48 protein-coding genes (1 of these 48 running past the window's edge) are annotated in these 57,671 nt (G+C 69.8%); 28 read left to right on the top strand and 20 right to left on the bottom strand.

Annotation, left to right across the window (positions count from 1 at the left end):
• On the bottom strand, positions 1–1,702 hold the 5' portion of the coding sequence (locus DMH03_RS39420; protein WP_125797102.1) for an FAD-binding and (Fe-S)-binding domain-containing protein. The gene continues 1,064 nt to the left of window position 1, outside the view; 1,702 of the gene's 2,766 nt are visible here — the first part of the coding sequence; its start codon is at positions 1,700–1,702; its stop codon lies off the left edge, out of view.
• Positions 1,703–1,796: 94 nt separating this feature from the next.
• Between DMH03_RS39420 and DMH03_RS39415 the strand changes: the two genes are divergently transcribed.
• From DMH03_RS39415 to DMH03_RS39385, 7 genes are all read left to right on the top strand, one after another.
• Positions 1,797–2,975, top strand: a complete 1,179-nt coding sequence (locus tag DMH03_RS39415) for a GAF domain-containing protein (RefSeq protein ID WP_125797101.1) — start codon at positions 1,797–1,799, stop codon at positions 2,973–2,975.
• Complete coding sequence (locus DMH03_RS39410; RefSeq protein ID WP_125797100.1) at positions 2,945–3,586, top strand: response regulator transcription factor; 642 nt, start codon at positions 2,945–2,947, stop codon at positions 3,584–3,586. The genes DMH03_RS39415 and DMH03_RS39410 overlap by 31 nt, the downstream gene beginning before the upstream one ends.
• A gap of 182 nt (positions 3,587–3,768) precedes the next feature.
• On the top strand, positions 3,769–4,578 hold the full coding sequence (locus DMH03_RS39405) for an ABC transporter ATP-binding protein (RefSeq protein WP_125797099.1): 810 nt from the start codon (positions 3,769–3,771) through the stop codon (positions 4,576–4,578).
• Complete coding sequence (locus DMH03_RS39400) at positions 4,575–5,351, top strand: ABC transporter ATP-binding protein (RefSeq protein WP_199749202.1); 777 nt, start codon at positions 4,575–4,577, stop codon at positions 5,349–5,351. Before DMH03_RS39405 ends, DMH03_RS39400 begins: the two co-directional genes overlap by 4 nt.
• Positions 5,348–6,226: a branched-chain amino acid ABC transporter permease gene (locus DMH03_RS39395; RefSeq protein ID WP_125797097.1), complete on the top strand. Its 879-nt coding sequence runs from the start codon at positions 5,348–5,350 to the stop codon at positions 6,224–6,226. Before DMH03_RS39400 ends, DMH03_RS39395 begins: the two co-directional genes overlap by 4 nt.
• On the top strand, positions 6,219–7,379 hold the full coding sequence (locus DMH03_RS39390; protein WP_125797096.1) for a branched-chain amino acid ABC transporter permease: 1,161 nt from the start codon (positions 6,219–6,221) through the stop codon (positions 7,377–7,379). Before DMH03_RS39395 ends, DMH03_RS39390 begins: the two co-directional genes overlap by 8 nt.
• Positions 7,376–8,626, top strand: coding sequence for an ABC transporter substrate-binding protein (locus DMH03_RS39385; protein WP_125797095.1), 1,251 nt, complete (start codon positions 7,376–7,378; stop codon positions 8,624–8,626). The genes DMH03_RS39390 and DMH03_RS39385 overlap by 4 nt, the downstream gene beginning before the upstream one ends.
• On the opposite strand, the gene DMH03_RS39380 is transcribed toward DMH03_RS39385, so the two are convergent.
• On the bottom strand, positions 8,568–9,626 hold the full coding sequence (locus DMH03_RS39380; RefSeq protein WP_125797094.1) for a Glu/Leu/Phe/Val dehydrogenase dimerization domain-containing protein: 1,059 nt from the start codon (positions 9,624–9,626) through the stop codon (positions 8,568–8,570). The genes DMH03_RS39385 and DMH03_RS39380 overlap by 59 nt on opposite strands.
• 111 nt (positions 9,627–9,737) lie before the next feature.
• Between DMH03_RS39380 and DMH03_RS39375 the strand changes: the two genes are divergently transcribed.
• From DMH03_RS39375 to DMH03_RS39365, 3 genes are all read left to right on the top strand, one after another.
• Positions 9,738–10,217: an Lrp/AsnC family transcriptional regulator gene (locus DMH03_RS39375; protein ID WP_125797093.1), complete on the top strand. Its 480-nt coding sequence runs from the start codon at positions 9,738–9,740 to the stop codon at positions 10,215–10,217.
• 131 nt (positions 10,218–10,348) lie between these two features.
• Positions 10,349–10,618, top strand: coding sequence for a hypothetical protein (locus DMH03_RS39370; protein WP_125785740.1), 270 nt, complete (start codon positions 10,349–10,351; stop codon positions 10,616–10,618).
• Between the two features lie 41 nt (positions 10,619–10,659).
• Entirely contained in the window at positions 10,660–11,226 is a 567-nt protein-coding gene (locus DMH03_RS39365) for a GNAT family N-acetyltransferase (RefSeq protein WP_125797092.1), read from the top strand.
• Positions 11,227–11,341: 115 nt separating this feature from the next.
• On the opposite strand, the gene DMH03_RS39360 is transcribed toward DMH03_RS39365, so the two are convergent.
• On the bottom strand, positions 11,342–11,971 hold the full coding sequence (locus DMH03_RS39360; protein WP_125797091.1) for a YigZ family protein: 630 nt from the start codon (positions 11,969–11,971) through the stop codon (positions 11,342–11,344).
• A gap of 551 nt (positions 11,972–12,522) precedes the next feature.
• On the opposite strand from DMH03_RS39360, the gene gltB reads away from it, so the two are divergent.
• The 4 genes from gltB to DMH03_RS39340 all read left to right on the top strand — a co-directional run bounded on the left by gltB (position 12,523) and on the right by DMH03_RS39340 (position 21,368).
• Positions 12,523–17,061, top strand: coding sequence for a glutamate synthase large subunit (gene gltB / locus DMH03_RS39355; RefSeq protein ID WP_125797090.1), 4,539 nt, complete (start codon positions 12,523–12,525; stop codon positions 17,059–17,061).
• On the top strand, positions 17,054–18,505 hold the full coding sequence (locus DMH03_RS39350; RefSeq protein ID WP_125797089.1) for a glutamate synthase subunit beta: 1,452 nt from the start codon (positions 17,054–17,056) through the stop codon (positions 18,503–18,505). The genes gltB and DMH03_RS39350 overlap by 8 nt, the downstream gene beginning before the upstream one ends.
• Positions 18,506–18,951: 446 nt before the next feature.
• Positions 18,952–20,364: a Dyp-type peroxidase gene (locus tag DMH03_RS39345; protein ID WP_125797088.1), complete on the top strand. Its 1,413-nt coding sequence runs from the start codon at positions 18,952–18,954 to the stop codon at positions 20,362–20,364.
• Between the two features lie 218 nt (positions 20,365–20,582).
• Positions 20,583–21,368 carry a DeoR/GlpR family DNA-binding transcription regulator gene (locus DMH03_RS39340; RefSeq protein WP_125797087.1) on the top strand — a complete coding sequence of 262 codons (786 nt, stop codon included), beginning with the start codon at positions 20,583–20,585 and terminating at the stop codon, positions 21,366–21,368.
• On the opposite strand, the gene DMH03_RS39335 is transcribed toward DMH03_RS39340, so the two are convergent.
• From DMH03_RS39335 to DMH03_RS39315, 5 genes are all read right to left on the bottom strand, one after another.
• Positions 21,358–22,251, bottom strand: a complete 894-nt coding sequence (locus tag DMH03_RS39335; RefSeq protein ID WP_125785777.1) for an ROK family protein — start codon at positions 22,249–22,251, stop codon at positions 21,358–21,360. The two genes, DMH03_RS39340 and DMH03_RS39335, sit on opposite strands and share 11 nt — an antisense overlap.
• Before the next feature lie 71 nt (positions 22,252–22,322).
• Complete coding sequence (locus DMH03_RS39330; RefSeq protein ID WP_125797086.1) at positions 22,323–22,952, bottom strand: response regulator transcription factor; 630 nt, start codon at positions 22,950–22,952, stop codon at positions 22,323–22,325.
• Entirely contained in the window at positions 22,949–24,232 is a 1,284-nt protein-coding gene (locus DMH03_RS39325; RefSeq protein ID WP_125797085.1) for a sensor histidine kinase, read from the bottom strand. Before DMH03_RS39325 ends, DMH03_RS39330 begins: the two co-directional genes overlap by 4 nt.
• 3 nt (positions 24,233–24,235) lie before the next feature.
• Positions 24,236–24,976 (bottom strand): ABC transporter permease, encoded by a 741-nt coding sequence (locus DMH03_RS39320; RefSeq protein WP_125797084.1) that lies wholly within the window; start codon positions 24,974–24,976, stop codon positions 24,236–24,238.
• Positions 24,977–24,986: 10 nt separating this feature from the next.
• Positions 24,987–25,895 (bottom strand): ABC transporter ATP-binding protein, encoded by a 909-nt coding sequence (locus DMH03_RS39315; protein ID WP_125797083.1) that lies wholly within the window; start codon positions 25,893–25,895, stop codon positions 24,987–24,989.
• Between the two features lie 311 nt (positions 25,896–26,206).
• On the opposite strand from DMH03_RS39315, the gene DMH03_RS39310 reads away from it, so the two are divergent.
• Positions 26,207–26,413, top strand: coding sequence for a CbtB-domain containing protein (locus tag DMH03_RS39310; RefSeq protein WP_005162643.1), 207 nt, complete (start codon positions 26,207–26,209; stop codon positions 26,411–26,413).
• A gap of 15 nt (positions 26,414–26,428) precedes the next feature.
• Positions 26,429–27,187, top strand: coding sequence for a CbtA family protein (locus DMH03_RS39305; RefSeq protein WP_125797082.1), 759 nt, complete (start codon positions 26,429–26,431; stop codon positions 27,185–27,187).
• A gap of 425 nt (positions 27,188–27,612) precedes the next feature.
• Here the strand turns inward: DMH03_RS39305 and DMH03_RS39300 are convergent, their stop codons facing one another.
• Together DMH03_RS39300 and DMH03_RS39295 are read right to left on the bottom strand one after the other, a co-directional pair.
• On the bottom strand, positions 27,613–29,073 hold the full coding sequence (locus DMH03_RS39300) for a cobyric acid synthase (protein ID WP_125797081.1): 1,461 nt from the start codon (positions 29,071–29,073) through the stop codon (positions 27,613–27,615).
• Positions 29,070–30,002, bottom strand: coding sequence for a cobalamin biosynthesis protein (locus DMH03_RS39295; RefSeq protein ID WP_125797080.1), 933 nt, complete (start codon positions 30,000–30,002; stop codon positions 29,070–29,072). Before DMH03_RS39295 ends, DMH03_RS39300 begins: the two co-directional genes overlap by 4 nt.
• A gap of 36 nt (positions 30,003–30,038) precedes the next feature.
• On the opposite strand from DMH03_RS39295, the gene DMH03_RS39290 reads away from it, so the two are divergent.
• Genes DMH03_RS39290 through DMH03_RS39280 form a run of 3 tightly spaced genes read left to right on the top strand, consistent with a single transcriptional unit; the run spans position 30,039 to position 32,409 of the window.
• Positions 30,039–30,644 carry a bifunctional adenosylcobinamide kinase/adenosylcobinamide-phosphate guanylyltransferase gene (locus DMH03_RS39290; protein WP_125797079.1) on the top strand — a complete coding sequence of 202 codons (606 nt, stop codon included), beginning with the start codon at positions 30,039–30,041 and terminating at the stop codon, positions 30,642–30,644.
• Positions 30,645–30,652: 8 nt separating this feature from the next.
• Positions 30,653–31,666 (top strand): nicotinate-nucleotide--dimethylbenzimidazole phosphoribosyltransferase, encoded by a 1,014-nt coding sequence (gene cobT / locus DMH03_RS39285; protein WP_125797078.1) that lies wholly within the window; start codon positions 30,653–30,655, stop codon positions 31,664–31,666.
• Positions 31,663–32,409, top strand: a complete 747-nt coding sequence (locus DMH03_RS39280) for an adenosylcobinamide-GDP ribazoletransferase (RefSeq protein WP_125797077.1) — start codon at positions 31,663–31,665, stop codon at positions 32,407–32,409. The genes cobT and DMH03_RS39280 overlap by 4 nt, the downstream gene beginning before the upstream one ends.
• Here the strand turns inward: DMH03_RS39280 and DMH03_RS39275 are convergent.
• The 5 genes from DMH03_RS39275 to DMH03_RS39255 all read right to left on the bottom strand — a co-directional run bounded on the left by DMH03_RS39275 (position 32,322) and on the right by DMH03_RS39255 (position 38,107).
• Positions 32,322–33,008: a hypothetical protein gene (locus tag DMH03_RS39275; RefSeq protein ID WP_233611855.1), complete on the bottom strand. Its 687-nt coding sequence runs from the start codon at positions 33,006–33,008 to the stop codon at positions 32,322–32,324. The genes DMH03_RS39280 and DMH03_RS39275 overlap by 88 nt on opposite strands.
• Positions 33,009–33,200: 192 nt before the next feature.
• Entirely contained in the window at positions 33,201–34,208 is a 1,008-nt protein-coding gene (gene cobC, locus DMH03_RS39270; protein WP_125797076.1) for an Rv2231c family pyridoxal phosphate-dependent protein CobC, read from the bottom strand.
• A complete protein-coding gene (locus DMH03_RS39265) occupies positions 34,201–35,535 on the bottom strand; it encodes a cobyrinate a,c-diamide synthase (RefSeq protein ID WP_125797075.1) in 1,335 nt (444 codons plus the stop codon). The genes cobC and DMH03_RS39265 overlap by 8 nt, the downstream gene beginning before the upstream one ends.
• Positions 35,529–36,143: a cob(I)yrinic acid a,c-diamide adenosyltransferase gene (cobO, locus tag DMH03_RS39260; RefSeq protein WP_125797074.1), complete on the bottom strand. Its 615-nt coding sequence runs from the start codon at positions 36,141–36,143 to the stop codon at positions 35,529–35,531. The genes DMH03_RS39265 and cobO overlap by 7 nt, the downstream gene beginning before the upstream one ends.
• Positions 36,143–38,107 (bottom strand): putative cobaltochelatase, encoded by a 1,965-nt coding sequence (locus DMH03_RS39255; protein ID WP_125797073.1) that lies wholly within the window; start codon positions 38,105–38,107, stop codon positions 36,143–36,145. The genes cobO and DMH03_RS39255 overlap by 1 nt, the downstream gene beginning before the upstream one ends.
• Positions 38,108–38,168: 61 nt before the next feature.
• On the opposite strand from DMH03_RS39255, the gene cbiE reads away from it, so the two are divergent.
• Genes cbiE through DMH03_RS39230 form a run of 5 tightly spaced genes read left to right on the top strand, consistent with a single transcriptional unit; the run spans position 38,169 to position 44,936 of the window.
• Entirely contained in the window at positions 38,169–39,308 is a 1,140-nt protein-coding gene (cbiE, locus tag DMH03_RS39250) for a precorrin-6y C5,15-methyltransferase (decarboxylating) subunit CbiE (RefSeq protein WP_125797072.1), read from the top strand.
• Positions 39,305–40,066 (top strand): precorrin-4 C(11)-methyltransferase, encoded by a 762-nt coding sequence (cobM, locus tag DMH03_RS39245; protein ID WP_125797071.1) that lies wholly within the window; start codon positions 39,305–39,307, stop codon positions 40,064–40,066. Before cbiE ends, cobM begins: the two co-directional genes overlap by 4 nt.
• On the top strand, positions 40,063–41,058 hold the full coding sequence (locus DMH03_RS39240; protein ID WP_125797070.1) for a Gfo/Idh/MocA family protein: 996 nt from the start codon (positions 40,063–40,065) through the stop codon (positions 41,056–41,058). Before cobM ends, DMH03_RS39240 begins: the two co-directional genes overlap by 4 nt.
• A complete protein-coding gene (locus DMH03_RS39235) occupies positions 41,055–41,798 on the top strand; it encodes a cobalt-precorrin-6A reductase (RefSeq protein ID WP_199749201.1) in 744 nt (247 codons plus the stop codon). Before DMH03_RS39240 ends, DMH03_RS39235 begins: the two co-directional genes overlap by 4 nt.
• 33 nt (positions 41,799–41,831) lie before the next feature.
• Entirely contained in the window at positions 41,832–44,936 is a 3,105-nt protein-coding gene (locus DMH03_RS39230; RefSeq protein ID WP_125797068.1) for an arabinosyltransferase domain-containing protein, read from the top strand.
• A 257-nt stretch (positions 44,937–45,193) separates the two neighbouring features.
• On the opposite strand, the gene helR is transcribed toward DMH03_RS39230, so the two are convergent.
• A complete protein-coding gene (gene helR / locus DMH03_RS39225) occupies positions 45,194–47,362 on the bottom strand; it encodes an RNA polymerase recycling motor ATPase HelR (RefSeq protein WP_199749200.1) in 2,169 nt (722 codons plus the stop codon).
• Positions 47,363–47,571: 209 nt separating this feature from the next.
• On the bottom strand, positions 47,572–51,234 hold the full coding sequence (locus DMH03_RS39220; RefSeq protein ID WP_125797067.1) for a PD40 domain-containing protein: 3,663 nt from the start codon (positions 51,232–51,234) through the stop codon (positions 47,572–47,574).
• A 92-nt stretch (positions 51,235–51,326) separates the two neighbouring features.
• Here DMH03_RS39220 and DMH03_RS39215 point away from each other — a divergent pair, with 92 nt between their 5' ends.
• Positions 51,327–51,956, top strand: a complete 630-nt coding sequence (locus DMH03_RS39215) for a response regulator transcription factor (protein WP_233611854.1) — start codon at positions 51,327–51,329, stop codon at positions 51,954–51,956.
• On the opposite strand, the gene DMH03_RS39210 is transcribed toward DMH03_RS39215, so the two are convergent.
• Genes DMH03_RS39210 through DMH03_RS39200 form a run of 3 tightly spaced genes read right to left on the bottom strand, consistent with a single transcriptional unit; the run spans position 51,947 to position 55,148 of the window.
• Entirely contained in the window at positions 51,947–53,452 is a 1,506-nt protein-coding gene (locus tag DMH03_RS39210) for a precorrin-2 C(20)-methyltransferase (protein ID WP_125797066.1), read from the bottom strand. The genes DMH03_RS39215 and DMH03_RS39210 overlap by 10 nt on opposite strands.
• A complete protein-coding gene (locus DMH03_RS39205; RefSeq protein WP_125797065.1) occupies positions 53,449–54,072 on the bottom strand; it encodes a precorrin-8X methylmutase in 624 nt (207 codons plus the stop codon). Before DMH03_RS39205 ends, DMH03_RS39210 begins: the two co-directional genes overlap by 4 nt.
• On the bottom strand, positions 54,069–55,148 hold the full coding sequence (locus DMH03_RS39200) for a precorrin-3B synthase (RefSeq protein WP_125797064.1): 1,080 nt from the start codon (positions 55,146–55,148) through the stop codon (positions 54,069–54,071). Before DMH03_RS39200 ends, DMH03_RS39205 begins: the two co-directional genes overlap by 4 nt.
• Before the next feature lie 98 nt (positions 55,149–55,246).
• Between DMH03_RS39200 and DMH03_RS39195 the strand changes: the two genes are divergently transcribed.
• From DMH03_RS39195 to DMH03_RS39185, 3 genes are read left to right on the top strand one after another with little or no spacing between them, the layout of a single operon-like run.
• Positions 55,247–56,155: an ABC transporter ATP-binding protein gene (locus DMH03_RS39195; RefSeq protein WP_125797063.1), complete on the top strand. Its 909-nt coding sequence runs from the start codon at positions 55,247–55,249 to the stop codon at positions 56,153–56,155.
• Complete coding sequence (locus tag DMH03_RS39190; protein ID WP_125797062.1) at positions 56,152–57,003, top strand: ABC transporter permease; 852 nt, start codon at positions 56,152–56,154, stop codon at positions 57,001–57,003. Before DMH03_RS39195 ends, DMH03_RS39190 begins: the two co-directional genes overlap by 4 nt.
• Before the next feature lie 3 nt (positions 57,004–57,006).
• On the top strand, positions 57,007–57,252 hold the full coding sequence (locus DMH03_RS39185; RefSeq protein ID WP_005162705.1) for a helix-turn-helix transcriptional regulator: 246 nt from the start codon (positions 57,007–57,009) through the stop codon (positions 57,250–57,252).
• The last annotated feature ends 419 nt before the right edge of the window (positions 57,253–57,671 follow it).

Below are 57,671 nucleotides of genomic sequence, written 5' to 3'. Positions count from 1 at the left end.
CGCCGTTCACCATTTCGGCGAGCAGATGCGCGCGGCCCCGCGTCGAGTGCTTCTCCTCGCGTGTGGCGCGGTAACTCGGGCACATCACGCCCGCTCCGGTGGTGTTGCGGCATTTCCCGACGCCGACACAGCGCCGCATCGCCTGCCCGAAGCTCCCCCGGTCCTCCGGGTACGCGAGCGCGGTGACGTCTTCGAGCTCCAGCGGTGCGTGCCGCACGCGGAGATCCGCGTCGACCGGCCTGGGATTCACCAGGATGCCCGGGTTCATCCTGCCCGCCGGATCGAAGATTCCCTTGAACCGTGCGAAAAGCGCGAGCATCTCGGGGCTGTACATGCGGGAGAGCAGTTCCGAGCGGGCCTGGCCGTCGCCGTGTTCCCCGGACAGCGAACCGCCGTGCGCGGCGACCAGGTCGGCCGCCTCTTCCAGGAACGACCGGAACCCGGCGATCCCTTGCGGTGACAGCAGGTCGAAGTCCAGCCGCAGGTGCAGGCAGCCCTCGCCGTAGTGGCCATAGACCACGCTCTTGCGGCCGTGTTCGCGCATGAGTTGCTTGAACTCCCGCAAGTAGGCACCTAAACGCTCGGGCGGGACTGCCGCGTCCTCCCAGCCGGGCCAGGCTTCCTCACCCCCGGCCAGCCGGGTCGCGAGACCGGCACCTTCCTCCCGGATCCGCCACAGCCGCTTTTGCGCGGCCACGTCGTCCAGCAGCGTGGAACCGGTCAACGCGCCGCGCAGGCCGGCGATCAGCCCGCGCGCCTGGTCCGGGTCGGCCATCTCGACGAACAGCCAGGCGCCGCCCGGCGGAAGCCCGTCGGCGCGGCCCGGTTCCAGCAGCGCGACGAGGTCCGCGTCGACGCCCTCCACGGTCAGCGGCGACCACGGCAGGATCGCCGGGACGGCGTCGGCCGCGGCGATGTCGGACTCGAAACCGAGCACCGCGAGCACCTTGCGTTGAGGGACCTCGGCGAGGGAAACGGTCGCCTCCAGCACGGTGACGCAGGTGCCTTCGCTGCCGACGAGCGCCTTGGCGACGTCGAAACCGTTCTCCGGCAACAGGTGTTCCAGTCCGTAGCCGGACACCCGCCTGCTGAAGGTGGACAGTTCGGTGCGCAGCAACGCCAGGTCGTCCCGGACGAGTGCGCGTAACTCCGAGAAGACCCGGCCTTCCGTGCCGGGCTTGGCCGCCCGCGCGTCCACTTCGGACGGCGAGGTCGGGCCGACGGTCAACCGGGTGCCGTCGTAGAGCAGCACGTCCAGCTCGCGGACGACGTCGACCGTGCGGCCATAAGCGACCGAATGCGAGCCGCAGGCGTTGTTGCCGATCATCCCGCCGATCGTGCACCGCGAATGCGTCGACGGATCGGGCCCGAACCGGAGGCCGTGCGGCGCGGCGAGGCGCTGGAGGTCGTCGAGGACGGTTCCCGGGGCGACCCTCGCCGTGCGCGCGCCCGGATCGAGATCGAGGACGCCGCCGAGGTGGCGCGAGGTGTCGATCACGACGCCCGGCCCGCACGAGTTGCCCGCGACGCTGGTGCCGCCGCCGCGGGCGATCACCGGCAGCCCGGCCGCACGGCAGGCGGCGACGGCCGCGATCACCTCGTCGACACTCCTCGGCAGCACCACACCCTTCGGCACGTGCCGGTAGTTGGAGGCATCGGTCGTGTACAGCGCCAGTGTCGCGGCGTCCGCCAGGATCTCCACGGGTCCATTCAAGACAACCGCGGGCGAGAACGCATCGGTGAACCTCTCCGGACGGGTGTGTCGGAAACCACGTCCGATATGCGATCGTGAGCGCGTGACGGCGAGACGGCACGCCGCTGGAGACCTCGCCGCCGAGCACAGCGCGGTGCTCGGCGGGCTTCTTCGCGAGCGCGAAGAGCTGCTCGCCACCCTCGACCGGGTCGCGGCGCTCAACGGCACCGCGCGGCTGATCCGCGAGTCGATCGGCACCCATTCCGGCTTCGTCGCCGAGCTGACCGGACCCGAGCAGGCGGTGATCCGCTGGATGTCGGGCACCCGCACGGACGCGCTGCAGGACCTCGCCGTACCGATCGGCCAGGGCATCGGCGGGCGCGTGCTCGCGCTGGGCAAGCCGGTCCGGGTCAACGACTACGTCAACTCGCCGAGTATCACCCACCAGTTCGACGCGCAGGGGCGCGGCGAGGGCCTCGCCGCGATGATCGCCGTCCCGATCGTCAACGGGACCGAGACCGTCGCCATCGCGTACGCCGCCATGCGCGAGCGCCGCGACTTCGGCGACGACGCGGTCAAGTCGCTCGAGGACATCGCCGCCGAGGCGGGCCGGGCGCTGAAACTGGCGTCGGTCGCCGAGGCCGACCGCGAAACGGCGCTGTCCGCCGAGCGGCTCCGGATGCAGAGCGCACTGCACGATTCGGTCGGCGCGCTGCTGTTCTCCATCGGCGTCCAGGTCCGGAACCTGCACGAGGACATCAGCGACAACCCGGCGCTCGAATCGCGGCTGCGGCGGCTGGAAGGCGACGTCTCGGCCGCGTCGAGGGCGCTGCGCGAGTCGCTGCTGGCGTTGTCGGAGTCGAGCCCGGAACGCGCGCTGCCGGTGGAACTGGCCGAGCACTGCCGCTCGTTCCAGGCCCGCTGCGGCGTCCCGGCGCGGTTCGTCCAGCTCGCCCCGGTGCCGCGGCTCGACGCCGAACGCACCGGCCTGCTGGTGGCTGCCGTCCGGGAGGGCCTGCTCAACGTGGAGAAACACGCCGACGCGCTGTCCGCCGCGGTCAGCCTGCTGCCCAGCGACGACGGCGTGCAGGTGGTCGTCGCCGACGACGGGACCGGTCATCGGACCGAAGAGGCCGAGGAACCCGAACCCGGCACCGGGATGGGGCTGCGCGCGCTGGCCGAACGCGCCGCGCGGCTCGGCGGCCGGGTCCTGCTGGTCCGCGACGAGGACGACGGGTGCACACTGCGCGCATGGGTTCCGGAACCGTGCCGTCGCCGGTGACGGTGCTCGTCGTGGACGACCATCCGGTGGTCCGCGACGGGGTGAGCCTGCTGCTGCGCTACGACCCGGCGATGACCGTGGTCGGTTCGGCCGAGACCGGCCGGTCCGCGGTGCGGCGGGCGGGTGAGCTGAAGCCGGCGCTGATCCTGCTCGACCTGCGGTTGCCGGACATGCTCGCGCCCGAGGTCATCGCCGAACTCCGGCGCGTGCACCCGGCGGGGCGGATCGTGGTGTTCACCGCGCACGGCGACCATCAGGGTGTCCGGGCCGCGCTGGACTCCGGGGCGCACGGCTGCCTGCTCAAGGACGTCGCCGGGACCGATCTGGTGGCGGCGTTGCGGCAGGTGCTCAAGGGCGAACGCGTCGTCGACCCGCGCATCTTCCCCGACGACGGCCAGCGGTCGGACGCGCTGGCCCGCAGCGGCCTGACGCGGCGCGAGTACGAGGTCCTGAGGCTCGCCGCGCAGGGACAGACGAACCCGGAGATCGCGGAATCGACCGGCCTGGCGCGGAACACGGTGAAGACGTACCTGCAGTCCGCTTTGCACAAACTCGGCGCCCGGAACCGCGTCGAGGCCATCGGCAAGGCCTCCGAAGCCGGCCTCCTCTGACCCCGCATTTAGTCCTCTGAATGCGGTACTTCGACGTCGAACTACCGCATTCAGAGGACGAAACGCGCCGTGTCCGTTTTGTGTCCGGGCACCTCTCCAGGTGGGGGTAACGCAACGGAGGGTGCCCACGCAGGATGACCGCCACCGATCGTGACTCGTGTCACACGAACGGAGGAGGCGGCTTGCTCAGTGTCCGTGATCTTCAGGTGCGGTACGGCCGATCGGTGGCCGCACTGCACGGGGTCGACCTCGACGTTTCGCCCGATGGGGTGCTGGCGGTGCTCGGCAGCAACGGGGCCGGGAAGTCGACGCTGCTCCGCACCGTGTCGGGCACGCTGCGTATGCACCGGGGCTCGGTTTCCGCGGGAGAGGTGCGCTACGACGGCAAACCACTGTCCAAACTCGACCCTGCCCGCATCGTCGGTCTCGGCGTGGTCGGCGTCCCCGAAGGCCGCCAGGTGTTCGCGCGGATGACGGTCGAGGAGAACCTGCGCGCGGGCGGGATCGGCGCCCGTTCCCCGGAACAGCGCGCCGCCGCGAGGAAACGCGTCGACGAGCTCTTCCCGGTCCTGTCCGAGCGGGCCAAACAACGCGCGGGCCTGCTTTCCGGCGGTGAGCAGCAAATGCTCGCGATCGGCCGCGCACTGATGTCCGGCCCGCGGCTGCTGCTGCTCGACGAACCTTCGCTCGGTCTCGCGCCGAAGATCGTCGAGCAGATCGGCGACATCATCCGCGAGATCCACGACCAGGGCACCGCCGTGGTGCTGGTCGAGCAGAACGCCGTGATGGCGTTGCGCGTCGCCGATCACGCGATCGTCCTGGAAGTAGGCCGGGTCGCGCTGGCTGGGACGACGGCCGAGCTCGCGGCGAGCGAGGAGGTCCAACGGCTCTACCTCGGCGGTCACGCCGAATCGCAGGCCACCGCCGAGGCCGAGGCCGCCGACGCCCGCAAACAGCGCGCGGGCCGGAGCCTGACGAGGTGGGCCGGATGACGCCGCCCGAGTTGCACGTCGAGAACGTGACCCTGCGCTTCGGCGGGATCACCGCGCTGGACGACGTCTCGTTCACCGTCGGCTCCGGTTCGCTGCACGCGCTCATCGGCCCGAACGGCGCCGGGAAGTCCAGCTGTTTCAACGTGATCAGCGGGCTCTACCGGGCGAACAGCGGCACCGTCCGGCTCGGCGACACCGTCCTTTCCGGACTCGCGCCACACCGGCTCGCCGGTCTCGGGGTCGGCCGGTCGTTCCAGAACGCCGCCCTCTCCCCCGGCTCCACCGTGCTCGACAACGTCATGCTCGGACGGCACGCGCTGACCAAGGGCGGCTTCCTCGCCTGCGGGCTCCGGCTGCCGTGGACCGTTCGCGCCGAACGGCGGCATTCCGCGCGGGTGCGGGAGATCTGCGACTTCCTCGGCATCGGCGCGCTGGTGGACCTCCCGGTCGGCGCGCTGCCCTACGGCGCGGTGAAACGCGTCGACCTCGCCCGCGCGCTCGCCGTCGAACCGGTCCTGCTCCTGCTCGACGAACCGGCCGCGGGCATGAACGCGACCGAGACCGCCGAACTGGCCGGGACGATCCGCGACGTCCGTGACGAACTCGGCATCTCGATCCTGCTGGTGGAACACGACATGGGGCTGGTGATGGGCATCGCGGACCGGGTCACCGTCCTGGACTTCGGCAGGCGCATCGCCGACGGCACCCCGGCCGAGGTCCAGTCGGATCCGGACGTGATCAGGGCATATCTCGGCACGGAGGCCACGGCGTGAACACTTTCCTGCAACTCGTGGTGAACGGACTCGGCAAGGGCGCGGTGTTCGCGTTGCTGGCGCTGGGTTTCGTGATCATCTTCAAGGCCACCGAGGTGGTCAACTTCGCGCACGGCTCGCTCGTGCTCTTCGGCGGCTATCTGGTCGTCGTGACCCGCGAATCGCTCGGCTGGGCGGGTGCCTCACTGGTCGGCATCGTCTCCGCCGGACTGCTCGCCCTGCTGCTGGAACGGTTCCTGCTGTCCCGCTCGCGGCACGCGGACGCGAACAGCCTGGCGTTGCTGACCATCGGCGTCGACGTGATCGTCACGGAGGAGATCGTGCGGCGCCTCGGTGTCACGCTGCCGTTCCTCGGCGACGCCTGGGACGCGCAGCCGTTCCAGATCGGCGGGATCACCCTGTTCCGCACGCATCTGGTGGCGCTGGTGGTCGCCGCTGTGCTGATCACCGCGTTCACTTTGGCCTTCAAGTACTCGAACTGGGGTGTCGCGATGCGGGCCCAGGCCGAGAACCGCGAAGCCGCCGCGCTGATGGGGATCCGCAGTTCCCGGGTGACGGCGACGGCGTGGGTGGTCGCCGGGGTGCTCGCCGGGGTGGCCGTGCTCTTCATCGCCACACAGGACTTCTCCGGCGCGGGACTGTCCCGCGGCACGCACTCCATCGCGCTCGCGGCGTTCCCCGCGGCCATCCTCGGCGGGCTCGACTCGACGGCGGGCGCGGTGGTGGGCGGCCTGTTCGTCGGGCTGGTCGAGGCGCTTTCCGCGCAGTACGTGTCGTTCGACTTCTCCAAGAGCGCCGTCTTCCTGGTGATGCTCGTGGTGCTGGTGGTGCGGCCGTCCGGGTTGTTCGGGACAAGGGAGAGCACACGTGTCTGACACCGCTGTGAAAACCCCTGCCGCGGCTCCGCCGGCACCATCCGCGAAACGTGATCGGGGGCGGCTGCTCAAGGCGCTGGCCTGGGTCGCGCTGCTCGTCGTCCTGCTGGCGATCCCGCTGTACCTCGACGCCGCCTGGCTGAAGGCCGGGCAGTACATGATGATCGGCGGCGTCGGCGCGATCGGGCTCACCCTGCTGGTCGGGCAGGCCGGGCAGTTGTCGCTGGCGCACGCGTTCTTCCTGCTGGCGGGTGCGACCGGGTACACCGTCCTTTCCGGACCGGCCGGCGACGAGCGCGTGTTCGGCCTCGGTCTCGATCCCGGTCTGTCGCTGGTCGGCGCGGTGGTCATCACCGCTCTGCTGGGGCTGGCGTTCGCGCCGGTTTCCGGACGGCTGCGCGGGATCTACCTCGGCGTCGCGTCGCTGTCGCTCGTGTTCCTCGGGCTCTACTTCGGACAGTCGGCCGAAACGCTGACCGGCGGAACGTCGACCGGGCGCACCCCCGAGCCGTTCTCGCTGTTCGGTTTCCCGTTCACCAACGGCGGCCCGGAGATCGAACTGATGGGCGTGCCGATCCGGCAGGCGGAACGGCTCTGGTACCTGTTCCTGCTGCTGACCGTGCTCGCGTTCGTGGTCGCCAAGGCGGCGGTGCGCAGCCGGGTCGGCCGGTCGTGGCGGGCGGTGCGGGACAACGAAGCCGCCGCGTCCGTGATGGGCGTCAGCGTCACGCGCGCCAAGGCGGGCGCGTTCGCGGTCTCCTCGGCGTACGCGGGGCTCGCCGGCGCGATGACCGTGCTGTGGTTCGACATCCTCAAACCCGACGAAAGTGAATTCGGTACGTACGGCATCAACATCTCCATCGCCTTCCTGGCCATGGTGATCATCGGGGGACTCGGCTCGGTGCCGGGCGCGCTGGTCGGCGCGCTGATCGTCAACGGGCTGCCGCAGGTGCTTTCGCTGTATTCCGCCGATCTCGGCTGGTTCTCCGGAACCGGGGACGGCGCCTTGACCCCGATCCTGGTCAGCTCGTTCGTCTACGGCGCCGCGATCATCCTCGTGGTGCTCTTCGAACCGGGCGGGCTCGCCGCGATCTGGAACAAGCCAATCACCCCCGCCAAGAAACATCGTCTCCCGGAGGAGCAAGACAAATGAAGCGCACATATCCGGCCGTCGCGCTGGCGGCGGTCCTCGCCCTCTCGGCGTGCAGCACGAAAGCGGGCGACTCGGGGTCCTCGGGGGCGGACGGTTCGGGCGTCAAGACCGACAAAGGGGTGACGGCCTCGGAGATCACCCTCGGCGTGATGACCGACAAGACCGGGGTGTTCAAGAACCTCGGGCTCGGCATCACGCAGGGCAACGAGTTGTGGGCCAAGGACTTCAACACCGCGGGCGGGGCGTGCGGCCGTCAGGTCAAATTGGAGACCGTCGACCACGGCTACAAGGCGGACACGGCGAAGACGCTGTATCCGCAGATCGAGCCGAAGGTGCTCGGCTTCGTGCAGCTGCTCGGCTCGCCTGTGGTGGCCGCGTTGAAACAGAACATCGCGTCGGACAAGACCGTCGCCGCGCCCGCGTCGTGGTCTTCGGAACTGCTCGACAATCCGTACGTGATGATCGTCGGGACGACGTACGACCTGGAGATCATCGACGGCCTTTCCTACTTCCAGGAACAGGGCCTGGTGAAGGACGGCGACACGATCGGGCACGTCTACATCGACGGCGAGTACGGCAAGAACGGCCTGCGCGGCTCGCAGTTCTACGCCAAGAAGCACAATCTGACGGTCAAGGAAGTCAAGGTGACCTCGACCGACAACGACCTCACCAACATCATCACCGGGCTCAAGGGCTCCGGGGTGAAGTCCATCGTCCTCACCACCACCCCAGCGCAGACCGGTTCCGCGCTCGCGGCGAACAAGGCACTCGGGCTGAACGTCCCCGTGCTCGGCAACAACCCGGTGTTCGACCCCGTGCTGCTGAAGAGCCCGGCGGCGAACGCGCTGGACAAGCTGACGATCGTCGCCAGCAGCGTCCCGTTCTCCGCCGACATCCCCAAGGCCAAGGACGTCGCGACGAAGTACAAGGCGGCGTACAAGGAGACCCCGAACGGCGGGATCCCCTACGGCTACGCGGTCGGCGAGGTGTGGGGCACGGTGCTCAAGAAGGCCTGCGAGAACAAGGACCTCACCCGGGAGGGTATCGCCGCGGCGCTGAAGCAGACGACGTCGGCGAGCACCGGCGATCTGGTGGCGGCACTGGACTTCTCGAAGGCGGGCACCCCGGCGACGCGCCAGGTGTACGCGGCGACACCGGACGCGTCGGCCGAGGGCGGGGTCCGCTACGTCAAGCCGCTGTTCGAGGCTCCCGAGGCGAAGGAGTACGTGGCCCCGCACCAGAAGTGAGGCGGGCTTCGGCGAGTGCGTCCGCTTCGGCCAACGGCGTGGTGCCGTTGGCCGAAGCGGCGTCGAGGATCGTTCGCGTCGTCTCCTCCAGGGTTTCGACGCGGGCGAGCGCTTCGGCGTGGGTGAGGCTTTCGGCCTCGCGGCCGAGGGTGTAGACGACTCCCCCGGCGCTCGCGACGAAGTCCGGGATCCACAGGATTCCCTTGGCGGCGAGGTTCGCCGCCACTGTGTCGTCGGTGAGCTGGTTGTTCGCCGGGCCGACGACGAGCGGCGCGGCGACCTCGGTTCCGGGGCCGAAGACCCCGCCGACGGCGGCCGCGACGCGGACGTCGGCCTCGATGGCGAGCACCTGGTCCGGCCGGGCGACGCTCAGGCCCTGCTCCTCCGCGGCGGCGAGACGTCGTTCGTCCACATCGGACACGGTGACCTTGGCGCCCTGCTCGACCAGGTCGGCGGCGAGGTGGGCGCCGACCGAGCCGTAGCCGCTGATGACCACTTTTCGGTTGTTCATCGAGGCGTCACCGAAGGCGGCCCGGGCTCCTGCTCGCAGCACGGCGAGCACCCCGACGGCGGTCGGCCCGCTCGACGAACCGGTGCCGCCGTGCTCCTCGGGGAGGCAGAACACGTGCGGGGTCCGTTCACGCAGCACCAGCATGTCCTCCGGGCCGGTGCCGACGTCCGGGCCGGCGAGATACGCGCCGTCGAGTGACTCGATGAGGTCGGCGTGGTCGAGCAGGATCTCGCGCCGCCGCTCGGCGGTCGGCACGGTATCGAGGGCGACGACACTCTTGCCGCCGCCGAAGTCCAGGCCCGCGACAGCGCATTTGCGCGTCATCGCCGCGGACAGCCGCAGGACGTCGCCGATCGCGTCGTCGATGCGCGGATAGACCTTGAACCGGCAGCCGCCGACGGCCGGGCCGAGCGTGCGCGAGTGCACCGCCACCATCGTGGTCACCCCGGATCGGCGTCCCCGCCGGACGACCAGCTCTTGTACGGACATTTCGTTCCCTTCCACGCAATTAGTCGCCTACTTGCGCCGAAGTTAGGCTGATCCTCAGGGTTGCAGTGGTTATGCCGAACGTTATTCGGCAGAAGAGGCGAAGGAGCAGGCGTGGACGAACTTGATTCGGCGATCATCCGGGAACTCCAGGCGGATGCGCGGCAGTCGAACCGCGACATCGCCCGCAAGGTCGGCGTCGCGCCGTCGACCTGCCTGGAACGGACGCGGCTGCTGCGGGAGCGCGGCGTCATCCGCGGCTATCACGCGGACATCGACCTGCGCAGCCTCAACCGCGGCGTGCAGGCGATGGTCTCGGCGCAGGTGCGACCGCTGAGCCGGGAGGTGATCGACTCCTTCCAGCGTTCGGTCGCGGAATTGCCGGAGGTCCTTTCGGTCTTCGTCACCGCGGGCAGCGATGATTTCCTGATCCACGTCGCCGCGCAGGACGTCGATCAGCTCCACGCATTCCTGGTGGATCGCTTGGCGAAGCGCAAAGAGATCATCGGATTCCGCAGTTCGATCATTTTCCGGCATCTGCGCAAGACCGAGCTGGAACCGCTTCCGCGCCGAATACCGGGTGACAGCCCCTAGGTGTTCACCCTCGAATACGCGACACACCACCCTTAAGTACGCCCTAAATCCGAGACTTCGCATCGGAGAAGACGGAAACTGTCGGGGGTATGGGTTTCACTGTTCAGAGCGGAACAGAAAGGAGGCACGCCATGGACGTTCGGACGGAACTGAACCATCGTGAGCGGGCCACCCTGAGAGCCGTGGCCGAGGGCCACGCCGAAATCAGCTGCAGCTGCGAGCCGGACCTGTTCGTCGACGGCCTCGCTTGCTGCGACCAGCACACCGCGCACCGCCTTGCCCATCTCGGCCTGGTGGCGCCGGCCAGGGGCGGCCGGTGGGGTGAGCGCGTGCCCGCCCTGCTCACCGACGCCGGAGCGGTGGCGCTGGGCGGCCTCGCCAGGCCCGGGGTCGCCGCGTAAAACGGGTTGCCCGGGCACGCCCTCGGCGCCACGCTTTGCCGATGCGTGTCTTTCTGGAGACCGAGCGGCTCCTGCTGCGGCAGTTCACCGACGCCGACGTCGACGACCTGTTCGCGCTCTACGACGACCCCGAAGTCATGCGGTACCTCAATGGGGGCGAACCCGCCGACAGGGCGGAGATCGAAGAACACGATCTTCCCGCGTTTCTCGGTTACTACGAGCGTTTCCCCGGTTACGGATTCTGGGCGGCGATCGAGAAATCCAGCGGGTCTTTTCTGGGGTGGTTCCATTTCCGTCCGCTGCGCGGTCATCACACGGACGATCCGGAACTGGGCTATCGGCTGAACCGGTCTTCCTGGGGCAAGGGCTATGCGACCGAAGGTTCGCTCGCACTCCTGGAGAAGGGTTTCACGCAACTGGGGGCCCAGCGGGTCTGGGCGGGAACGATGGCGGTGAACCTCGGCTCGCGGCGGGTGATGGAGAAGATCGGGATGCGGCACGTCCGGACCTATCACGAGCACTTCGACAACCCGATCCCCGGCACGGAGGAGGGCGAGGTCGAGTACGCCATCACGCTGGAAGAGTGGCGGGCCCGCACCCGCCCGTGACCAAACCCGTCACTCGCGTGATTGAAAGCGTAACTCGCGTGATCAGAGGCGTAACTCGCGTGATCAGAAGGCGATCATCGAGTTACGCCTTCAATCACGCGTGTTACGTCTCTGATCACGGGGTGGGCAGCCAGGTCTCCCCGATCTCCTCGGTGAGGGCCTCCCCGCCGGTCAGGTCGGCGAGCCAGGTGTGGAAGGTGTCGCCCTGGTCCGGCGCGAGCCCGACGTCGAAGTGGGCGACGTCCTCGAAGCGGGTCGCGTGCAGCAGGTACGGCGACGAGCGGATGTCGTTCTCCAGCCGTCCGGCCCGGTCGTAGTCGACGACGACCTCCACCAGCCGGAGTCGCCGGTACTCCCGGACGCCGATGACGTCGACGGCCTCCGAAACGGCCTGGCCGTACGCGCGGATCAGGCCGCCGGCGCCGAGCAGCACGCCGCCGAAGTACCGGCTCACCACCGCGACGGTGTCGGTCAGCTCCCGGCGGCGGAGCACCTCGAGCATCGGGGTGCCCGCAGTGCCGGCCGGCTCGCCGTCGTCACTCGAACGTTGGGCGCGACCGTCGGCGCCTAACACGAACGCGTGACAGTGGTGCCGAGCCGCCGGTTCAGCCTTCCGGCGGGCCGCGATCAGCGAGCGGGCGGCCTCTTCCGAGGTGACCGGGGCGAGCGCGCAGAGGAAGCGTGACCGCCGGATTTCGATCTCGTGGACCCCGGTGCCCGCCACGGTGAGATAACGATCCGCCATCGGCCAAGCCTCTCAAACCAGGCAGATCGCTCTGCCGTTCGGGCGATCCGATGGTCACCGCCGGTCACCGCAACACCGGCGAAACCCACTCTCCCGCGCGATCCAGGTCACACTATCGGACTAGGTGAGCGATCGTTTACGCAGGTCAGAGCGCCGATGCTCCACTCAGTGGACATCTCATTCCAGCCAGTGGGCAGATGATGTTTGAAGTCAACGCCCGCGTGGCATTTCCCACCCCGACCAAGAGACGTATGTCGATAACAGCGATTTCACACTATCGTCATAAGACCGGCGAACCCGGGAGTAACACGTGTACCCGTCAGCCGCCCACCACAGTGGCCAGACGGCACCCATGTGCACAGCAGTACCGATATGCGCATCGGCCGCCCAGTGCAGTGCGGCTCTACGAGGCCTGCCCCCGTTTCCGCGGGCGGGATCGTTCCCTCTCGACTGACCATCGCGGTCCCGGACCACTCCGTTAACTGGTTCACGCACGAACCACCCGAACGGAGTGGTACCGGTCGCGCCGACGCCTTGGGAGGCGGCCAGCCGTGACCCACCATGCCAGCTACAAGGGCAGCAAGGCCCCCGAAGGCCTGTACGACCCGGAGTTCGAACATGACGCCTGTGGTGTCGCGTTCGTCGCAGACCTCTCCGGTAAACGCGATCACGGCATCGTCGCCAAAGCACTGATCGCGCTGCGGAACCTGGAACATCGCGGAGCCCGCGGCGCCGACCCGGAGACCGGCGACGGCGCCGGGATCCTCATCCAGGTCCCCGACGAGTTCTACCGCGAGGTCGTCGGCTTCGAACTTCCCGAGCCCGGCGCGTACGCCGTCGGCACGGCTTTCCTTCCGCAGGACGAAAACGCCCGCGGCCGGGCGATGACGACCATCGAGCGCGTCGCCGCCGAAGAGGGCATGCGCGTACTCGGCTGGCGCGACCTCCCCGTCGACACCGACCACGTCGGGACGGGCGCGGCCGAGACCATGCCGCATTTCAGCCAGCTGTTCCTCGCAGGACAGGACGCGCTGGAGGGCTTGGCCCTGGAACGCGCCGCCTTCGTGGTGCGCAAACGCGCCGAGCACGAGCTCGTCGAGGATGACGTCTACTTCCCGAGCCTGTCTTCGCGCACGATCGTCTACAAAGGAATGCTCACCGAGCCGCAGGTCGAGAAGTTCTTCGCCGACCTCACCGACGAGCGCGTCACCAGCGCCATCGGCCTGGTGCATTCCCGCTTCTCCACCAACACCTTCCCGTCGTGGCCGCTGGCGCATCCGTACCGGTACGTCGCCCACAACGGCGAGATCAACACCCTGCGCGGCAACCGCAACTGGATGGACGCGCGTGAGGCGCTGCTCGAATCCGACCTGATCCCCGGTGACCTCAAGCGGATCTACCCGATCATCACCCGCGGCGCGAGCGACTCGGCGTCCTTCGACGAGGTGCTGGAGCTGCTCCATCTCGGCGGGCGGCCGCTGCCGCACGCGGTGCTGATGATGATCCCGGAGGCTTGGGAGAACCATCAGGAGATGGACCCCGCGCGCCGCGCGTTCTACGAGTTCCACTCGACGCTGATGGAACCGTGGGACGGCCCCGCGCTGGTCTCGTTCACCGACGGTACCCAGATCGGCGCGGTGCTCGACCGCAACGGCCTGCGCCCCGCCCGGTACTGGGTCACCGAAGACGGCCTCGTCGTCCTCGCCAGCGAGGTCGGCGTGCTGGAGCTGGACCAGTCCACGATCGTCCGGAAAGGACGGTTGGAGCCGGGCCGCATGTTCCTCGTGGACACGGCCGCCGGCCGGATCGTCGAGGACGAGGAGATCAAGGACCGGCTCGCCACCGAGCATCCGTACGACGAATGGGTCGAGGACGGGCTGCTTCCGCTCGACGGGCTTCCCGAGCGTGAGCGCGAGATCCCGCCGCACGCCGCGCTCGTCCGCCGTCAGCAGGCTTTCGGCTACACCGAAGAGGAACTCGACGTCCTGCTCCAGCCGATGGCCCGCACCGGCGCGGAGCCGATCGGCTCGATGGGCAACGACTCCCCCATCGCGTCGCTGTCCAGCCGCCCTCGGCTGATCTTCGACTACTTCATCCAGCTCTTCGCCCAGGTGACCAACCCGCCGCTGGACGCGATCCGCGAAGAACTCGTCACCGCGCTCGGCACCCAGCTCGGCGCGCAGCCGAACCTGCTGGAGGCCGACGCGAAGTCGTGCCGCCGGATCGTGCTGCCCTTCCCGGTGCTGGACAACGACGAGTTCGCGAAACTCGTACACGTCAACGACGACGGCGATCTGCCGGAGTTCCAGGCGGTCACCGTGCACGGCACCTACGACGTCCACGGCGGCGGCGAGGCGCTCGTGCGGCGGCTCGACGAGATCCGGGCCGAGGTGTCCGCGGCCATCGCCGAGGGCGCGCGGCTGATCGTGCTGTCCGACCGCGGGATCGACGAAGACCACGCGGGTATCCCGTCGCTGCTGCTCACCGGCGCGGTGCACCACCATCTGGTGCGCGAGAAGACCCGCACGCAGGTCGGCCTCATCGTCGAGGCGGGCGACGCGCGCGAGGTGCACCACATCGCGCTGCTGATCGGCTACGGCGTCGCGGCGGTGAACCCGTATCTGGCGATGGCGACCGTCGAGGAGATGGCCGACCAGGGCCTGATCCCCGGTGCCACCGCCAAACAGGCCACCGCGAACCTGATCAAGGCGCTGGGCAAGGGCGTCCGCAAGACGATGTCGAAAATGGGAGTGTCCACAGTGGCCTCCTACACCGGCGCGCAGATCTTCGAAGCGGTCGGTCTCGGCGACGAGGTCATCCAGAACTGCTTCACCGGCACCACTTCCCGGCTCGGCGGCGTCGGCTTCGACACGCTCGCGCTGGAAGTCGCCGAACGGCACCGCCGCGCGTTCCCGCGCGACGGGTTCCGCGCGAACCACCGCGAGCTGGAGACCGGCTCGGACTACCAGTGGCGCCGCGAGGGCGAACCGCATCTGTTCAACCCGCAGACGGTGTTCAAGCTGCAGCACTCCACCCGTGCCGGGAAGTACGAGGTCTTCAAGGAGTACACGAAGGCCGTCGACGACCAGGCGCAGAAGCTGTACACGCTGCGCGGGCTGTTCGACTTCAAGATCGGGCAGCGGCCCGCCGTGCCGATCGAGGAGGTCGAGCCGGTCTCCGAGATCGTCAAGCGGTTCGCCACCGGCGCGATCTCCTACGGCTCGATTTCGGCCGAGATGCACGAAACCCTGGCCATCGCGATGAACCGCCTCGGCGGCAAGTCGAACACCGGTGAGGGCGGCGAGGATCCGGACCGGCTCTACGACCCCGAACGCCGCAGCGCGGTCAAGCAGGTCGCGAGTGGACGGTTCGGCGTCACCAGCGAATACCTGGTCAACGCCGACGACATCCAGATCAAGATGGCGCAGGGCGCGAAGCCCGGCGAGGGCGGCCAGCTGCCCGGCGCGAAGGTGTACCCGTGGATCGCGAAGACGCGGCACTCCACGGCGGGTGTCGGGCTCATCTCGCCGCCGCCGCACCACGACATCTACTCGATCGAGGATCTCGCCCAGCTGATCCACGACCTCAAGAACGCCAACCCGGCCGCGCGCATCCACGTGAAGCTCGTGTCCGAGGTCGGCGTCGGCACGGTCGCGGCCGGTGTCTCCAAGGCACACGCGGACGTCGTGCTCATCTCCGGGCACGACGGCGGCACGGGTGCTTCCCCGCTGTCGTCGATCAAGCACGCGGGCGGCCCGTGGGAACTCGGGCTCGCCGAGACGCAGCAGACGCTGCTGGCCAACCGGCTGCGCGACCGGATCGTCGTGCAGACCGACGGCCAGCTCAAGACCGGCCGTGACGTCGTCATCGCCGCGCTGCTCGGCGCCGAGGAGTTCGGCTTCGCGACCGCGCCGCTGGTGGTTTCCGGCTGCATCATGATGCGGGTGTGTCACCTCGACACCTGTCCGGTCGGCGTCGCGACGCAGAACCCCAAGCTGCGTGAGAAGTTCAGCGGCAAGGCGGAGTACGTGGTGAACTTCTTCGAGTTCATCGCCCAGGAGGTCCGGGAGTACCTGGCGGAGCTGGGTTTCCGGTCCATCGCCGAGGCCGTCGGCCACGCGGAGATGCTCGACAAGCGCAAGGCGATCGATCACTGGAAGGCCGCCGGGCTCGACTTGTCGCCGATCTTCCACGTGCCCGCGATGGCCCCGGCCGGGCTGCGGCACCAGCAGACGGTGCAGGACCACGGGCTGGAGAAGGCGCTCGACAACACGCTGATCCAGCTCGCCGAGGGCGCGCTGTCCTCCGGGGACAAGGTGCGGCTGGAACTGCCGGTCCGCAACGTGAACCGGACCGTCGGCACCATGCTCGGCCACGAACTCACCAAGCGGTGGGGCGGCGAAGGCCTGCCGGACAACACGATCGACGTCACCTTCACCGGGACCGCCGGTCAGTCGTTCGGCGCGTTCGTGCCCAAGGGCATCACGCTGCGGCTCTACGGCGACGGCAACGACTACGTCGGCAAGGGTCTCTCCGGTGGACGGCTCATCGTGCGGCCGCCGAAGGTGGCGCGGTACAACGCCGAAGAGCACATCATCGCGGGCAACGTGATCGGCTACGGCGCGACCAGCGGCGAGATCTTCATCCGCGGCAAGGTCGGCGAGCGGTTCTGCGTGCGCAACTCGGGCGCGCTGGCCGTCGTCGAGGGCGTCGGCGACCACGGTTGCGAGTACATGACCGGTGGCCGTGTCGTCGTGCTCGGCAACGTGGGCCGCAACTTCGCGGCAGGCATGTCGGGCGGCGTCGCCTACGTGCTGGACCTGCCCGCGCACCGGATCAACCCGGAGATGGTCGACGTCGACCCGCTGGATTCGTCCGATGTGGACTTCCTGCGTGAGGCACTCGAAAAGCATTACGACGAAACGGAGTCCGCGATCGCGCGTGCGCTGCTCGCCGAGTGGGACGCCGCCGTCGACCGGTTCGGCAAGGTCATGCCGAAGGACTACAAGCGCGTGCTCGCGGCGCAGGCTGAAGCCGAGCGTGACGGGCGTGACGTGAACGAGGCGATCATGGAGGCCGCACATGGCTGACCCCAAGGGCTTTCTGACCACCACTCGCGAGACGCCCAAGAGCCGTCCCGTCGACCTGCGCCTGATGGACTGGCGCGAGGTGTACGAGGACTTCGCGACGTCGAAACTGCAGAAGCAGGCCGGACGCTGCATGGACTGCGGCATCCCGTTCTGCCACCAGGGCTGCCCGCTCGGGAACCTCATCCCCGAGTGGAACACGCTGACCTGGCGCGACGATTGGCGTGAGGCGGCCGAGCGGCTGCACGCGACCAACAATTTCCCGGAGTTCACCGGGACCCTCTGCCCGGCGCCGTGCGAGACGGCGTGTGTGCTCGGGATCAACGACGATCCCGTCACCATCAAGCGGGTCGAGATCTCGATCATCGACCGGGCCTTCGAAGAAGGCTGGGTCACGCCGGAACTGCCGGTCGCCAAGACCGGCAAGAAGGTGGCGGTGGTCGGATCCGGCCCGTCGGGACTCGCCGCGGCGCAGCAGCTCACGCGCGCGGGCCACAGTGTCGTGGTCTTCGAGCGGGCCGACAAGATCGGCGGGCTGCTGCGCTACGGCATCCCCGAATTCAAGATGGAGAAGCACCGCCTCGACCGGCGCCTCGACCAGATGCGCGCGGAAGGCACGGAGTTCCGGACCTCGGTGAACGTCGGCGTCGACCTCACCGTCGAGGAACTCAAGTCGTCCTACGACGCCGTGGTCCTCGCCGGCGGCGCGACGGCGTGGCGCGACCTGCCGATCGACGGCCGCGAGCACAACGGCATCCACCAGGCGATGGAGTTCCTCCCGCACGCCAACCGGGTCGCCGCCGGCGAGCTGGACGTGTCGCCGATCAGCGCCGAGGGCCTCGACGTCGTCGTCATCGGCGGCGGCGACACCGGCGCGGACTGCGTCGGGACCTCGCACCGCCAGGGCGCGAAGTCGGTGACACAGCTGGAGATCATGCCGAAGCCGCCGCTTTCGCGGTCCGACGCGCATCCGTGGCCGACGTACCCGATGATCTACCGCGTCTCGTCCGCGCACGAAGAAGGCGGCGAGCGGCTGTACTCGGTCAACACCCAGGAGTTCCTGGCCGACGCCGACGGGCGCGTGCGCGCGCTGAAGCTGGTCGAGGTGCGCAACGAGGGCGGCAAGTTCGTCCCGGTTCCCGGAACGGAACGCGAACTGCCCGCGCAACTGGTGCTGCTCGCGATGGGCTTCGTCGGCCCGGAGCGGGAAGGCCTGCTGGAGTCGCTCGAGGTCGAACTGGACCAGCGCGGCAACGTCACCCGCGACAAGGCGTTCAAGACCAGCGTCGACAACGTGTTCGTGGCGGGCGACATGGGCCGCGGCCAGTCGCTCATCGTGTGGGCGATCGCCGAAGGCCGCTCCGCCGCGGCCGGGGTGGACGCGTTCCTCACCGGGCGGGACGTCCTGCCCGCTCCCATCGCGCCGACCGACCGGCCTCTCACCTAGGCGACTCTTCAGTACATGAAGGCCCCCTTCCTTGCGCCTGACGCAAGGAAGGGGGCCTTCATGTACTTGGGCGCGTGCTTCGCGTACGGGTGCCGCGCCGCGGCGTCCCCAATGCCACATTGGGGACACCGAACGAACCCGGCGGAACCGAGTTTCCCCACGCACCGCCCCGCTCCGCCTGCCCGGCCGCCCTGTCCCCCGCTCGCAACTCGCCACCTACTTGCGTCGGTCACGCATGCGACTCTCGCAAGTAGGTGACGAATTGCGGGGCGTGACGATCGCTTTGGTTCTTTCGGGTGATAAAACCGCCGAAAGAGGGTACTTGCGGGTGAAGACGGCGAGGTTTCGGTATCGGTTGTATCAAGGGGTAAGGCCCGCACGGCGGCGAAGACCGGCACCATCGGCCTGGCCGCCGGACGGGGTTTCCGAGGAGGGGGTTCCTTGCTATGTCCGTCGACCTGAGCATGCCGTTGGAATGGAAGACCGCGAGCGGCGACGCCGCGAAAATGCTCGAAGAACTACAGCCGAACATCCTCAAAGCACACGCTCGCGACCATTTTTCCGCGCTTTTCCTCCGCTTTTCGGAGGCCGCGAGCGCGAAGAAGTTCCTCGCGTCGCTCGTCCCGCTGATGAAGTCCGCGAAGACCCACTTGACCGAGGTCGAGCGCTTCAAGGCCGAAGGGGTGAAGGGGACGCCCTACGTCGGCACCGGCCTGACGTCGGCAGGCTACCGATTCCTGAAAATCGAGGGACCACAAGACGAATCCTTCCTTGTGGGCATGCGCGCGCAAGAGATCCGCGAGAAGCTGAACGACCCGCCACGCTCCACATTCGACAGTGGGCACCACGACGAGATCCACGCCGTCGTCATCATCGGTGACGGCGCGGACGCGGCGATGACCGCACGCAGGAACGAGGTTCTGACGCTGATTCCGCCGACGATTTCCGTGGTCGCCGAGGAAACCGGATTCGGCCGCGTGAACGTCAACGGCGACGGGATCGAACATTTCGGCTACGTCGACGGCCGGAGCCAGCCGCTCTTCCTGATCGAGGACATCCAAGCGGAAAAGACGGAATCGGACGGGATCAACGTCTGGAATCCGACCGCGCCGCTGAACCAGGTGCTCGTCCCGGATCACGCGGCTCCCGATCCCGAGGTGCATTTCGGCAGCTACTTCGTTTTCCGCAAACTGGAACAGAACGTCCGGCGGTTCAAGCAGTCGGAAGAGGCACTGGCGGATCAGCTGGGTCTCGTCGGCGAAGACCGGGAACGCGCGGGGGCGATGATCGTCGGCCGGTTCGAGGACGGCACGCCGCTGACCACGCAACGAGAAGAAGGCGCGGAAAGTCCGGTACCGAACAACTTCGACTACGGAAACGACGCCGGCGGCGCCAAATGCCCCTTCCAGGCCCATATCCGGAAGACGAATCCGCGGGGCAGCGGCGGCGCGGAGGAGCCACCGCGGGAGCGCCTGCACCTGATGGCGCGGCGAGGCGTGCCGTACGGCGAACGGGCCGACGACCCGAACGCCGACCTGCCGCCTTCGGCCCGGCCGAGCGGCGGGGTCGGCCTGTTGTTCATGGCGTTCAATTCGGCGCTGGGCGACCAGTTCGAGTTCACCCAGGCGAACTGGTCGAACAACCCCGGGTTCCCGATCCCGGCCGACGGGGTCAAGCCGCCGGGGCTCGATCCGGTGATCGGCCAGGGCCCGCGCCCGGAATCCGTCTACACCACGGAATGGGCGGGCACGCGAACGGTGACCGCGGATCCGATCCCGCAGGCGGTGACCTTGAAGGGCGGCGACTACTTCTTCATGCCGTCACTCGCCTTCTTGCGGGGGCTCGGCGGAAAGGGCTGATCCTTCACGCACTGCGGCCGGTTCCGGTGATCGGATGGCGGGTTATCCGCCCGGCGTCACCGGAACGGGCGTAAAGACGGGCGCCGGTCACACTGGGGGTGGCCGGCGCCTTTTTCTTCTCGATGTCCCAAACCTGCTGCTTCCCTCCGCCCGTATCGCGACGCGTAGTACTTTGTCCGGTGCGGTAAGCGACATCGCGCTTCGGGGAGGGAGCTCGGATGAATCGGCATGAACGGCTCACGGCTTTATTGGACATGGTGGGAGTGCGGGAAAAAGTCGACGTCGAGGTTTCGGCGGGCGAACTCGGTGTCTCACCCGCGACGATCCGCCGGGATCTCGATCACCTGGCAGGCCGGAATCTCGTGGTCCGCACGCGCGGCGGCGCCGTCGCGAGCAACGTGGCCTACGACCTTCCGTTACGGCACAAGGCGGCCCGCAACGCGCCGGAACAGCAACGGATTTCCGCCGCCGCGGCCAAAATGGTCGATCCCGGAATGGTGGTCGGGCTCAACGGCGGCACGGCGGCCACCGAAGTGGGCCGCGCGCTCGCGACCCGGCCGGATATGGGCGAGGCGACCGGCGGACCGGCGCTCACCGTGGTGACGAACGCGCTCAACATCGCCCACGAACTCGCCGTGCGGCCCAATATCAAGATCGTGGTGACCGGCGGGGTCGCGCGACAGCAGTCGTTCGACCTGTCCGGGCCGCTGTCACAGCTGTTCCTCGACCAGATCTCGCTGGATCTGGTGTTCCTCGGGGTGGACGCCTTCGACCCGGTGCACGGCGCGCAGGCGCACCACGAAGGCGACGCGAGCACGAACCGGCTGATGGCGGCCCGTGCCCGTCAGGTCGTCGTGCTCGCCGACAGCGGGAAACTCGGCGGTCACGCCTTCGCGAAGATCTGCGCGACCACCGATGTCGACGTGCTCGTCACCGACGGCCGCGCGGATCCCGCGCGAGTGCTCGCCTTCGAGGAGGAAGGCGTGCGGGTGGTCAAGGCTTGAGCCGGTCCAACGCCAGCAGCGCCGCGCCGAGCCTGCCCGCCTCGTCGCCGAGCTGCGCGATCCGCAGTTCGGGCATCCGCTGGAACTGCAGGTTCGCCGCCAGCCATGCCCGCACCGGCTCGAGGACGTAGTCGCCCGCGGTGAACAGGCCACCGCCGAGGACGACGACTTCCGGCGCGAGCAAGGTGACGAGGGTCTTGATGCCGTGGCCGAGCCCCTCGAGCGCGTCGTTGACCACGGAGATCGCGGCTTCGTCACCGTGCCGGGCGGCGTCGACCACCTGCTCGGCGCCTTCGGCCGGGCGCCCGGTGTGCTCGCTGTAGCGGCGGGCGATGGCCGACGCGGAGGAGATCGCCTCGAGACATCCGGTCGCCCCGCAGCCGCACGGCAACCGGTGGCCGACGTCGATGTGCCCGATTTCGCCGCCTTGCCCGCCCGCCGCGTACAGCTTCCCGTCGAGCTGGAGCGCGGCCGCGATCCCGGTACCGACCGGGATGAAGGCGGCGTCGGTGCAGCCCTTGCCCGCGCCGACCCGGAACTCCGCGAGCCCGCCCGCGCGGACGTCGTGCCCGAACGCGAACGGCAGCCCCAGCCTGCGGTCCAGCATCTCGCCGAACGGCACGTTCCGGAAGTCGAGGTTCGCCGAGAACCGCGCCACCCGTTCGACGTCGTCGACGATGCCAGGGATGACCACGCCGACGGCGTCGGGCGTGCCGGTGCCCGCCTGCTTGCCCAGCGTTTCGACGATCCGCGCGACCTGGTCCGCGAGCGCCTCGCCGTCCGCACCGCGCGCCGTCGGCTCGCGCAGGCTGGCGAGGTCTTTCAGGTCGGCGTCGTACAGGGCCGCCTTGATGGACGTTCCGCCGACATCGAGTGCCGCCACCGCAGGTGTCATAGCTGGATTTTGGCATGCGCCCCGCCGTGGACGGCAGGGATTCCGCCAACGCCCTCGCCTCAGCCGCGCGGGGTCAGGTAACCCTGGGAGAACGCGGTGGCCACGGCCGCCGCCCGGTCGTTGACGCCGAGTTTCGCGTACACGTGCAGCAGGTGTGTCTTCACCGTCGCTTCGCTGATGAACAGCCGCTTCGCCGCCTCGCGGTTCGTCGAGCCCTGGGCGATCAGTTCCAGGACTTCGAGTTCACGATGTGAGAGCGGCCCCGAGGTCGGCTGCCGCATCTGTCCCATCAGCCGGGTCGCGACGGCGGGAGAAAGCATCGCCTTCCCCTGCGCGGCCGCCTCCACCGCGCGGAACAGTTCCTCCCTCGGCGCGTCCTTCAGCAGGTAGCCGGTGGCACCGGCCTGGATGGCGGGCAGCACGTCGCTGTCCGTGTCGTACGTGGTGAGCACGAGGATCCGCGAAGCCACCCCTCGTTTCGCCAGCTCCTCGATGGCCGTGACGCCGTCGACGCGGGGCATCCGCAAATCCATGAGGATCACGTCGGGCCGGAGCTTCACCCCGGCGGTGATGGCCTCCTCGCCGTCCGCTGCCTCACCGAGGACCTCGAAGCGCGGGTCGGCACTGAACATGCCCCGCAGCCCGTCCCGTACCACCGGGTGGTCGTCGACGATCAGCAGCGAGATCATCGCTCGGCTCCGGCCGTGATCGCCGGCACGGAAGCCGAGATCGCGGTGCCCCCACCCGGCTCCGACTCGATGTCGAGCCGTCCGGCCAGGCGCTGCACGCGCTGCCGCATACCGGCCAGCCCGAACCCGCCGTGGGCGGAACCGTTGGCGCGCTTGGCAGTGGGCTCGAAGCCCACCCCGTCGTCGCGCACATCGAGCGTCACCAGATCCTCCATGTACGACAGGGTCAGGCCGACTCGGCCCGCCTTCGCGTGTTTGGCCACGTTGGCCAGTGCTTCCTGCGCGGCCCGGAGCAGCGTCACCTCGACGTCGGCGTGCATCGGCCGGGGGTCGCCGGTGGTGGTCAGCACCGCGTCGATGTGGTTCACCTCCGACCAGCGTCTGGCCACCTCGCCGATCGCGTCCTGGAGCCTGCCCTCGGCGAGCGGCTCCGGCTGCACCGCGTGCACCGTCCGGCGTGCCTCGGTCAGGCTTTCCCTCGCGAGGTCCATCGCGTTCGTCAGGTGCCGTCGCAGCGCCGGGGGCTCGGCCAAGGTCTGCTCGGCGGCCTGGAGCTGGGCGAGGATGCCTGCCAGGCCCTGAGCCAACGTGTCGTGGATGTCCCTGGCGATCCGCTGCCGCTCGTCGAGCACCCCGGCCTCGCGTGCCTGGACCAGCAGCTGGGCGTGCAAGCCGGCGTTCTCCTCCAGCGCCGCTTCCAGCCTGGCGTTCGCCTCGTGCAACTCGACGAGCGCCTGCTTCTGCTTGAGGTTGCGCTGATCGGACTGCTCGGCGATATGGGAGAAGGCCCCGGCCAGCACGGTGATGACCACGCTGAGCGCCGCCCACGCCACCCACATGTCCTCGTCTCGGATACCCCTCAGCCCGCCCAGGTACGCCACCGCCGAGATCACGGACGTGGCCGCGACCCCCGCGTACCGCCAGCGCCCCTTCAGATAATGGAACGCCTGGGGGTAGCCGATGAAGGCGAACAGGCCGTACCACGGCGCTATCGCGACCAAGGAGGCCGTCAGCACCATCAGTCCCGTGTAGTACAGGCCCATCAGCGGGCCGTTCCGGTGCCATTCCGGGTGAAGCGTGTGGAACCAGAACGACCAGGCCAGAATCCCGGCCGAAAGCGCGAGCACCGTCGGCAGCTGAACCGGCACCCGCCAGATCGGCAGCAGCACCGAGATGAGAACACCGACCGCCAGCAGGATGTACGGAAGGACCTTGAAGACCGCCGTCTCGACCCGTTCCCAGCGGTCGAACTCCGCACGCAGCTCCGCTTCGATGCTCACCACTCACTCCCAGCGGAAGTACCGGGCGGCCGGCCCGCCTGCCACGATCGTCCACCCCAGCAAGACCGCCACCTGCAGTGGTTGCGGCCAGTGACCGGCGGCGGCGTCCTGCAATGATTGCACGCCGGCGCCCAGCGGGGAGAAGTCGCTGATCTTCCGCAGGACGTCGTTCATCTCGGCGCGCGGCACCCAAAGACCGGCGAAGAACAGGATCGGGAAGAACAGCAGGGTCCCGATCGCGCCCGCGCTCTTCCCGGTCGGCGCGACGGAGGCGACGAGCAGGCCGATCGCGAACATCGCGAGCGCCGTCAGCAGGTACCCGACCAGGTATGCGGGCAGCTGCCGGGGCAGGCCCACGTCGTACATCACCCTGCCGATGGCCAGCACGACCAGCATCGTCGCGACGGACATGATCGTGGACATCAGCAGCTGCGCGCCGAGCATGAGGTGCGGTTTGACCGGGGTGGTCCGCATGCGCCGCAGCACACCCTTCTCCCGGTAGGTAGCGAGCAGCTGGGACACGCTGTTGAGCGCGAACATGGCGAGGCCCATCGTGACGATGATCGGCAGATACAGGGTGATCGCCCTGGCGCCACCGAGGTCCGGGCTGGGTTCCCGCATCGCGGGGAACGCGCCGAGAACGACGAGCAGGAGCGGGGGGAACGCGAGCACGAAGAACACGAGCATCGGCTCACGGAAGAAGAGTTTGGTCTCGGCGACGGTGAGCCTGGCGAGCGCGGACATGGTGTTCTCCTCAGGAGTCGATGGTGCGGCCGGTGAGCGCGACGAACGCGTCGTCCAGCGACGCCTGCTCGACACGGAGGCCCGCCGCGGTGACCTGGTTGCGGGCGAGCACGGTGGTGACGGCGAGCAGCAGGTTCCCGGTGCCGGTCACGACGAGCTGGTCGCCCGCGCGGCCGACCGAGGTGACCTCGGGCAGCGCGGTCAGCACGGAGTGGTCCAGCGGGGCGGAAGGACGGAACCGGATACGCTGCCGGTCGTCGACGCCGGCGACCAGCCCGGCCGGGGTGTCGAGCGCGACGACCCGGCCGGAGTCGATCACCGCGAGCCGGTCGCACAGTCGTTCCGCTTCCTCCATGAAGTGCGTGACCAGCAGGATCGTGACGCCGCGCTCGCGGACGCGTTCGATCAGGTCCCACGCGTCACGGCGGGCCTGCGGGTCCAGGCCGGTGGTGAGCTCGTCGAGCACCGCCACCCTCGGGTTGCCGACCAGGGCGAGCGCGATCGACAGCCGTTGCTTCTGCCCGCCGGACAACCGGCGGAACTGGGTGCCGATCTTGTCGGTCAGGTCGAGGGTGGCGAGCAGCTCCCGCCAGTCGGCAGGCTCACGGTAGAAGGAGCCGTACAGCTCCATCGCCTCGCCGACCTCGAGCTTGTCCGGCAATTCGCTTTCCTGCAGCTGTGCGCCGAGCAGCTGCCGCAGCTCACCGGTTTCGCGTCGCGGGTCGATCCCGCAGACCCGGATGGTCCCGCCGTCCGGGACCCGCAGCCCCTCGACGCACTCGACCGTCGTCGTCTTGCCCGCCCCGTTGGGGCCGAGAATGCCGAAGATCTCGCCCTGCTCGACGGCGAAACCGACCCCGTCCACCGCGGTGTGGTCGCCGTAGCGCTTGACGAGGTTTTCCACCTCGATGATTGCCATGAGAAAACCTTGCCGCGCGGGGCGGGTCCGCCGAATCAACCGCGTGGCCACGAATGGCACGGACAACGGTGGAGCCGCCATCAACCGATCGGTGGATGCCCGCCGTAACGAGCCTGCGCCGATCGGGTTCCGTCACATTGACCGGACGCTCCGAGGCGACCTACGCTCGACCGGCCAGACGACGGCACCCGGAACGCGGTGAGAATCCGCGCGGTCGCGCCACTGTGACCCCGAGCCATCGGGGAAGCCAGACCCGGAGCCGTCGTGTAACCCCTGAAGAGGCCGCGCTAGCCCGAGGAGGTCCCACCGCCATGTCCGAAGCGGTAGCAGCAGTACCCGTCCCCGTCCGGATCCCCGTCCGGGAGATCCTGCCCTGGGCGGTGCTCGTCATCCTCCTTTCGCTGATCACGCTGTACTTCATCAGCGCCGAACAGGGTGCGGTGTCGGTGTTCGCGAACTCGTACGTCCACGAGTTCGTCCACGACGGCCGGCACCTGCTGGCCTTCCCCTGCCACTAGGCGGGCAAGCACCCCATGATGAGGACCTTGCTGGTCCGCGGCATGCTCGCGGGCCTGGTCGCCGGTGTCCTGGCGACCCTTTTCGCCTATTTCTTCGGTGAGCCTTCCGTCGATACCGCCATCGGTCTCGAAGGCACCGCCGCGCATTCGCACAGTGCGCCGGGTGCCCACGAGCACGCTCCCGCCGAGGCCGAGGAAGAGCTCGTCACCCGCGGTGTGCAGAGCACCGTGGGTCTGCTGACCGGCGTCGGCCTGTACGGCGTCGCGGTCGGCGGGCTGTTCTCGCTCGCTTTCGCCTTCGTCTACGGACGGCTCGGCACCCTTCGGCCACGCGTGACCGCGGCGCTCCTCGCGGGCGGCGCCTTCGTGGTCGTGTTCCTGGTGCCGTTCCTGAAGTACCCGGGGAATCCCCCTGCCGTCGGGCAGGCGGGCACGATCGGGAGCCGGACTTCGCTGTACTTCGGCTTCGTCGCGCTTTCGCTGCTGGTCGGCATCCTCGCCGCGGCGTTCGGCCGGAAGCTGGCCGACAAGCTCGGCGCCTGGCGCGGTGGCCTGATCGCCGCGGGCGGCTACGTCGTGGTGATCGCGGTGGCGGCGGCGCTGTTGCCGTCGTTCGACGAAGTCCCCGACGGGTTCCCGGGTTCCACGCTGTGGACCTTCCGGCTGGCCTCGATGGGCACGCAGGTGGTGCTCTGGACCGCGCTCGGCCTGACCTTCGGGGCCTTGGCCGAGAAAGCGTTGGCCGGGAAGGCGTTGGCGGGCAAGACCGCTTAGGGGTCGTGAGTGGTAAGTGACGTTCTAACGACACTTACCACTCACGAGACCCGATCGGCTCGGCACCAGTGCCCTTGCGAAGGCCGAGTTTCCTCGCCTGAGCCGAGGGAAGGGGCCCTTCACGCGCTGTCGCTGTGGTGCCGAGGCTCCAGGTGGCGTTCCCGCACGCCCCCAGCCTCGGCTCGGGCCGGCTCAGCCCGGCCGGCATGTAGTGAAGGGCTCCTTCCCTACCCTGAGAGTAGGGAAGGAGCCCTTCACGGACCCGCGATCCCGACGTACCCGCCGTAGGGACGAGCGGACGGCTCCTTCAGCGCTTCCGACGGCCCGGCGTCGCGCTCTCACGTCGTGAAGGGTCCCTTTGAGACCTTCAACGTCTCAAAGGGGCCCTTCACGACATCCCCACGACCGCGGCCCCGGGGTACCACTCACGAGACGCCAGGCGGCACGAAAGGCAGCTCGCGGCCGGGACCGTCCTCGATCAGGCGCAGCAGAGCCTCGGTGTCGACGTGGTCTTCGACGGCGTCGGCGAGCCGGTCCAGCATGCTCTCCCGGAGCAGGCCGAATCCGGGCGCGCCGTCGGCCGGTGACCAGTCCGCCACCTCGCCAAGCCAGGCGCGGCGGAAACCGTCGTTCTCGAAGGCGCCGTGCCACATCGTGCCCCACACCGCGCCCTGCCGACATCCGTCCAAAAAGGACTCGGCGGGGCCGGTGGCGGTCACCGTGCCGTGGTGGATTTCGTACGCCTCCACGGGTTGCCCACGCCACGAGCCCGTGGGCCGCGCCAGCACCTTGTCAGTGCCGAACGAGACGCGCGTCGGCAGCAAGCCGAGACCGGGGACCGTTCCGGCGCCGGACTCGACGTCGTCCTGGATCTCGGCTGCCAGCATCTGGTAGCCGCCGCAGATGCCCAGTACCGGACGTCCCGCCTCGGCCCGGGCGCGGACGGCGTCCGCCAGGCCGCGCGCACGCAGCCACGCCAGGTCGTCCACGGTCGCGCGGGAACCCGGCAGGATCACCACGTCGGCGGAACGGACCGTGTCCGGATCGGCCGTCAACGCGACCGAAACCCCGGGCTCGGCGGCGAGCGCGTCGACGTCGGTCGCGTTGGAGGCACGCGGAAACCGCACGACGGCGACCCGGAGAGACCCACCCGAGGCGCCCCAGCCCGCGGCGGCCAGCGCGTCTTCCGAGTCGATCCACACCTGGTCGAGCCAGGGCAGCACGCCGAAGACCTCGCGGCCGGTGAGCTTCTCCAGTGTTTCCAGTCCCGGCCGCAGCAGGCCGACGTCACCGCGGAACTTGTTGACCAGCCAGCCAGAGACCAGTGCCTGGTCTTCGGCGGACAGCAGGGCGAGGGTGCCGAACATCGCGGCCATGACACCGCCGCGGTCGATGTCGCCGACGACGACCACGGGCAGGCCGAAGCGCCGCGCCAGTCCCATGTTGACGTAGTCGCCCTCGCGCAGGTTGATCTCGGCCGGGCTGCCCGCGCCTTCGCACAGCACGACGTCGAAGCGCTTTCGCAGTGAAGCGAAGGTGTCGAAGGCGATCTCGGCGAGACCGGCCCTGCCGGTCGCGTACTCCCCCGCTTCCAGCGTGCCGAACGGTTTGCCGAGCGCGACGACGTGGCTGCGGCGATCGCTTCCGGGTTTCAGCAGCACCGGGTTCATCGCGGCTTCGGGTTCGACGCGGGCCGCCCGCGCCTGCAACCATTGCGCGCGGCCGATCTCGGCGCCGTCCGCGCACACCATCGAGTTGTTCGACATGTTCTGCGACTTGAACGGCGCGACCCGCACGCCCTGGCGCGCGAGCCAGCGGCACAACGCGGCGGTGACCAGGCTTTTTCCCGCGTCCGACGTCGTCCCCGCGATGAGCAGGCCGGTCATCGCGTGACCGCCACAGCGACGGCGAGGGCCGCCAGGCCGACCGCCCGCGACAGCCGGACCGCGCGCCGCACGTCCACCGGTTCCGGCTCGCGGCCGTCGCCGAGGACGCCACGACGTTCGGCACGGCCGCCGTAACTGTTCGTCCCTCCCAGCCTGATCCCGAGCGCGCCGGCGAAAGCGGCCTCGACCTGGCCCGCGTTGGGGCTCGGATGGTGCTTCCCGTCGCGGCGCCAGATGCGGAACGCGGGTTTGGCGAAGCCGCCGGCCAGCGGCGCCGACGCCACGGTGAGTGCCGCGCCGACCCGGGACGGGACCAGGTTGGCCAGGTCGTCCGTCCTCGCCGACGCCCAGCCGAAGTTCGCGTACTTCGGCGAGCGGTAGCCGACCATCGCGTCGAGTGTGTTGAGCGCGCGATAGCCCAGCAGGCCGGGGATCCCGGCGACCGCGCCCCACAGCAGCGGCGCGACGACGGCGTCCGAGGTGTTCTCGGCGATGGACTCGGCGGTCGCGCGCGCGAGTTGTCCGGTGTCGAGCCCGGTGGCGTCGCGGGCGCAGAGATGCGAGAGCCGCTGCCGCGCGCCGGGCAGATCGCCGTCGTCGAGCAACCGGGCCATGTGAGTGCCCTCGGCCGCGAGCCCCTTGCCGCCCAGAACCACCCAAGTGGACGCCGCGGTGAGCGCGAACCGGGCGAACGGCCGGTTGCGGGTCAGAAACTGGGCCGCGACCCCCAATCCGGTGACGCTGCCCGCGCAGATCGCGGTGTACGCCGCACCCCGCGCCTTCGAGTCGGCGTAAAACCGCTGTTCGAGGGCTTGCGCGGCGCGGCCGAAGCCGGCGACCGGATGCCTCCTGCGTGGATCTCCGAACACGGCGTCGGCGACGTAACCGGTAACGAGTCCGGCTGCGGTGGCGGCTTGTCGGAGTGGCACGTGGCGAACGGTAGCGCGTGCACGAGAATGCGGGGTATGACCAAGCTGACGCATCGCCTCGCGGGGGTCCTGGAGACCCTCGCGCGGGCACTTCGCCGCTATTCGCGCGACGACGGCAAGGTGCTGATACTGGGCGGCGTCCGCTCTGGGAAGTCACACCACGCCGAGCGGCTCGCGTCCCGCCACCCGCACCTGACCTACATCGCGCCCGGGCTGCCGCCGAGCGCCGCCGACCCGGAATGGGCCGCTCGCGTGGCCGCGCACCGGGCGCGGCGACCGGCCAACTGGAAGACGGTCGAGACCACCGACCTGGCCACGGTGCTGCGGACGGCGACGCATCCGCTGCTCATCGACTGCCTCGGCACCTGGATCAGCCGGGTGCTCGACGAGGTCGGCGCCTGGGAGCAGCGCGACGGCTGGGAACGGCGGCTCGACGACCGGCTGGAGGACTTCCTGGCGGCGTGGGCGCAGGCAGGTGTGCCGGTGATCGCGGTCAGCAACGAGGTCGGCAGCGGTGTGGTGCCCGCGACGGTGTCCGGACGCGTGTTCCGTGATGTGCTGGGCGCGTTGAACAACCGGGTGTCCGCCGCGTCCGACCGGACCGTGCTGGTCGTCGCCGGACGGATGCTGGACCTGCCCTAGGAGTCGCCATGCGTATCGCCATCCCGGACGCCGCCGCCGAAGCCGCGGCGCGCGTCAGACTCGACGGTCTGGTCAAACCGCTGGGTTCGCTCGGGCGGCTCGAAGACCTGGCCGCCTGGCTCAGCGCGGCGCACGGTGTCGTCCCGCCACGGCCGCTCGACGACGTCCGGGTGGTCGTGTTCGCCGGGGACCACGGGGTTTCCGGCATGTCGGCGTATCCGCGTGAGGTCACCGCGGCGATGGTCCGGGTGTTCCTGGCCGGGAAGAGTGGCGTCGGTGTGCTGGCCAAGCTGTCCGGGGCCAAGGTGCGGGTGCTGGACATCGCGGTGGACTGGGACGGCGCGGACGTGCCCGCCGAGGTCACCGCGCACAAGGTCCGCCGGGGTTCCGGTTCGATCGACGTCGAGGACGCGCTCGCCGAGGGCGAGGCGCGCATGGCGTTCGAGCACGGGCTGGCGATCGCCGACGAGGAGATCGACGGCGGCGCGGATCTGCTCATCCCCGGTGACATGGGGATCGGCAACACGACGATCTGCGCGGCCGTGGTCGCCTCGCTGCTCGGCCTTTACCCGGAAGACGTCGTCGGTACGGGCACCGGGATCGACGAGGACGGGCGGGCACGGAAGCTCTCGGTCGTCGAGGCCGCGTTGATCAGGGCCGGTGCGGTGAAAGACCCCTTCACGCTGCTGACGTCACTCGGCAGCGCTTGTCTCGCCGCGACGGCGGGTTTCCTCGTGCAGGCGGCGGTTCGCGGGGTGCCGGTGCTGCTCGACGGCGTGTTCTCCGGGGCCGCGGCGCTCGTCGCCCGCGAGATCGCGCCGGGTGCCGAGCAGTGGTGGCTGGCCGGGCACCGGTCGACCGAGCCGTCGCAGGCGTACGCGTTGAAGGCGCTCCAACTGGAGCCGATCCTCGACCTCGGGCTGCGGCTCGGTGAGGGCAGCGGCGCCGTGCAGGCGGTGCCGACGCTGAGGGCGGCACGGGCGATCCTCGCGGACATGGGCCTGCTGGCGGATCTGGCTTGATCGCCGACGCGCTGAAGATGGCCGTCGGCACCCTGACCACGGTCCGGGTGCCGGCACCGGGCCTGATCGACCGGCGGGTGGCGGGCGGCGCGATGGTGCTCGGCCCGCTGGCCGTCCTGCCGCTCGCCGCCGTCGCTTCGGTGATCGTTTTCTTGGGTGAACTGGTCGGCCTACCCGCTTTCGCGTCGGCTGCGCTCGCGGTGGGTGCGGTGGGGCTGGGCAGCCGCGGGCTCCACCTGGACGGGCACGCCGCCACCGCCGACGGACTCGGTGCTTCGTACGACCGCGCACGCGCGCTGGAGGTCATGCGGCGAGGGGACTCCGGGCCGACCGGGATCGCGACTCTCGTGCTGACGCTGCTGGTGCAGGTCGGCGCGCTGGCGGGGGCGATCTCGGCCGGACACGGGATCGCGGCGGTCGCGATCGCGGTCGTCGCCGGACGCGGGGTGCTGTCGCTGTGCTGCGCGCGAGGCGTCCCCTCGGCCCGGCCGGAAGGGCTGGGCGCGACCGTCGCCGGTTCGGTGCCGGTGTGGACGGCCGCGGTCGTGTTCGCCGTCCTCGCGGGCGCGGCGGCGCTGATACTTCCGTGGTGGCAAGGGCTGATCGCGGTGACGCTGGGATACCTGGCCGCGTCGGCGCTGCTGGCGCGGTGCGTTCAGCGGCTGGGCGGGGTCACCGGGGATGTGCTCGGCGGTTGCGTCGAGGTCGCCGTCGCGGGGGTCTTGCTGGCTGTGTCCTTCTGAGGAGCCGCCAGTTTCTCGTCGATTTCCGGCAACCAGAAGCACAGCTCCAGGGTCTTCATCCCGGCCCAGAGGCCGAGCTTCCGGCCCTGCGAAACCAACGTGAGCGAGGCGAACAGCAACAGCGCCGCGAGCCCGGCGGCGATGAACGGATGCTTCCCGGCGAAGATCTCGACGATCGCGGCGACCGCTCCGAACAGCAACGGCGGCGCGCAGTTGCGCACCATGAGCCCGGACGCGCGCAGTCGCGTGACGTCGGCCGCGACCTCCTTGTCGTGCAGTTGAAGCGCGCACAGCAGAAGATGCGTGTTCTCCTTCAGGAACGCGCGATCCTTGGCCGCGGGCATCCGGCGAAGGAACTCCTCGGCGGCGTTCCTGCTCCGCCTCCGAGGCACGATCCGCTCCAGCGCCTCACCGAGCGGATAGGCCAAATAGCCCAGCAGGAAACTCAGCACCACGATCACGACGACCAGCACCACGGTGGGCACGCCACCGATGCTCGCCGCGGTCAGGATATGGAGTTTCGCCCCGAGGTACCCGAAGAACGCGACGTACAACGCGCCGGGGATGGTGTAGGCGAAGAGATCAAAGACGCCGATCACGAAGTTCACCGGCTCATCCAACCACTTCGCTCACGTTGGTCGTGAGTGGCGATTCGGGTTCTAACCCGAAATGTGGCGTGCCTCCTTGCGCACCCTGACGGTCTCGGTTCGGTGCTCCCAATGTGGCATTGGAGGCGTTGAGCGTCCCCAATGCCACATCGGGGGCGGCACAACAAGGCGAAGGCACCGGCGTCAGACAACAGCATCGAGCGCGGCCAGGAAGGCGTCCACCGTCTCCCTGTCCCGCACCGCGATCCGCAGGTACCGCGCGTCCAGCCCCGGGAAGGTATCCCCCCGCCGGACGGCGAAACCCTTCTCCCGCAACCGTTCCCGGACACCGTCAGCGCCGGGGAGCCGGACGAGCACGAAAGGCCCCCGCGGCTCCCCCAGCACCTCGACACCCAACCCGGCCAGACCCGAGACCAGGTACTCCCGGTCCGACTCCGCCGCGACCGCCAGCTTTTCGGCTTCCTCCAGCGCCGCCGGGCGGCAGCACGCCACCACGGCGACGGCGGCGAGTGACGACACCGACCACGGCGGCTGGACCGCGCGTAGTTTGTCCACAATGGACTCGTCTGCCAGGACGTATCCGGCGCGGAGTCCGGCGATGCCCCAGGTCTTCGTCAAGCTGCGGAGGACAGCGAAACCTGGTTGTCCTGCAACGCTTTCGATCTCGCCGGGGACTGCGTCGAGGAAAGCCTCGTCGACGACGACCAGGCGACCCGGGCGTCCCAAAGCGAGCAGATCCGCGGCCGGGTGCAGCACCGAAGTCGGATTCGTGGGGTTCCCGACGAAGACCAGGTCCGCTTCGTCCGGGACGCCGCCCAGCCGGAAACCGTCGTCTGGCGACAACAGGACCCGGTGCACTCGATGTCCGGCCGCGCGCAAAGCGGCTTCCGGTTCGGTGAACTGCGGGTGCACGACCACGGCGTGCGCGGGCCGCAACGCCGTGGCCAGCAAGGTGAAGGCCTCGGCCGCGCCCGAGGTCACCAGCACCTGGGACTCCGGCAAACCATGTCGCCGGGCCACAGCCATCACAGCGGCGGTGACGTCCGGGTAGGCCGCGAGGTCGTCGAGGGCCGCCGCCAGTTCGGCGCGCAGCCACGCGGGCGGCGCCGGGAGCCGGACGTTGACCGCCAGATCGACGAGCCCCTCGCCGACCTCGCGATCGCCGTGGTGCCAGAGGTCGTAGTCAGCCATGGTCGTGCACCGCGGCGGCGAACCGTTCGGCGAGTTCGGGATAGCCCGCCCAGTGGACGTGCAGGTAGGACGCGTGCAGTGACGCGGACGCGAAGCCGTCGGGCGTGCGGTCCCAGCCCCAGGCCGGGGTCGGGCCGCTGCCGGGTTCGACGATCGTGCGGTGGAATTCGTGGCCGGTGACGCGTTGCCCCGCGACGGCCAGCACGCTGTCCGCGGGCGCGAAGGCCTTGCGGTAGCCGAGTTTCCCGCGTTTGGTCATGGTGGCCGACGCGTCGAGGACGCCGGTCATCGGCAAGCCGTCGATGTCCTGGCACAGATACAGCAGTCCCGCGCATTCCGCCACGACGGGCATTCCGTCGCCGACGGCTCGCGCGATCGCCGTCCGCAACGGGACGTTCGCCGACAGCTCTTCGGCGTGCACCTCGGGGAAGCCGCCGCCGAAGTACAAGCCCGCGCAGCCTTCGGGGAGTTCCTTGTCCTGCAACGGATCCACCTCGACGACGTCGACCCCTGCGGCGGCGAGCAGTTCGACGGCCTCGGTGTAGCGGAAGGTGAACGCGGGACCGGCCGCGGCGGCGACGACCGAACGCCGTCCGTCATGGGAAAGCGGCGGGCGCCAAGGCTCTCCGGAAAGCCGGGAGGCCGAGCGCGCGACCTGCACGACGGCGCCGAGGTCCACTCCCTCGCTGATCCAGGCGGCCAGTTCCGGCAGCAGCCGCGCCGACTCGCTCGCCCGTTCCGCCGCCGGCACCAGGCCGAGGTGACGGCTGGGCGCGTGGATCTCTTCGTTGCGGTACAACGTTCCCAGCAGTGGGACGCCGGTCGCTTCCAGCGCGGTGACGATCTCGTCCGCGTGCCGCTGCGAGCCCAGCTTGTTCAGGATGACGCCGGCGAGCCGGACGCGCGTGTCGTACTGCGCGAACCCGAGCACGGTCGCGGCGACACTGCGCGACGCGGCCGAGGCGTCGACGACGAGCACCACCGGAGCGTCCAGCAGCCGCGCGACATGCGCCGTCGACGCGTAGCCCTCGGTGCCGAGCGCCCCGTCGAACAGGCCCATCACGCCTTCGATGATCGCGATGTCGGCACCGGCGGAACCGTGCCGCAGCAACGGAATCAGCCGGTCCTCACCCTGGAGGAACGGGTCGAGGTTGCGCGGCGGCCGTCCGGTGGCGAGGGCGTGGTAGCTCGGGTCGATGAAGTCGGGGCCGACCTTGTGCCCGGACACCTTCAGCCCCCGCGCCCGCAACGCCGCCATCAGCCCCGCGGCGATCGTGGTCTTGCCGTGCCCGGAACCGGGCGCGGCGATGACCACGCGGTTCACCATTCGATGCCTCGCTGGCCTTTTTGCCCGGCGTCCATCGGATGCTTCACCTTGGTCAGTTCGGCGACCAGGTCCGCCGCTTCGATCAGCTCCGGCGGCGCGTACCGGCCGGTGATCACGACATGCTGGTGACCGGGGCGCGCGGTCAGCGTCGAGACGACGTCGTCCACTTCGAGCCAACCCCATTTGAGCAGGTAGCTGAACTCGTCGAGCACGTAGAAGTCGTGGGTTTCGGCGGCCAGGCGGCGTTTGATCTCGGCCCAGCCCTCACGGGCGTTCTCGGCGTGGTCCTCTTCGGAACCGGACTTGCGCGCCCAGCTCCAGCCTTCGCCCATCTTGTGCCATTCGACCGGTCCGCCCTGGCCGGTGTCGTCGTGCAGTTTGCCGAGCGCGCGGAACGCGGCTTCCTCGCCGACGCGCCATTTCGCCGACTTGACGAACTGGAACACGCCGATCGACCAGCCCTGGTTCCACGCGCGCAACGCCATGCCGAACGCGGCCGTGGACTTGCCCTTCATCTCGCCGGTGTGCACGGCGAGCAGCGGGCGGTTGCGGCGCTGACGCGTGGTGAGCCCGTCGTTCGGCACCGTTTCCGGTTTACCCTGCGGCATTACGCGGCCCTCCCGGAAATACGTGTGCGGACGGCGCCCGCCAGGGTGTCAGCGGCGACTTCGGCGACCGGGACGTGTTCCGCGCCAAGGTGTTCCGCCAGTTCCGCGGCGAGTCCGAGGCGCATCTTCCCGCTCTCGCAGTCCATCACGACCGAGGTCACGTTTCCGGCCAGCAGCCCGGCCGCCTGCTTCGCGCGCTGGACGGCGTCCGCGCCGCTGGTCGCGCGGCCGTCGGTGACGACGACGAGCAGCGGCCGCCGCAGCGGATCACGGACCGCTTCGATCCGCAGAACCCGCGCCGCCTCAAGGAGTCCCTCCGCCAGCGGGGTCCGGCCGCCGGTCGCGAGACCGTCCAAACGGGACGCCGCGGCGTCGACGCTGATAGTGGGCGGGAGTGCGAGTTCGGCACCGGAGGCCCGGAAGGTCACCAGGCCCACCTTGTCGCGCCGCTGGTAGGCGTCGAGCAGCAGGGACAGCACGGCGGTCTTGACCTCGCGCATCCGCTGCCGCGCACCCATCGAGCCGGACGCGTCGACGCAGAACAGCACCAGGTTGCCCTCGCGCCCTTCCCGCCGCGCGAACCGCAGATCCTGGGACCGTACGACGAGTCCGGCGCCGCTGCGGCCGCGAGACCGCTGGTGCGGCGCAGCCGCGCGGACGGTCGCGAGCAGATGCGGATGCCCGTCCTTGGTCCCGGCGGGCTGGACACCGATCGTCCGGCCGTTGGTGGTGATGGCGCGGGACCGGCGGCCCGCGGCGCCCTCGCCGGTGCCCTTCACCTCGAAACGCCTGGCACGAAAGGCTTCCCCGGCGCCGACCGGCTTCTGCTCACCGCCGCTCTTGCCACCGCCCGAGGGCTCCTCGCCGCCTTCCGACGGCGGCGGGCCCGACGTTTCGCCACCCTCCGGCGGTGCACCGGAACCGGGGCCGTCATCGTCAGGGCCGGGACCTTCGGGCTCGGCGTCCTGCAACGCCTGCTCCAGCTGTTCCTCGGAGATCCCGGGCGCGTCGAAGGGATTCCGGCGACGGCGGTGCGGCAGCGCGAGCCGGGCCGCGACCCGGACGTCCTCGGTGGTCACCTCGGTGCGGCCGGCCCAGGCGGCGTGCGCGACGGCCGTCCGCGCGGTCACGATATCCGCGCGCATGCCGTCGACCTCGAAGGACGCGCACACCTCGGCGATCTGGCGCAGCGCGTCGTCCGGCAGTTTGACCGACGGCAGAAGTCGTTGCGCCGCCTCGATGTCCGCGGCGAGTTCGGCGTCGGCCGCGGCGTACTGGCCGGCGAAACCGTCGGGATCCGCCTCGTAGGCGAGCCGTCGCCGGACGACCTCGACCCGCAGTTCGGGATCCCGGCTGGACGCGACCTCGACGGTGAGCCCGAAGCGGTCCAGCAACTGCGGCCGCAGCTCGCCTTCCTCGGGGTTCATCGTGCCGATGAGGACGAACCGGGCCGCGTGCGAGACCGAAACGCCCTCGCGCTCGACGGTCGCGCGGCCCATGGCGGCGGCGTCGAGCAGCGTGTCGACCAGGTGGTCGTGCAGGAGGTTGACCTCGTCCACGTACAGCAGGCCGCGATGCGCGGCCGCGAGCAGACCGGGCTGGAAATCGGTGACGCCGTCGGCCAGCGCGCGTTCCAGGTTCAGCGAGCCGATCACACGGTCCTCTGCCGCGCCGACCGGCAACTCCACGAGCCGCGCGGGACGGCGGTGCGCGGGCGAGCCCTCGGCGTGCGGGCCGTCGGGGCAGGCCGGATCAGGCTCGACGGGATCGCAGGAGAACCGGCACGCGTCCACGACGTCGACGCCGGGTAGCAGACCGGCCAGCGCACGGACCATCGTCGACTTCGCCGTGCCCTTCTCCCCGCGCACCAGCACCCCGCCGACGGCGGGTGAGATGGAGGAAAGCACCAGCGCCAGGCGCAGATCCGGCATCCCCACAACGGCGGTGAACGGGTACGGCTTCACAGCACTCCCTCATCGTCGACGAACTCTGGCCGATCATCGCATAGGAATTCCGTCATCTAACGTGACGAGCGTGCGCGAAAAATCACCCCTGACGGTCGTCGGGATCGGAGCCGACGGCTGGCCCGGTCTGTCCTCGCAGGCCAGGGAAGCGGTGGTGAACGCGGACGTGGTCGTGGGCGCTCCGCGTCAGCTCGCGTACCTGCCCGCCGGGATGAAAAGCGAACCCTGGCCCAGCCCGCTCTTGCCAGGGCTGGACGAGTTCCTCGCCGGACGAGAAGGCCGCGTCTGCGTGCTGGCCAGCGGTGATCCCCTGTTGTCCGGCATCGGCACGACGCTGGTCCAGCGCGGCTACGACGTCGAGATCCTGCCCGCGTTGTCCTCGGTGACGCTCGCCCGCGCGAGGCTCGGCTGGTCCGCGGAGGAGACCGAGGTGGTCACCGTCGTCGGCCGCGCGATCGGCCGGGTGAGCCGCGCCTTGGCGCCCGGCCGGAAGATCCTCGTCCTCGGCGCGAACGCCGAAGACCTCCTTGACCTGCTCAAAGCCCGCGGCTACGGCAAGAGCCGCGTCACCGCGCTGTCCGACCTCGGCGGCCCCGACGAGCGGATCGGACCCGGCTCGCTGACCGTGTTCGCCGTCGAGGCCGACGGGCCCGCGCTGCCGCTGACCGGCCTCCCGGACGACGCCTTCGAGCACGACGGGCAACTCACGAAACGCGACCTTCGCGCGTCCGCGCTGGCCAGGCTCGCGCCGTCACCCGGCGAACTGCTGTGGGACGTCGGCGCGGGCGCGGGCAGCGTCGGGATCGAGTGGTCCCGGGTGCATCCGCTGAACCGGGCGATCGCGATCGAGCGCCTCCCGGAGCGGGCCGCCCGGATCACCCGGAACGCGGACGCGCTCGGGGTCCCGGAACTCGACGTGGTGATCGGTCCCGCGCCGGAAGCACTCGAAGGACTGACCAGGCCGCACGCGATCTTCGTCGGCGGCGGGCTGACCGTGCCCGGTGTGCTGGACGCCTGCCTGGCGACCGGCGCGCGGATCGTCGCGCACGGCGTGACCCTCGAATCCGAACAGGCACTGGCCCGCGCGTACGGCGAACACGGCGGGGAGCTGATCCGTGTCGCCGTCGAACAGGCAGCGCCGCTGGGCGGATTCACCGGCTGGACCCCGGCGCGGGTCGTGACGCAATGGAGCAAAGCGTGACAGTCCATTTCATCGGCGCGGGTCCCGGCGCGGCCGACCTCATCACCGTCCGGGGCCGTGACCTGCTCGGGCGCTGCGAGACCTGCCTGTACCCCGGCAGCATGACGCCCACGGCGCTCTTGGAGTACTGCCCTCCGGAGGCGGTGCTCATCGACACCGCGAATCTCGATCTGCCCGCGATCGTCGAGCGCATGGTCGACGCGCACCGGAACGGCCACGAGATCGCGCGGCTCTGTTCCGGCGATCCGTCGATCTACAGCGCGGTCGCCGAGCAGATGCGCCGGCTCGACGCGGCCGGCGTTCCCTACGACGTCACGCCGGGGGTGCCCGCGTTCGCCGCCGCGGCCGCGCTGCTCAACCGCGAACTGACCGTGCCCGAGGTCGGCCAGAGCCTGGTCATCACGCGCGCGCAGGCCCGGTCCACGGCCATGCCACCGGGTGAAACGCTGGCGAACTTCGCGCGCACCGGCACGACGCTCGCGCTGCATCTGGCGATCAACCGCATCGAGCAAGTAGTCGACGAATTGCGGCCCTTTTATCAAGACGACTGCCCGGCGGCGGTGGTCGCGCTGGCGAGTCAGCCCGGCGAGCAGGTGCTGCGCGGGACGCTCGGCACCATCGCCGCGCAGTCCCGTGAGGCCGGGATCAGCCGCGCCGCGATGATCTTCGTCGGGGAAGTCCTTGCCGCCGAAGGGTTTCCCGACAGTTTCCTGTACTCGGCCACCCGTGATCGGGCCAACCAACCGGAGTCCCTATGAAGAACGTTCGCTGGGGCCTGCTGGCCGCCGGGACCATCGCCGCCGAGTTCGCGGCGGGCGTCGAAGAGAGCAAGCACGGCGTGCTGGAGGCCGTCGCCGCGCGGTCCGGTGACCGGGCGGCCGAGTTCGGGAGCCGCTTCGAGATCCCGAAGTGCTACGGCGCCTACGAAGACCTGCTCGCCGATCCGGACGTCGACGCGATCTACATCTCGACGCCGCATCCGCTGCACGGCGAGTGGGCGATCCGTGCGGCCGAAGCGGGCAAGCACATCCTGTGCGAGAAGCCGCTGACCGTGTCCGTCGCCGAAGCCGAAAAGGTCATCGAGGCGGCCCGCGCCAACGACGTCTTCCTCATGGAGGCGTTCATGTACCGGCTGCATCCGCAGATCCGGCGGCTGGCCGAGCTGATCTCGTGCGGCGCCATCGGCGAGGTCCGCGCCGTGGACGTCGCCTTCAGCTACAACTTCGCCGTCCCCCGGCTCACCGATCCCGCGCTGGGCGGAGGCGGGATCTTCGACGTCGGCTGTTACTGCACGTCGCTCGCGCGGCTGGTCTCGCAGGCCGCGACCGGGCAGGACGTCGTCGAGCCCGACGAGGTGCTCGGAATGGCCAGGCTCGACGACAACGGCATCGACGAGGTCGCGTTCGGACTGCTGCGGCTGCCCGGCGGGATCCTCGCGCAGCTGGCGTGCGGCTTCCAGCTCACGCAGGACGACCACATCCGCGTGTACGGCTCGCAAGGGCAGCTGTACGTGCCGAAACCCGCGTGGATCCACGAAATGCGCAGGCCGAAGACCTCGCAGATCATCCTCACGCCGGAAGGCGGCGAGCCCGAGGTGATCGAGGTCGAAGCGACTCAAGGCCTCTTTGCTCGCGAGGCCGACCACGTCGCCGCACACCTCGAAGACCGCCAGGCGCCCGAACTCACCTGGGCGGAAACGCTCGCCAACCTGCGCACGCTGGAACGGTGGCGCGCGGCTGTGGCGCGATGAAGCTGCTGATCCTGGGCGGAACCGGCGAAGCACGCGACCTCGCGAAGGAGCTAGTGGCGCGTGGCGAGCACGTCGTCTCATCGCTCGCGGGCCGCGTCGCACGACCGAAGCTGCCCGACGGCGAAGTCCGTGTCGGCGGCTTCGGCGGCCCGGAAGGTCTCGCGCGCTGGCTGACCGAGAACGACGTCGACGCGGTGATCGACGCCACGCACCCTTTCGCCGAACGCATCGGCGCCAACGCGGCCGAAGCCGCCCGCGCGACGGGAACGCCGCTGCTCAGGCTCGCCAGGCCCGGCTGGACCGAACAGCCCGGCGACAGCTGGCATTGGGCCGACGACCTCGGCCACGCCGCGCGCCTGCTTCCGGTGCTCGGCGAACGCGTATTCCTCACCAGCGGCCGTCAAGGGCTCGCCGTCTTCGCCGGGCTCGATCTCTGGTTCCTGATCCGCTGCGTCGACCCGCCAGAGGCACCGCTCCCCCGCCATCACGAAGTCCTGCTGGACCGGGGGCCGTACACGGTGGACGGGGAACGCGCGCTCATGGAACGGCACGGCGTCGAGGTCCTCGTCACCAAGGACAGCGGCGGCGCGATGACCGCCGCGAAGCTCACCGCGGCCCGCGGGCTCGGCCTCCCGGTGGTCGTCGTCCGCCGGCCCCAGCGACCCGAAACGGCCAGCGTAACGACAGTTCAGGACGCTGTTCGCTGGATCGGTGCCCAGGAGAAGGGCAGCCCTGCGTAAGCCGTTCGGACCAGACCCGTTAGCGTTGCGCCGATGCGTTTGATCGCTGTCACGCTGGGGTTGCTGTCCGCCTTGTGCGCATTGGCTTTCCCCTTCCTGCCGGTGGTGCAGGACACAGCGGAGGTCGTCTGGCCAACGGGCGGCGACACCCGCTCCGTCAACGCGCCCTTGACCGGGTACTGGGCGCAGGATCTGCGCGTCGATCTGCCGTGCACGACCGTCCGGTCGCTGGACGCGCGTTCGCAGGGACAGGCACTGCTGTTCTCCACCGTGCCCGACGGGCGCACCGATCCACGCGCGGGCAAGGGCGTCGGCCTCCAGCTGCGTATCGACAACGGCGTGCTGCTCGCCTCCAGCCAGGGCCAGCAGATCGTGCAGCAGCCGCTACCCGAGAACAAGTGCGACATCAAGCTCCGTGCGGACGCGAACCAGATGACGGTGACCGTCGCCGAGACCGTGGTGTTCCACGCCGAGGGCGACGTCCGGCCGCGGCTGGTCGGCATCTACTCGTCGATCAACGCGGGCAAGGACCCGATCGCCGGCTTGCACGTCTCGGTCGTCCCGGACACCCGCTACCAGACCTCGCCGACCCTGCTGAAGTGGATCATCGGCCTGATCGCGGCGCTGTCGTTCATCGGCTGCCTGATCGCGGTGTGGCGGATGGACTCCGGGTTCGCCCGCCGCGCGCCGCGCTGGGCGCCGATCGGCTGGTGGCGGCTGACCGCCCGCGACGCGACGGTGATCGTCGCGCTCGGCGCGTGGGTCTTCATCGGCCCGGTGACCTCCGACGACGGCTACATCCTCACGATGTCGAGAGTGGCCGAAGAGACCGGCTACCTCACCAACTACCACCGCTGGTTCGGCGTCGCCGAGGCGCCGTTCGGCTGGTTCTACCACGTGTATCAGCTGATGGCGCACGTCAGCACGGTGCCGCCGTGGATCCGGCTCCCGTCGTTCCTGCTCGGCGTCCTGAGCTGGCTGCTGATCAGCCGCGAGGTCATGCCGCGCCTTGGCACCCAGGTCCGGACGAGCCGCGCGGCGGGCTGGGCCGCCGCCGCGGTCTTCCTGGTCTGGTGGATGCCGTACAACAACGGCGTCCGGCCGGAACCGGTCGGCGCGCTCGGCTCGCTGCTGGCGATCTGCGCCGTGGAGCGCGCGCTGGTGACGCGCCGTCTGCTGCCGCTCGCGCTCGGGCTCACCGCGGCCGGGTTCACCCTGGCCGCGACGCCGACCGGGCTGATCGCGGTCGCGCCGTTCCTCGTCGCCGCGCGCCCGCTGTTCAAACTGGTCCGCCAGCGCGCCGAGAACGGCTGGCTGCCGGTGCTCGCGCCGGTGCTGGCCGCGGGCCTGCTGGTGCTGGTCGTGGTGTTCGCCGACCAGACCTTCGCCACCGTGCAGGAGGCGACCCGGATCCGCACCCAGGTCGGCCCGAACCTGTCGTGGTTCCAGGAACTCGCGCGCTACCAGTTGCTCTTCGAAAGCCTGCCGGACGGCTCCATGCCACGCCGGTTCCCCGTGCTGCTCGTGTTGCTCTGCGTCGGGACCTGTCTGGTGGTGCTGCTGCGCCGCGGCCGGATCCCCGGCGCCGCGCTCGGCCCCAGCCGCCGCCTGATCGGCACGGTCGCACTGTTCTTCCTGCTACTGGCCCTGACCCCGACCAAGTGGACACACCACTTCGGCGCGTTCGCCGCGGTCGGCGCGGCCATGGCGGCGCTGACCGCGCTGGCGACCAGCTCGACGGTGCTGCGGTCCAGGCGCAACCGGGCGGCGTTCCTCGCCGGGCTGCTGGTGGTCGGCGCGCTGGCCGCGACCGGGCCGAACTCTTTTTGGTTCGTCTCGAAACTCGGCGTGCAGTGGACCGCGGTGGCGCCCTCGATCGGCGGGATCCCGCTGTCGACGATCCTGCTCATCGCGGCCGGGATCTCCGGCGTGTACGCGTTCGTGGAGAACGTCCGCGCGCATCGGCCGGGGCTACAGGCCGTGCCACAGGAAGGGCGGAGCCGCTCGCTGCGGCTCGGGTCGCTTTCGCTGGTGGTGGTCTGCGGTCTGATGGCCACGGGCGAATTCGTCAGCATGGCGTGGGCGATCCACAACCAGGCCGGTTCCTACAGCCTCGGCGCCGCGAACTTCGGGCATCTGTCCGGCAAGAGCTGCAACCTCTCCGACCACGTGATGGTGGAACGGGACGCCGCCACCAGCATCCTGCGGGCCCAGCCCGAACAGCGGACGGTGCCGGTGAAGAAGGAGGAGCCGCCCGCCGGGCAGACCCCGCCGCCGTTGCCCGATCCGGAACAGGACAACGGCCGCGTGCAGACCGGGTTCCACACCCGCGCGATCGACGACAAGGACCCGCTCGCCGAACCGCCGCACGGCTTCAAACCCGACGAAGTGCCGATGTGGAGCAGCTTCCTCGACCCCGAAACGCGGGCCGGGCGGCTGCGCAGCGACTGGTACGCCCTCTCGGAAAAGCCGGCCGACGGCCAGATCGTGGTCGCCACCGCGGGCGCGGCGCGGCGTCCGACGTCGGTCAGCCTCGACTACGGCGTGAACACCAGCGAAGGTGTGAAGGTCGTCCGCAGCCAGTTCGTGCTCCCACCGGGCGCCGGGACCAACGGCTGGAACGACACCCGGATCAACCTGCGCGACCTCCCCGCCGAGACGACGTCCGTGCGGATCAACATCGTCGACAACGACCTCACCGAGGACGGCTGGATCGCCGCGTCGGCGCCCCGCGTGCCGACGTTCACCACGCTGACCGAGAAGATCGCGGGCAAACCGGTGTACGTCGACTGGCCCGCGTCGTTCGTCTACCCGTGCGTGCAGCCGGTGACCTCGCACGACGGCATCTCGAAGATGCCCGAGTACCGGATCACCGCCGGCGCCGTCGCCGACGAGGCGAACTGGGCGTCCAGCACCAACGGCGGCCCGATCGGCTGGCTCGAAGAGGTCGCCGCCGAACCCGAGGTGCCCAGCTACCTGATCGGCCAGCCGAGCCAGTCTTGGGGACAGCTCCTGCAGGTCGAACCGTTCACCGAGGGAATCGCGCCGACGATCGTCCACGGCGAGAAGGTCGTCCCCGGCTGGTGGTCGCCGGGTCCCGGACCGCGGCAGCCGAACGGCAAGGACCCGACGCGCTAGGCGTCACTCGCGTGCTTGAACGCGTAACTCACGTGCTTGGGCACGTCTGATGCGGCGCAGGTCCGGACTGGCTGACGGAGCCCGGCCGCTCCGACTATCTACAAAGGACACTTTCCGGTGAGGTCGCCCCTTGCGGCGCGCGGGCAACCGGAAGCCGGGCATGCCCCCAATGTGGCATTGGGGACGGTCAGCGTCCCCAATGCCACATTGGGGGCATCAGACCGTGGCGCGAGCCCTCCTCGATCCAGGCACGCGAGTTACGTGGTCAGGCCCACCAAAGCCGGCGGCAGCGACCCCTCGTGCAGGACTCCGAGGCGCTGCGTAGCGCGCGTGAGGGCGACGTAGAGCTCAGCCGCGCCTCGCGGGCCGTCGGCGAGGATCCGCGCCGGGTCCACGACGAGGACGGCGTCGAACTCGAGTCCCTTCGTCTCCGAGGCGGGCACGGTGCCCGGCACGCCCGGCGGCCCGATCACGACGCTGGTGCCTTCACGACCGGCTTCGTCCTTGACGAACTCCTCGATGGCGGCTGCCCAGGAATCAACCTGCCGCGCCCACGGCCGGACCCCGTTGGACCGGACCGACTCCGGCGCCCGGACGTCGGGCGCGAACTCGGCGAGCACCGAGGCGGCGACGGCCATGATCTCCGCCGGGGTGCGGTAGTTCACCGTCAGCGACCGGTAGACCCAGCGGCCCGGCACGTACGGCTCCAGCATCGCGCCCCACGACCGCGCCCCCGCCTCGGACCGGCGCTGCGCCAGATCGCCGACGACGGTGAACGACCGGTTGGGGCAGCGCCGCATCAGCACCCGCCAGTCCATTTCGGACAGTTCCTGTGCCTCGTCGACGACGACGTGCCGGTACGTCCAGTCCCGGTCCGCGGAGGCGCGTTCGACGAGGCTGCGCGTGTCGTGCTCGACGAACCGGTCGGCGAGTTCGTCGGCGAACAGGAGGTTTTCCGCGGACAGCATGACGTCCTCGTCCATCTCCTCGCGGTCCAGCTTCATCGTGTCGAGCACCCCTTCGGCGTACTCGGCCTCGGCCTTCTTCTCCCGCGCGAGCGCCTTTTCGGCCGCCTGTTCCGCCCGCTTGTCGCGGCCGAGGAGGTCGACGAGTTCGTCGAGCAGCGGCATGTCCGACACCGTCCAGGCTTCCCCGTCGGCACGCAGCAGCACCTGGTCGGCGCCGGCCGCGCGAAGCCGTTCGGGTGACGAGAGAAGCGAGCCCAGCAGGCTTTCGGGCGTCAGGATCGGCCAGAGTTCCTCAAGCGCGGCGGTGAACGTCTCGCTCTCCGCCAGCTCCTTGAGCAGGTCCTTCCGCAGCCGCTCCCATTCGTCACGGTCGTCGCGGCTGAGCCAGCCGCGGCCGATCCGCGCGATCGCCCGCTCGGTCAGGACGTAGGTGACGATGTCGGTGAACGCCCCGCGCGCCTCGTTGTGCGGCAGGCCGCTCTTGCGTGCCTCGTCCCTCGCCCATTCCGCGGTCTCGGCGTCGATCCGGACGGTGACGTCGGCCAGGTCGATCAGCACCGGCTCCTCCGGCAGCCGCTGCCGGTCGGCGACCGCGGCCTTGAGGACGTCCAGCATCTTCAGCGAGCCCTTGAGCCGCGTCGCCTCCGGCCCGTCCTCGGCGGTGACATGCTTGCCCGGCACGAAATCGCCGGTGGTCATGAACACGACGTCGGTCTCGCCCAGCGAAGGCAGCACCCGGCCGATGTGGTGCAGGAACGCCGGATTCGGCCCGACGACGAGCACGCCGTGGCGCTCCATCCGCTCGCGCTGCGTGTAGAGCAGGTACGCGACGCGGTGCAGCGCCACCACGGTCTTCCCGGTACCCGGCCCGCCCTCGATCACGAGCACCCCGGGGTGCTCGTGCCGGATGATCTCGTCCTGTTCGGCCTGGATCGTCGCGACGATGTCGCGCATCCCCTCGCCCCGCGGCGCGTTGACCGCCGCGAGCAGCGCCGCGTCCCCTTCCGCGTCACCGCCGGGACGGCCGAACACCTCGTCGGTGAACCCGAGCACCTCACGCCCGCGCGTATGGAACTGGCGGCGACGGCGCATCTTCTCCGGTGTCGCGGCGGTCGCGGTGTAGAACGGGCGCGCCGCCGGGGCCCGCCAGTCGAGCAGCACCGGTTCGTAGTCGTTTTCCTCGTCGAAGAGACCGATACGGCCGATGTGGGAGGTCTCCCCCGCGGCGCTGTCCAGCCTGCCGAAGCACAGACCGTTGTCCACGACGTCCAGCCGGCGCGACTCCCTGGCCAGCGCGCGCACCTCGACGTCGCGTTCCATGGCCGTCCCGCCGGTTCCCCCGAGCGCCGCCCGGTACTCCCCCTTCACGCGCGCGCGTTCGGCGTCCAGGCGCGCGTAGAGCCCGGCGACGTATTCGCGTTCGGACCGCAGCTCTTCTTCATGACCCTGAGTTGACACAGACTCCCATTTCGCCAGGTTTCGGCTACGGCGAGTGAGTGTGAAGCATGACCGGGGTCTTGTGGCAAGTCCCCCTATGCGCTATATGTTTATTACGGAGGGAGTTACTCCCCCGCTTCTTCGCTGGCTTCCGGCGCCGAACTCTTATGTCGTGAAGGGTCCCTTTGAGACGTTGAACGTCTCAAAGGGACCCTTCACGACATCCCCACTTACGCCCCGCACGGCGGCGCGTAGTCGAGCCCCGGAAAGTACCTTTCCCACTCGTCCCTCGTGATCCTCGGCGTCGCCAGACGGCAGATCTCCTCGCCGACCCGGTCCGCGTCCGTCTGCCACAGGTGGACACCGTTGCCGCCGATCGCGAGCGTGCGCCCGTCCTGCCGGAACGCCAGCGAGTTGACCGTCGCGGCGAACCCGCTGATCTGTGCCTTTTCGACCGGATTCCGCGGATCGGTCAGGTCCAGCACGCGCACCGTGCGGAACGCCGAAGCCGCCAGCTCCCGGCCGGTCGGCCCGAACGCGAGATGGCCGATGCCTTCGGGACTTCCGCCCAGTTTCGCCAGCCGCACGGCGTTCGCGCGGTCGGTGATGTCCCAGAAATAGAGGTGCCGGTCGTCGCCGCCCGCGACGACGACGCGGCCGTCGGGGCTGAGCGCCATCTTGAACAGGGCACCCGCGTCGGGCCGCAGGGTCGACACCAGGCTCGGCCGCTTCGGGTCGGCGACATCCCACAGCGTGACCGCGGCCGAGTCCGGGCCCTGGCTCGCCGCCAGCGTCCGCCCGTCGGGGGTGAACGCGAGCGACCACACGGTCCCGTCGCCGACCGGGAGGACTCGCGGCGCGGCGAACCGAGCCGGATCGCCGATGTCCCACAGCTGGATCGGCCCGTCGTCGTGGCCGGAGGCGAAGGTCTTCCCGTCCGGGCTGAACGCGAGCGAGTAGGTCGGCATGACGCCCGCCGACGCCCGGAGTTTCGGAGCCATCGGATCGCTGATGTCCCAGCGCTGGAGCACGAACGCCCCGCCGACCCCGGCGACGTCGTGCGCGGCCAGCGCGAGACTGCGCCCGTCCGGGCTCAGTGCGATGGCGGTGACGGTGGCCGGGCCGGGGAGTTTCGAAAGCTGTCTCGGCGCACGGACGTCGTCCATCGTCCACAGTCGCACGTCGTCCCCGGCGGTGACGAGGATCCGTCCCTGCTCGATGAACGCGCCGGCGTTCCAGCCCGCGCTCGAGGCCAGCGCGAGTTCGCCGACGTCCTGCAGCCGGACGGTCCGGTCGTCGCTGGTGGACACGATGGTCTTGCCGTCCGGGGAGAACCCCGCCCACCAGATGGCGTTCGTGTGCCCGGTCAGCGGCGGCAGTTCCTTCGCCTGCCCCGTGACGTCCCACAGGCGCACGGACTGGTCGTCCCCCGCGGTCACCACCAGCCTGCCGCTCGGGCTGAACCCGGCCGCCCAGACCACGGCCGGGGTGGTCAACGTCGACAGCGGCCGCGGTGCCACCGGATCGGCGACGTCCCAGAGTTTCGCCGTGCGATCCCAGCTCGTGGTGATCAGCCGCTTTCCGTCGGGACTCCACGACGGGGTGAGCTGCAGATCCTTGTGTCCGGAAAGGACGGACCGCCGTCGCGGCGCGGACGGTGCGGTGACGTCCCAGAGTTCCGCCGTCCAGTTCGTGTTCGTGACCGCGAGCATCGTGCCGCCGGGATCGAACACGGCGCGTTCGAGTTCGGGAGCGGGGATCCGGCCGAGCGGTTTCGGAGCGCCGAGATCGCCGACGTCGGTGAGCTGGATGGTGCGGTCGACGGAACCCGTGACGAGGCGGCGGCCGTCCGGGCTGAAATCGAGGGAGAGCAGGACCGCGCGGTGCCCGGTGACGTCCGCCTTCCGCACCGGACGCCGCGGATCGGTCAGGTCCCAGAGCCGGGCCCGGTGGTCCCGGGTGGCGGTCGCCAAGGCCCGCCCGTCGCGGCTGAACGCCAGCGGGCCGCGGACCTCCTCCGAACCGGGCAGCGTCGCGAGGAGTTCCGGTCGCCGCGAATCGGCGATGGACCACACCTGCGTCGCCCGGTAGGAGTCGGAGGTGATCATGAGGCGCCCGCTCAGCACGACGGTCAAGTCGCCGGGGTCGAAGATCATCCGCGTGGCGAACGGCGCGGCCATGGACGCGAGCAGGCCGTCGTGGGTCTCCTGAATCGGCGCGAGCCGGTACGCGGCGAGGCTGAGCTGGGTCGACAGCGCCGGATTCGATTCCCGCAACGCCTTCGCGTCGACGACCGCCTTGCGCGCGAGCGCCACGTTCCGCTGGTCGGTGGCGGTCCGCCCGGCGTCGACGGCGTATCCGACGGCGACACCCGCGAGGAGCAGCAAGACACCGAGGAGCGCGACAAGTCTTCGCAGCCTTCGCGTCCGTTTGCGGCCGACGGCGGTCTCTTCGGCTTCGGCGTCGAGCCCGGACTGGAGGAACTCCTGCTCGCGCGCGCTCAGCGCGTCCGGCTCCCTGGCCGCCCATTCGGCCGCGAGCCCCAGCCGCGTGCCGCGGTAGAGGCTGCCCTTGTCGCGATCCACCGACTCCCACAGCTCGGTCGCCTCGGCCAGCTGCCGGTGCAGGCGATGCCCTTCGCGGTCTTCCGCGAGCCAGTCGCGCAGCCGCGGCCAGCTGCGGATCAGCGCCTCGTGGGCGATCTCGACACCGTCGCGATCTAGAACGAGCAGGCGCGCGTCGGCGAGCCGTTCGAGAACCTCCGTGGTCGCCGGATCGGCGTCGAGTTCGCGCCGGTTGAGACGCCGCTTCGTGTCTTCGGTGCCTTCGCCGAGCGCGGTCAGCCGCAGGAAGATCTGCCGGACGACGCTCTGTCTGTCCGGCTCCAGATCCGTGTAGACCGACTCCGCGGTCCGCGCGATCGCGTTGAGGATTCCGCCCGCCGCCTCGTACGCCGCGCTGGTCAGCGTGATCCCCTGGCGCCGCCGCCAGGTCTCCAGCAGCGCGTGCGAGACCAGCGGGAGCATCGCCGGCTGGCCGGTGGCGTCGGCGACGAGCGTGGTGACCAGCGCCGCTTCGACCCGGCAGCCAGCGCGGACGGCGGGTTCGACGATCGCGGTGCGGAGTTCGTCTGCGGTCATCGGGCCGACCATCACCTGCGCGTCGGTGAGCGCCTCGACCAGACCGGCGTGACGGCACAGGTGACCGTAGAAGTCCGCGCGGACACCGAGGACCACCCGCGTCCCGTGCTCGTCACGGGCGAGCGCGAGTAGCGCGTCGACGAACCTCTCGCGTTCGACCTGATCCCGGCAGAGGGTGTAGACCTCCTCGAACTGGTCGATGATCAGCAGCCGTCCCGCGGCGTCGAGATCCTCCGCGAGTGGATGCGCTCCTGGCGTCCGGATGACGACCGGGCGTTCACTCGCCGCCGCCAATCCGGCACGCAGGACGGACGACTTCCCCGAACCCGAAGCGCCGAAGACGCCGACGAGCCGCCGTTCCGCGAGCTTGCCGGTCAGCTCGGCGACCAGTCGCTCACGGCCGAAGAAGCGGGCGGCGTCGGCCGTCTGGAACGCGGCCAGCCCCAGGTACGGGAGTTCGCTGTCGTCATGTTCCCCGGAAGTCGCCGCGAGCCCGGCGGCGACCGCGCGCCAGCGTTCCTCCCACGCCGGGACGTCACCGCCGCACGCGGTGACGTACGCGGTCGTCACCGCGAGCCCCGGCAGTTTCCGCCCGCCCGCGGCTTCGGAGAGCGCGGCCGCCGAGTAGCCCGCGCGCGAGGAAAGTTCGCGGTACGTCGGCCCGCCGGCCTTCTCGCGAAGCAGGCGAAGATCCGCCGCGAAGCTCACGACGACGTCGTCGCCCGGCCCCAGCGGGCGCTCGCGTCTCGGCACCAGGCCCCCTGATCGTCGAAGCGTTATCTAATGGACATTGTTCACCGAAAACGGCCGGACACTGTACAAAAGTTCTGCGCTACAACCGAGACGTGCCGATTCGAACCCCAGTGGTGACCGTCGTCTTCGCGGGTGTCCCCGAGCCGCCCGCGTCCCCGGAGCTGGACGTGGTCGCCCACGCCCCCGACGAACGCGAAGCGATTTCGCACGCGACCGCCTTGCGTCCGGACGTCCTCGTCTTGCCCGTTCGGCCCCCTTCACTCGACGGGCTCACCGTGACACGCGAAGTGTCGTCGCGCTTCCCAAGCACTGCCGTGCTCGTGCTGACCCCGCCCGGCGACAACGAGACGTGGGTCGCCGCGATCCGCGCGGGCGCCCGGGGCGTCCTTGCCAGGACGGCGGGACCCGAAGACCTGGTCCGCGCCATCCACGGGGTCGCGGCGGGCGCCGTCGTCTTCGGCGAGCACGCCGCGAACCGGCTCTACGGTCTGCTGAACGCGTCGCGGCCGATCCAGGTTTTCCCTCAGCTGACCGCACGCGAACACGAGGTGCTCGACCTGCTGGCAGGCGGGCTGGGGATCCCGGCCGTCGCGCGGCGGCTGGGGCTCGCGCCCAAAACCGTCCGCAACGTCCTCTCGGCCGTCCACGCCAAGGTCGGCACGGACGGCCGCGAAGTCCTGCTCACCCAGGCACGCAACGCCGGGCTGGGCCGTTATTCGTAGGTGCGCGGCGTCCAGACGACGCCGTTCTCGGCGCGGGTCTTCGACGAACCCACGATCAGCAGGCAGCGCATGTCCACTTCCGACGGCTCCAAGGTGCCGAGGGTGACCACGCGGATGTCCTCCTCCGGCCCGCCGACGTCACGGGCGACGACGACCGGGGTCTCCGGCGCGCGGTGCCGGAGCAGGACTTCGCGGGCCTGCGCGAGCTGCGTGGTCCGCGTGCGCGACGCCGGGTTGTACAACGCGAGCACCAGATCCGCCGCGCCCGCCGCGTCGAGCCGTCGTTCGATGATCTCCCACGGCTTGAGCCGGTCGGACAGCGAAAGCACGCAGTAGTCGTGGCCCAGCGGCGCGCCGACCCGGGACGCGGCCGCCTGCGCGGCGGTCACCCCTGGCACGATCCGCACCCGCGAACCCTTGCCGTGCCCGGCGGCGACCTGCTCCAGCACCGCCGACGCCATCGCGAACACGCCGGGATCACCCGACGAGACGACGGCGACCTTGGCGCCGTTCGCGGCCAGCTCCAGCGCTTCGACGGCGCGTTCGGCCTCGACGCGGTTGCCCGACGCGTGCCGCTGCTGGCCCGCGCGCTGCGGCACCCGCGCGACGTACGGGCCGTAGCCGACGATGTGCTCCGCCGCGGCCAGTTCCTCGGTCGCTTCTGGGGTCAGCCATCCGGGGCCCGCCGGGCCGAGGCCGACGACCACGACCTCACCGCCGGTGTGCGTTTCCCGCTCCCAGGGCACTTCCGGTTCGTCGGCGAGCCGGGAAGCGTAAGCGGGGCTGGGCAGCAACGCCAGCGAGAAGTACGGCACCGACTCCGGGTCGACGTCGGCGAACGGCTCGACGCGCTGCGCCTGCCAGGTCGCGCGTTCGATGTAGAAGGCGTCGTCCAGTTTCCCGGCTTCGGCCAGCGCTTCGCGGACGTTGCCGAACGTGCGGCCGAGTTTCAGCACCGCCGCGGCCTGCGTGTCGGCCAGTCGCCGCGCGAGCTCCGGCGCGGGCAGGGTGCCGGGCAGGATGGTGAGGACCTCGTCGCGCTGCACCAACGGGCGGCCGAGCACCGAGGACGCCGCGCTGACCGACGTCACGCCGGGCACCACGGTCGCCTCGTAGCGGTCGGCGAGCCGCTCGTGCATGTACATGTAGGAGCCGTAGAAGAACGGGTCGCCTTCACAGAGCACGACGACATCGCGTCCGGCGTCGAGGTGTTCGGCGAGCCGCTTCGCGCTCAGCTCGTAGAAGTCGGCGATGGCGCCTTCGTAGCCGCCGGGGTGGTCGGTGGTCTCGGTGGTGACCGGATAGACCAGCTTCTCCTCGACCTGGCCGTCCCGCAGATACGGCTCGGCGACCGAACGCGCGATGCTCCGGCCGTGCCGCGCGCTGTGATAGGCGATGACGTCGGCCTCGCCGATCAGCCGCGCGGCCTTGACCGTCATCAGTTCCGGGTCACCGGGACCGAGCCCGACACCCCACAGTTTCCCGAGCCCGCTCATTCGACCTCACTCGCCATCGCGTTGATCGCGGCCACGGCCATCGCGCTGCCGCCGCGACGTCCGTGCACCACCAGATACGGCGCGGGTGCCCGCTTCGCGAGCTCCACTTTGGACTCCGCGGCGCCGATGAAGCCCACCGGGACCCCGATGATCGCCGCCGGGGCACCGACCCCCTCGTCGAGCAGTTCCAGCAGCCGGAACAACGCGGTGGGCGCGTTGCCGATCGCCACCACGGAACCGGGCAGCTTGTCTCGCCACAGCTCCAGCGCGGCCGCGGAGCGAGTGGTGCCCATCCGCTCCGCCAGCCCCGGCACCTTCGGGTCGGACAGCGTGCACAGCACCTCGTTGGCGGCAGGCAAACGTTTGCGGGTCACGCCGGAGGCGATCATGTTCGCGTCGCAGAGGATCGGCGCGCCCGCTTCGAGCGCGGCGCGGCCGGATTCCACCACGTCCAGGCTGTAGCGGAGGTCGTCGACCAGGTCGACCATCCCGCAGGCGTGGATCATCCGCACGGCCAGCACCGCCACGTCGCCGGGCAGGATCGCGAGATCCGCCTCCTCACGGATGGTGGCGAACGAATGCCGGTAGATCTCGGCCCCGTCCCGGATGTAGTCGATCACTGTGTCCCTTTCTCCGCCAACGTCCTCGCCAGCTCGCCGACCGGGACGTACGCCCCGTCGACCAGATAACCGTCCTCCGTCGCGAGCACGTCGACGTGCTCGCGCGCGGGCTTCCCGCATCGCCGTTCACAGCCGGCGAAATGCACCCTCGGCGTCCTGCCGACCTTCGCTGCGTCGGCCCGGACGTCGGCGAGCGACTTCGCGCAACCCGGTCGTCCGATGCAGGCACTGACCCCGAGCGACGGCGCGCCCGGATCGGTGACCAGCCCTGTGCCCGCTTCGAGGGGGCCGCGGACCAGGATCGACCGCCACGGGGTGACCACGGCGTCCCCGGCCTTCGCGATCGCCCGAGCCTGAGCCGAGGTCAGCCTGCCGAAGACGGGGGCGACCACGATCGCTTCGCCGATCGGCCCGATGGGGAGGCCGGGATTCACCGCGAACCTCCGCGGCTCGCCGGTTTCGCCTGGTACGCCTTCGAGCAGCGGTGCCGTGTCGGGTAGTTCGCTGACCCGCCAAGCGGTTCCTCTCGTCCGGAGGAACGCGCCGGCGACCGAGAGCAACGCCTCGACGGCATGCTCGGCCGTGACGCGCAGGCCGGTGTCTTCGCCGGCGAGCAGCAACGCGCCGTCGCGCCAGCAGACGTCGGCGCCTTCTCCGGCGACGTCACCTTGGCCGCCGTCGAGGGCGAAAAGGAAGCGGCCCGGGAGTTCGGCCAGCTCGGGGACGGCGCACAGGGCCTTGTCGAGAGCGGCGGCGAGTTCCTGGGCGACGCCGCTCACCGGCGACGCGAGGATGTTGCGGACACGTTCGTGCGACGGCGACGGCAGGAGTCCCGCCTCGGAAAGTCTGCCCGCGAGACCGGGACGGGTGACGCCGCGCAGCTGCACGTTGCCGCGAGAGGTCAGGTGCAGGGCGCCGTCGCCGAGGTCGTCGGCGGCGTCCGCGAGCGCCCCGAACTGGGCCCGCGTGATCGCGCCACCGGGCAGCCGGATGCGGGCGAGCGGACCGTCCGCGGCGTCGTGCGTGGCGAAAACACCAGGGCACGCGTCGGCTCGGACACGTGCGCTCGTGGACATGCGCTCACTGTAGATGGCCGTTCTAAGCGAGAGTATGTCTCAGATCATATGTAGTAGGTGTGCTACATTCGATCGCAGCACTGAGATGGGGGTGACCAATGAGAGATCCACAAGACGTGATGATCTCCGTCAAAGATCTCCGGATGCGCTACGGGACGAACGACGTCCTCCACGGCGTGGACTTCACCGCGCACCGTGGCGAGGTGATCTGCCTGCTCGGCCCGAACGGGGCGGGCAAGACCACGACGATCGAGATCCTCGAAGGCTTCCGGATGCGCTCGGAAGGCGAGGTCAGCGTGCTGGGCACCGACCCGGCACACGCGGACGAGAACTGGAGGGCGCGGCTGGGAGTCGTCCTCCAGGCCTGGCGCGACCACGCGAAATGGCGGGTGCGGGAACTGCTGGAGCACCTCGGCGGCTACTACGCGCCGTATTCCACCGACCGCATCAAGCGGCCGTGGGATCCGGACGAACTGGTCGCCGCGGTCGGGCTGACCGAACACGCGGACAAGAAGGTCCGGATGCTCTCGGGCGGGCAGCGGCGCCGTCTCGACGTCGCGATCGGCATCGTCGGCCGTCCGGAACTGCTGTTCCTCGACGAGCCGACCGCCGGACTGGACCCGGAGGCCCGGCGCGAGTTCCACGAACTCGTGCACCGGCTGACCGACGACGACGACACGACGATCCTGCTGACCACCCACGACCTCGACGAGGCCGAGAAACTGGCCGACCGGATCCTGATCCTGAACCACGGCCGGATCGTCGCCGACGGTTCGGCCGACGCGCTGAGCAGGCAGATCGCCGGCGAGGCCGAGGTGCGCTGGACGCTGGACGGCCAGCGTTTCGTGCACTCCACGACCGAATCGACGAAGTACGTGCACGAACTGTTCAAGCAGCACGGGGACGCCATCGGCGATCTGGAAGTCCGGCGGGCTTCGCTCGAAGACACGTACATGACCCTGGTCCGCCAAGCGGAATCCCCGCTCGTGGAGGTGAGCGCGCCATGAACGCGATCCAGCACAGCGTCCGGCTCGGTATGACACGGGGCTGGCTCGAAACCCGCCAGACCCTGACCAACCGCGAAGACCTGTTCAACATCTTCATGTTCCCGGTCATCTTCGTGATCGTCATGTTCTTCATGCGGGACTCGAAACTCCCCGGGACGGACTTCTCACTGGGCGCCGCCACCGTGCCGAGCGTGCTGGGCGCGTCGATCGTGTTCAGCGGCATGCTCGGGATGGCGGGCGTCCTGGCGGTCGAACGCGAGGACGGAACCCTCCTGCGGGCCAAGGCCACCCCGAACGGCATGATCGGCTACCTGGTCGGCAAGGTCGTGTCGATCTCCTTCGGCACCGTCATCGGGATGCTCCTGGTACTGATCCCCAGCCTGGTCCTTTTCGACGGCATCGCGCCGGGCGGCTGGTCGTCGTGGCTGAGCCTGCTGTGGGTCCTGGTGATCGGCCTGATCGCGACCATGCCGATCGGCGCCGTCTTCGGCTCACTGACCAGCAATGCCCGCAGCATCGGCTTGATCATGCTGCCGGTGCTGGGACTCGGGGCGATCTCCGGGATCTTCTATCCGATCACCGCGCTACCGGAATGGTTGCAGTACATCGCGCAGGTGTTCCCGATGTACTGGCTCGGCCTCGGCATGCGGTCGGCGCTGCTGCCGGACTCGACGGTGATCATCGAGATCGGCCAGTCCTGGCGCCAATGGGAGACCCTCGGCGTGCTGACCGCGTGGGCCGTGATCGGATTGGTGCTGGCCCCGGTCGTCCTGCGGCGCATGGCGCGGCGCGAGTCCGGGTCCTCGGTGGCGGCACGACGGGAAAAGGCGATGCAGCGAATTGGCTAGTTCATGAGCGAGGTCGTTTACAACCGGATCGCGATGCTGCGCGCGGAACGAGGCATCTCCCGCCGCGAGCTCGCCGATGCTCTGGGCGTGCACTACCAGACCATCGGCTACCTCGAACGCGGCGAGTACAGCCCGAGCCTCTATCTCGCGTTGCGGATCGCGGAGTTCTTCGAGGTCGCGGTGGAGATCATCTTCTCCACCGCGCCCTTCCCGCGGATCGGTGACTCTTCGTCGGAGCGGTCGGCGTAAGTAGGCGCGGCGGCCGGGCTCCCTTGCTCGACGAGACCGCCGTCTGGATCGACCTGCCGACCTCACGGCCGCGTTCGCACTCGGCCTCGTAGGCGGCAGGTCGTTCGCCGACGCGGTTCGTTTCACTGCTGGAACAATGGTTTTGCGACGCGTCTCGATGCCGGAAAGTGGCGACGTCATCCCGACCGAATCACTCTTCAGTGTTGTAGGTTCGATTTGATTGTTGCTTAGTAACTGTTCAGGCCCCTTGTTCGCTATTTGTGCCGCTGTGGGATGATCTTGTTGTGGGAGTAGGGGTTCGGCCGTCGTATGACGAGCTTGCGGCGTTGGTCGCCGCGCAGGCGGTCGAGCTTGCTCGTGCCCGTGAGGAGATCACTCAGCTGCGGGGCGAGGTCGCTGAGCTGAAGCGTCGTCTGGGG

Origin of the sequence: Amycolatopsis sp. WAC 01376 (assembly GCF_003947415.1) — a bacterium.
GTDB lineage: Bacteria > Actinomycetota > Actinomycetes > Mycobacteriales > Pseudonocardiaceae > Amycolatopsis.
Note: the sequence above shows the minus strand (reverse complement) of the source record. Positions and strands in the feature narration are given on the sequence as shown.

Bases quoted from the DNA above. Each gene is read 5' to 3' on its own strand.
- DMH03_RS39410 (WP_125797100.1), top strand. From the start codon at position 2,945: ATGGGTTCCGGAACCGTGCCGTCGCCGGTGACGGTGCTCGTCGTGGAC.
- DMH03_RS39400 (WP_199749202.1), top strand. From the start codon at position 4,575: ATGACGCCGCCCGAGTTGCACGTCGAGAACGTGACCCTGCGCTTCGGC.
- DMH03_RS39385 (WP_125797095.1), top strand. From the start codon at position 7,376: ATGAAGCGCACATATCCGGCCGTCGCGCTGGCGGCGGTCCTCGCCCTC.
- DMH03_RS39380 (WP_125797094.1), bottom strand. From the start codon at position 9,626: ATGTCCGTACAAGAGCTGGTCGTCCGGCGGGGACGCCGATCCGGGGTG.
- DMH03_RS39370 (WP_125785740.1), top strand. From the start codon at position 10,349: ATGGACGTTCGGACGGAACTGAACCATCGTGAGCGGGCCACCCTGAGA.
- DMH03_RS39365 (WP_125797092.1), top strand. From the start codon at position 10,660: ATGCGTGTCTTTCTGGAGACCGAGCGGCTCCTGCTGCGGCAGTTCACC.
- DMH03_RS39360 (WP_125797091.1), bottom strand. From the start codon at position 11,971: ATGGCGGATCGTTATCTCACCGTGGCGGGCACCGGGGTCCACGAGATC.
- DMH03_RS39350 (WP_125797089.1), top strand. From the start codon at position 17,054: ATGGCTGACCCCAAGGGCTTTCTGACCACCACTCGCGAGACGCCCAAG.
- DMH03_RS39345 (WP_125797088.1), top strand. From the start codon at position 18,952: ATGTCCGTCGACCTGAGCATGCCGTTGGAATGGAAGACCGCGAGCGGC.
- DMH03_RS39340 (WP_125797087.1), top strand. From the start codon at position 20,583: ATGAATCGGCATGAACGGCTCACGGCTTTATTGGACATGGTGGGAGTG.
- DMH03_RS39330 (WP_125797086.1), bottom strand. From the start codon at position 22,952: ATGATCTCGCTGCTGATCGTCGACGACCACCCGGTGGTACGGGACGGG.
- DMH03_RS39320 (WP_125797084.1), bottom strand. From the start codon at position 24,976: ATGTCCGCGCTCGCCAGGCTCACCGTCGCCGAGACCAAACTCTTCTTC.
- DMH03_RS39315 (WP_125797083.1), bottom strand. From the start codon at position 25,895: ATGGCAATCATCGAGGTGGAAAACCTCGTCAAGCGCTACGGCGACCAC.
- DMH03_RS39310 (WP_005162643.1), top strand. From the start codon at position 26,207: ATGTCCGAAGCGGTAGCAGCAGTACCCGTCCCCGTCCGGATCCCCGTC.
- DMH03_RS39305 (WP_125797082.1), top strand. From the start codon at position 26,429: ATGATGAGGACCTTGCTGGTCCGCGGCATGCTCGCGGGCCTGGTCGCC.
- DMH03_RS39300 (WP_125797081.1), bottom strand. From the start codon at position 29,073: ATGACCGGCCTGCTCATCGCGGGGACGACGTCGGACGCGGGAAAAAGC.
- DMH03_RS39290 (WP_125797079.1), top strand. From the start codon at position 30,039: ATGACCAAGCTGACGCATCGCCTCGCGGGGGTCCTGGAGACCCTCGCG.
- cobT (WP_125797078.1), top strand. From the start codon at position 30,653: ATGCGTATCGCCATCCCGGACGCCGCCGCCGAAGCCGCGGCGCGCGTC.
- cobC (WP_125797076.1), bottom strand. From the start codon at position 34,208: ATGGCTGACTACGACCTCTGGCACCACGGCGATCGCGAGGTCGGCGAG.
- DMH03_RS39265 (WP_125797075.1), bottom strand. From the start codon at position 35,535: ATGGTGAACCGCGTGGTCATCGCCGCGCCCGGTTCCGGGCACGGCAAG.
- cobO (WP_125797074.1), bottom strand. From the start codon at position 36,143: ATGCCGCAGGGTAAACCGGAAACGGTGCCGAACGACGGGCTCACCACG.
- DMH03_RS39240 (WP_125797070.1), top strand. From the start codon at position 40,063: ATGAAGAACGTTCGCTGGGGCCTGCTGGCCGCCGGGACCATCGCCGCC.
- DMH03_RS39235 (WP_199749201.1), top strand. From the start codon at position 41,055: ATGAAGCTGCTGATCCTGGGCGGAACCGGCGAAGCACGCGACCTCGCG.
- DMH03_RS39230 (WP_125797068.1), top strand. From the start codon at position 41,832: ATGCGTTTGATCGCTGTCACGCTGGGGTTGCTGTCCGCCTTGTGCGCA.
- DMH03_RS39210 (WP_125797066.1), bottom strand. From the start codon at position 53,452: ATGAGCGGGCTCGGGAAACTGTGGGGTGTCGGGCTCGGTCCCGGTGAC.
- DMH03_RS39200 (WP_125797064.1), bottom strand. From the start codon at position 55,148: ATGTCCACGAGCGCACGTGTCCGAGCCGACGCGTGCCCTGGTGTTTTC.
- DMH03_RS39195 (WP_125797063.1), top strand. From the start codon at position 55,247: ATGAGAGATCCACAAGACGTGATGATCTCCGTCAAAGATCTCCGGATG.
- DMH03_RS39190 (WP_125797062.1), top strand. From the start codon at position 56,152: ATGAACGCGATCCAGCACAGCGTCCGGCTCGGTATGACACGGGGCTGG.
- DMH03_RS39185 (WP_005162705.1), top strand. From the start codon at position 57,007: ATGAGCGAGGTCGTTTACAACCGGATCGCGATGCTGCGCGCGGAACGA.